Genomic DNA, 57,671 nt, shown 5'->3' on the forward strand with positions numbered 1-57,671 from the left:
GTTCCTCACGCTCCAGCGTGGGAATGCAGTTCACGACGCTCTGCGTCGTCAAGAGATTGAATTATCCAGACACCCTCAACGCACCGGCTTTTTCCGGCCCATGACGTGCGAGAACACCGCATGCAAATCATCCGAGGCGCTGTCTTCGTCAAGGTTGAGCTTGCTGTCGATGTGGTCCATGTGATGCATCATCAGTTCGACGGCCAGCGCTGCATTGCGGGCTTCGATGGCGTCGATCAACTGGTTGTGCTCATCGTAGGAACAATGCGTGCGATTGCCGGTTTCGTACTGGGCAATGATCAGTGAGGTCTGCGACACCAGGCTGCGCTGGAAGCTGATCAGCGGCGCGTTCCTCGCGGCCACGGCCAACTGGAGGTGAAACTCGCCGGACAGACGAATACCGGCGCCCCGATCACCGCGAGCAAAGCTGTCGCGCTCGTCGCTGACCATCTGGCGCAGCTCGGCCAGTTGCTCGGCAGTGGCGTGCTCGACCGCCAGTTCCGTGATTGCCTTCTCGACCATGCGCCGCGCGAAAAACACCTGACGCGCCTCTTCGACGCTGGGGCTGGCGACCACCGCGCCACGGTTGGGGCGCAACAGCACGACGCCCTCATGGCCCAACCGCGACAGGGCGCGACGAATGATGGTGCGGCTGACACCGAAAATCTCGCCCAGCGCCTCTTCACTCAGTTTGGTGCCCGGCGCCAGCCGCTGTTCCAGAATGGCATCGAAAACATGTTCGTAAACGACATCGTCCTGCGTGACGTTACGGCTTGAGCCAAGGCTGCGCGGCTGTTTCTTGAGAGGCAGGGACTGGTCGTTCATGGGCACTCGTGCGCAGGTGGATGGCGGCGTCGGGACTGGCGCATTGTACACAGGGCAAAAGCGCAGATACGCGCAAAAAAAAGCCCGCAGTGTGGGGCGGGCAAGAGGTATTCAGCTGCCCCTATACGTCGAGTAGCTGTACGGCGAGATTAACAGCGGCACATGAAAGTGTTCCTGACCTGCATCAATGCCGAAGCGCAGCACCACCTCATCGAGAAAGGCGGGCTCATTCAGGACCACGCCCCGCGCGCGGTAATAATCGCCAGCCTTGAAGTGCAACTGATAGACGCCGGATTGATAGGCCTCGCCCTGCAGCAGAGGCGCATCGCAGCGCCCATCGCTGTTGGTGAGCGCACTGACAATATGCAGCAACTGCTGCTCTTCGACCCGGTACAACTCGATGCGGATGGCGCTGCCCGGGCAGCCGTGGGCGGCGTCCAGTACGTGTGTGGTCAATTTTCCCAAAACTTCACTCCTCACATCCGGCCATGGTGACGCAGTGCACCAATGAAGTGCTCTACATCGTGCGATTGCGACCGATTAAGACACTTTCGGGAAAAGCTGTACACAATAAATTCCTGATCGACCAACAGCCCGTATTCAAGAGGCTGGCTGGGCACGGGATGGGCCGGACTTTGAGGAAGCAGAGGAAAAATATCAGGTTTTTTACGATTAGCTGACCAGTCAGGCAGGTTTCTTGCTTGCGTTAAGCTTGCCGAGACGCTTCGGTGCAGAAACGTACAGGGTTACAAGCTGAAAATAAAATTGTATACAATCTTGACCCAGCAATGCCTCGACCGCGCCTGGCATTGCACCTGACTTAACGCATCCAACGCACCCCATGGACAAGAAGGAAGCTTGCAGTGAGCGCTGACTACCCACGCGACCTGATCGGTTACGGCAACAACCCGCCTCACCCACGCTGGCCGGGTAATGCGCGCATTGCCTTGTCTTTCGTGCTGAATTACGAGGAAGGTGGCGAGCGCAATATTCTGCATGGCGACAAGGAATCAGAAGCCTTTCTGTCCGAGATGGTTGCCGCGCAGCCACTCCAGGGCCAGCGCAACATGAGCATGGAGTCGCTGTACGAGTACGGCAGCCGCGCCGGTGTGTGGCGCATTCTCAAGCTGTTCAGACAGTTCGATATCCCCCTGACCATTTTCGCCGTGGCCATGGCCGCGCAGCGTCACCCGGAGGTGATCCGCGCCATGGTCGCCGAAGGTCATGAGATCTGCAGCCACGGCTATCGCTGGATCGACTACCAGAACATGGACGAAGCCCAGGAACGTGAGCACATGCGCCAGGCGATCCAGATCCTCACCGAAATCAGTGGCGAACGGCCGCTGGGCTGGTACACCGGGCGCACCGGCCCCAACACCCGGCGCCTGGTCATGGAGGAAGGCGGTTTTCTTTATGATTGCGACACCTACGACGATGACCTGCCGTACTGGGAGCCGAACAACCCGACCGGCAAGCCGCATCTGGTGATTCCGTACACCCTGGACACCAACGACATGCGTTTCACCCAGGTGCAGGGCTTCAACAACGGCGAGCAGTTCTTTCAGTACCTGAAGGATGCGTTCGACATGCTGTATGCCGAAGGCGAAGACGCGCCGAAGATGCTTTCCATCGGCCTGCATTGCCGCCTGATCGGCCGCCCCGCCCGCCTCGCCGCACTCAAGCGTTTCATCGAGTACGCCAAAGGTCATGAGCAAGTGTGGTTTACCCGTCGTGTCGATATCGCCCGGCACTGGCACACTGAACATCCGTTTACCGGCAAGGCCGAGCAATGAGCACGTTCAAGACACTGACACCTTCAAGCCTGGGCCGGGATGCGTTCATCGCGGCCTTTGCCGATATCTACGAACACTCACCGTGGGTCGCGCAGCAGGCGTTCGACCAAAGCACAGGCGCGCAACTCGATCAGGTCGAGACCCTGCATGCGCGCACGAGCGCGATCCTGCTGGGTGCCACTCACGAGCAACAACTGGCACTGATCAATGCCCACCCGGACCTGGCGGGCAAGGCTGCCGTTCGAGGCGAGCTGACTCAGGCCAGTACCGATGAACAGGCCGGCGCCGGTATCCACCATTGCACGCCTGAGGAGTTCCAGCGCTTTACCGAGCTGAACGAGGCTTACAAGGCCCGCTTCGGCTTTCCGTTCATCATGGCGGTCAAGGGCAGCGACAGGCATAAGATTCTGGCGGCGTTCGAGCAACGCATTCACCACTCGCTCGAGGCCGAGTTCGCTTGCGCCCTGGCCGAGATCAACAAGATCGCACTGTTTCGTCTACAGGCGCTTTGAGCGTCGCAGTCATAACCGTATTCAGAAGGCAGACAAAGAGCATGAAAGTTTACGCCGCACCGTTCGAGAAGTTCGTGAACCTGGCCGACGCGCGTCTGGGCACCAAGATCCTTTCGGTCACCGATGACTGGTTCGCCGACGCCAACCGGCTGTTCCAGCCGACCCCGGCCGTCTGGAAAGAAGGTGTGTTCGACGACAACGGCAAGTGGATGGACGGCTGGGAGTCACGCCGCAAGCGTTTCGAAGGGTACGACAGCGCGGTGATTCGCCTCGGTGTGGCGGGAACCATCAAGGGTGTGGACATCGACACCTCGTTTTTCACCGGTAACTTCCCGCCTTCCGCATCGCTGGAAGCGTGCTTCCTGGCGTCGGGCGAGCCCGATGAAAACACCGCCTGGACCGAAGTGCTGCCGTCTGTGGAGCTGCAAGGCAACAGCCATCATTACCATGAGATCAGCAGCGATCAGGCGTTCAGCCACCTGCGCTTCAACATCTACCCGGACGGCGGTGTCGCGCGTCTGCGCGTGTACGGCGTGCCGCATCGCGACTGGTCGAAAGTCAGCGCGGACGAGCAGATCGATCTGGTTGCAGCACTCAATGGCGGCCGATCGATTGCCTGCTCCGATGAACACTACGGCAGCATGAGCAACATCCTCAACCCTGGTCGCGGCGTGAACATGGGCGACGGCTGGGAAACCGCGCGGCGCCGCACGCCCGGCAACGACTGGGTGATCGTGGCGCTCGGGCACAAGGGTGAAGTCGAAAAAGTCATCGTCGATACCCTGCACTTCAAAGGTAACTACCCGGACAGTTGCTCGATCCAGGGCGCCCTGGTCAAGGGTGGCACCGACAGCCAGATCGAAACCCAGAGCCTGTTCTGGCGCGAGTTGCTGCCCAGCCAGAAGCTGACCATGCACGCCGAACACGAGTTCGCCGAGCAGATCAAGGCGATCGGCCCGATCACCCACATCCGCCTGAACGTATTCCCGGACGGTGGCGTGAGCCGCCTGCGAGTGCTGGGCAAGGTGGCCAGGTAACAACGCATAAACTCTCGTTCCTACGTTCGGCGCTCATCATATACATAAGTCCTGGAGCGCCCTGAATAAAAGGCTGCCAGGCTTCTGCCCGAAGGGCGTAGGAGCGGACCGGGCGACGCTTCGCTTGTTCGCGAAGACGGTGTTTCAGACGACGCATTTTTGGAGAATGTACCGGCCCTTTCGCGAACAAGCGAAGCGTCGCCCGGTCCGCTCCTACGGCCTCCGGCCAGAATCCAAAGCGGATTTGTGTATAACGATGAGCGCACCCTCAAAACCATTGAAGAAGAACCCGCATGCGCAAACTGATAATCGAGCCACTGACCAAGGAAGCCTTTGCGCCATTCGGTGATGTGATCGAAACCGACGGCAGCGATCACTTCATGATCAACAACGGCTCGACCATGCGCTTTCATCGTCTGGCTGACGTGCAGACCGCGCAGCCCGAGGACAAGGCGATCATCAGCATCTTCCGCGCCGAAGCGCTGCCGATGCCGTTGACCATCGGCATGCTGGAGCGTCATCCGCTGGGCAGTCAGGCGTTCGTGCCGCTGCTCGGCAACCCCTTTCTGATCGTGGTCGCGCCGGTTGGCGATGTGCCTGAATCAGAGCTGACCCGCGCCTTCGTGTCGAACGGCAGGCAGGGTGTCAATTACCATCGCGGCGTCTGGCACCATCCGGTGCTGACGATCGAAAAGCGGGATGACTTCCTGGTGGTTGATCGCAGTGGCGAAGGCAACAACTGCGACGAGCATTACTTTGCCGAGAGCCAGTTGCTGGTTCTCGATCCCCACCCACTGGAAGGGTAAACATCGTGCTGGCACATATGATGGAATGGCTGAATCTGGGCGTGCGCTGGATTCACATGATTGTCGGCGTCGCCTGGATCGGCGCATCGTTCTACTTCGTCTGGCTGGAGAACAACCTCAACCGCAGCAACCCGCGTGAAGGCCTGTCGGGTGATCTGTGGGCGATCCACGGCGGCGGCATCTACCACCTGGAGAAGTACAAGCTCGCACCACCGACCATGCCGGAGAATCTGCACTGGTTCAAATGGGAAGCCTATTCGACCTGGCTGTCAGGGGTCGCGCTGTTGTGCGTGGTGTTCTACGCCAACCCGACGCTGTACCTGCTGGCACCGGGCAGCAGCCTGAGTGGCGCCGAGGGCGTGCACATCGGCCTGGGTTCGTTGTTCGTCGGCTGGTTCATCTACAGCTTTCTGTGTGACTCGCCACTGGGCAAACGCCCTGCCATGTTGGGCGTGGTCCTGTTCGTGCTGCTGGTGGCGGCGGCGTACGGGTTCAGCAAAGTATTCAGCGGTCGCGGTGCCTATCTGCATGTGGGCGCGATCATGGGCACCATCATGGTCGGCAACGTGTTCCGCATCATCATGCCGGCCCAGCGCGCGCTGGTGGCCGCCATTGCCGAGAACCGTACGCCGGACCCAAGCCTGCCGGCAAAAGGCCTGTTGCGTTCACGACACAACAACTACTTCACCCTGCCCGTGCTGTTCATCATGATCAGCAATCACTTTCCAAGCACCTACGGCAGTGAGTACAACTGGCTGATTCTCGCCGGCATCGCGCTGCTGGCCGTGCTGGTGCGCCATTACTTCAATACACGACACAACAGCCATCGATTCGCCTGGACCCTGCCGGTCGCGGCACTGGGCATGCTGTGCCTGGCGTATGTCACCGGCCCTGCGCAACCGCCAGCCAAGATCGTCTATCAGCCACTGCCCGGTACGGCGGTCGGCGGTCATCGGGCTGATGAGCAACCTGCGCAACCCGCCGCTGCGCCTGCCCAGGCAGCGCCTGCTCAGCCCGAGCCTGCCAAGGTGGCAGGTGCAGACTTCAACAAGGTGCACGACGTCATCCGGCAACGTTGTTCGGTCTGTCACTCGGCCACGCCTACCAGCCAGTTGTTCAGCGTCGCTCCGGCCGGTGTGATGTTCGATACGCCTGAACAGATCCAGCAACAGGCGCCGCGCATCAAGGCGCAGGCAATCACCGCGCCGATCATGCCGCTGGGCAATATCACCCAGATGACCCAGCAGGAACGTGATCTGGTAGGCGCCTGGATCGATCAGGGCGCACACATCAACTGAGGCAACGGGCATTGCCCTGTTTTCGCTCCGGACGCCCTGCTCTGGAGCACTTGAGCACGGCGACGCGAGTCAGTATCCTCCGCCGCCGCTGCCAACGCGCCCCTCTCTTTGCCGATAGCTGAACCTGACCAGGCGGCCCACTGGCTGAACGGCACTCAGAATGCTCCCCATTGAAAAAAATGACCTGAAATCGACACTTGGATATCGATTTGAAGGGTTACTTAAACTTTTTTTCACTGATTGGCGCAGCTCTTGCTAACAACACAAAGCTGACCAGACAGACAAATTATTGCAACCACCGACAAGGCGTCACGCATAGAACGCCAGTCCGAAAAAATCACGATCTACATCAAGGGGCTCACCGCATGAACCGTACGATTTCCAGTGCATTACTGGCCAGCAGTCTGCTGGCTGCTGCACCCGCCATGGCAGGGGATATTTTCCAGTGGCAGAGTAATAGCCTGACCTATCTCAATGGACGAGACTTTGCTGTCAACCCGGAAAATCAGCAGACCTTTACCTTTGAGCACGCGGACAGCTGGAAGTACGGCGACAACTTCTTCTTCGTCGACAAGATCTTCTACAACGGCAAGAAAGACGCTACCGCTGGCGATAACACCTATTACGGCGAGTTCTCGCCACGCCTGTCGCTGGGCAAGATCTTCGGCCAGAAGTTCGAGTTCGGGCCGATCAGCGATGTGTTGATTGCCGCAACTTACGAGTTCGGTGAGGGCGATAACGAGTCGTACCTGATCGGTCCGGCGTTCGACTTGAAGATCCCGGGTTTCGACTACTTCCAGCTCAACTTCTACCAGCGCCAGACCGAAGGCAATCGCCCGGGCGACGGCGTGTGGCAGATCACTCCGGTGTGGTCCTACACCATTCCGGTGGGCAAATCGGATGTGCTGATCGACGGTTTCATGGACTGGGTGGTCGACAACGACAAGACCTCGCGTGGCACTTACCACTCCAACCTGCACTTCAACCCGCAGATCAAGTATGACCTGGGCAAGGCATTGAATTACCCGGAGCGGCAGCTGTACGTGGGTATCGAATACGACTACTGGACCAACAAATACGGCATCAAGGACACCAGCTCCTTCGACACCGATCAGAACACCGCGAGTTTGCTGGTCAAGGTGTTCTTCTAAGCACGTTGTTTGACGGTGATGACGCTCACTCCGGAATTCTGTGGGAGCGAGCTTGCTCGCGAAGGCGGTGTTTCAGCCACCCTTGGTTGGCTGTACCAACCCCTTCGCGAGCAAGCGAAGCGTCGCCCGGCTCGCCTTCACGGCCTTGGATCAGAAGTGTGGATGACCGCCTCAATCACTCCTTCGCAGCTTTCCAGACCTTGCCAATCAGCGTCACGACCAACACCAGCACGGCACCGGCAATGATCCCGGCGAGCGCATCGATCAGGGTCGGGACGATCATCGACAGACCGCCTACCGCCCCGGCTGCCGCTTCGGTCACGCCTTCGACCCAATGATGAGCGAACGGCAGGCCGTGGACCAGAATCCCGCCGCCGACCATGAACATCGCAGCCGTACCGACGATCGACAGCACTTTCATCAACACCGGTGCCAGCCACAACAGGCCGGCACCGATCTTTTGTGACGCCGAACCTGCGCTTTTCTTCAGGTACAGGCCCAGGTCATCGAGTTTGACGATACCGGCCACCAGCCCGTAGACACCGACGGTGATCAGCACTGCGACGATGACCAGCACACCGACCTGATCCATGAAGGGTCTGGCCGAGACCACACCCAGTGCGAGCACGATGATTTCCGCAGAAAGAATGAAGTCCGTGCGAATCGCGCCTTTGACGCGCTCCTTTTCAAACGCCACCATGTCCACGGACGCATCCGCCGACGCCTGCTTGCGCTGCTCATGCTCTTCGCCGGTTTCGGGATGCAGCCATTTATGGGCGATTTTCTCGAAGCCCTCGAAGCACAGAAACGCACCGCCGATCATCAGCAACGGCAGAATCGCCCAGGGTGCGAAAGCACTGATCAGCAACGCTGCCGGAACCAGAATGGCCTTGTTGAGCAGCGACCCCTTGGCCACGGCCCAGACAACCGGCAACTCGCGATCCGCCGAAACACCGGTGACCTGCTGGGCATTGAGCGCCAGATCATCACCCAGCACACCCGCTGTCTTCTTCGTGGCCAGCGCCACGTCATCGAGCAGCGTCGCAATATCGTCAAGCAGGGTAAGCAAGCTTCCAGCAGCCAAAATGAAAATCCTTGAGCAAGTAAAAAAGAGAGAGGCACTGATTGAATCATGCGCCAGAGTCAATCGTGTGGCAGTCAGTAACTCCGACCTTGGTCAGACGTGAACGTTTGACGCTGCATGCAGCAAACAGGCCACGCCGAAACCCGTCAGAGAGGTAATTGTGTCGTGGAAACAACCTGACGCAGCCCCATGAACGAACGGATCTGCCTGACACCGGGCAAGTACAGTAACTGTTCAGCGTGCAGCCGGTTGAAGCTTTGACTGTCCCGGGTGCGCAGCAACATGAAGTAGTCGAACTCGCCGGTGACGACATGAAACTCCATGCAGCCGGAAACCTTCTGCGCGGCGGCTTCGAATTGCGCAAATGAATCCGGTGTCGAGCGGTCCAGCACGACACCGATCAGCACCACCATGCCCGCGTCCAGAACATCGCCATTGAGCAGCGCCACCACGCCCTTGATCACGCCCGCCTCTTTCAGCCGCTCGACGCGCCGCAGGCACGCAGGCGGACTCAGTTTGACCTTCTCGGCAAGTGCCACATTGGAAATGGACGCGTCACGTTGCAAGGTCTTGAGGATGGCGCGGTCAATCCTGTCCAGCAGCGGCGTTACATCGGCACCGGACTTTTTAGTGCGTTCATTTATTGCTTTCATAATGAAAATCACACAATAAAAGTCTGTTTAGTTGCATTCAGGCTAACGTTTATTTTGTAGATAGACAATTCTTTGCAACCACGATTATTCGCAGTTTTCCTATGATGGGAGCCATGCCGGGCCGCTCGATAAACACATCGAGGCCCACCTTCAATGCCCGGATCAACTCATCAACGGAGACCCGATATGAACCTGAGCAAGTTCAAGCGCTACCCTCTGACCTTCGGCCCCTCGCCCATTACCCCACTGAAACGCCTGAGTGAGCACCTGGGCGGCAAGGTCGAGTTGTATGCCAAGCGCGAGGATTGCAACAGCGGTCTGGCTTTCGGCGGCAACAAGACCCGCAAACTGGAATACCTGGTGCCGGAAGCCATCGACGGCGGCTACGACACACTGGTATCGATCGGTGGCATCCAGTCCAACCAGACCCGTCAGGTGGCAGCCGTAGCGGCGCATCTGGGCATGAAGTGCGTGCTGGTTCAGGAGAATTGGGTCAACTATTCCGACGCGTTGTACGACCGGGTCGGCAATATCGAGATGTCGCGCATCATGGGCGCCGATGTGCGCCTGGATTCGGCAGGCTTCGATATCGGCATTCGCCCGAGCTGGGAAAAGGCCATGGCCGACGTCGAGGAAGGCGGCGGCAAACCGTTCCCGATTCCAGCGGGCTGCTCGGAACACCCTTATGGCGGCCTGGGGTTCGTGCGTTTTGCCGATGAAGTGCGCCAGCAGGAAGAAGAGCTGGGCTTCAAATTCGACTACATCGTGGTCTGCTCGGTGACCGGCAGCACTCACGCAGGCATGCTCGTCGGCTTCGCTGCCGATGGCCGGGCACAGCGTGTGATCGGTATCGACGCGTCGGCCAAACCGGAAAAGACCCGCGCGCAGGTCCTGCGTATCGCTCAGAACACTGCAAAACTGGTGGAGCTGGGCCGCGAAATCACCGCCGAAGACGTGGTGCTCGACACCCGCTACGCCTACCCGGAATACGGCCTGCCGAACGATGGCACCCTCGAAGCCATCCGCCTCTGCGCCCGCCTGGAAGGCGTGTTGACCGACCCGGTCTACGAAGGCAAATCCATGCACGGCATGATCGACATGGTGCGCAATGGCGAATTCCCCGAAGGCTCGAAAGTGCTCTACGCCCACCTGGGCGGCGTGCCGGCGCTGAATGCCTACAGCTTTCTGTTCAAGGACGGTTGAGCCGAAAGCGTTCCTGCAGTCGATAACACACTTCGGCTGCAGTGTTCCCGGCTAAACCCGAAAATACTTCTGCAGGGCCTGCGCCAGCAGGCTCACCGCCTCGTCGTTCTGTGACGACGGCGAGCGCAGGAAGACGATTTCGTGCTCGGGTATTTCAGGCAGGTCATCGAGAATCTGCATGGCTTGCGTAACCCCGCTCCGATCGATGAGGCTGATCGCCAGGCCCGCTTCCACACAGGCCTTGATCGCCTGATTGGACGGGCTTTCGAGGACTACACGGATTTTGCGGCCGTTGTCTTTGAGTGACACCAGCATGGCTTCTCGATAAGGGCATTGCGCTGCGTGAATCGCCAGCGGCACCGGGTCAGCGGATGCCAGTGCAACGCTGGCCGGCCCGACCCAGACCGGCTTGGTCGATACCAGAAACTGCGCATCAGCACTCAGCTGCCCTTTGGGTTGCGCGATGACTGCTGTCTGCAACTTGCCACGCGCAACCTGCTCGCGCAGGGCGTAGCTGGGTGCGGATTTCAACTCCAGCACGACATTGGGCCACGCGGCCGCGAACACTGGCAGGATGTCGCGAATGACATGCACGGCGTACTCATCCGGAACCCCCAGCGTGATGCGTCCGGCCAGATGAGTGCCTTGCAGATCCGCCAGCACCCGGTCGTGCGTGGACAGCAGCTCTGTCGTCGACAACAGCAGGCGCTTGCCCAGCGCCGTCAGCGACACTGCCTGGTTGTCCCGATTGAGCAAGCGCCCGCCTGCCACGGCCTCAAGGCGCTGGATATGCACACTCACGGCTGCCGGGCTTTTATGAAGTTGCTCGGCGGCTGCGGAAAACTTTCCTATCCGCGCCACCGCATGAAAGGTGCGCACCAGTTCGATGTCGAGAATGGCCGTCATGATTCAGAATTCCTGAATAACTCATGCAGTTAATTTTGATTTATTAGACTACGCCGGTTTCGTAACCTGTGTCCATGAACCCATACCTGTCGATTGCTCCGAGCGTCTCGCGGCCTGCCTGGCACCAGGCCATTCCTCTGCCCCTGCTGGAAGCTGCGCTGGTTCTGACCTGGAGTTCGGGCTTCGTCGGCGCACGCTTTTCCCTTGACCACGCGCCGCCGCTGCTGGTGGTGTTCTGGCGTTGTGTGGTGGTCACCCTGATCCTGCTGCCTTTTGTCGCCAGGCAACTGAGGTCGATCCCGGCTGCCACGCTGCTGAAAAACGCAGGTATCGGCCTGCTGGCCATGACCGGCTACGTCGCCGGGGTCACGCAGGGCATTGCGCTGGGTGTGCCTGCCGGCCTCGCTGCGCTGTTTGCCGATTTGTTGCCGATGGGCATGGCACTCCTGGCGGCAGTAGTGCTCGGACAACGGCTGGCCTGGCCAATCTGGGCGGGACTGTTTGTCGGGCTGATCGGTGTCGTGCTGGTGACCTACAGCGCGCTGGCGGTGGGTGAAGCACCGTTGTGGGCCTACGGCCTGCCGCTGCTGGGTATGTTTTCGCTGGCCATCGCGACGCTGTGGCAGAAACAATCCGGTACCGCGCAACCCATGGCACTGCTGCCCAACCTGTGGCTGCAGTGCGCTGTCTCCAGCGTCGCCTTCGCGATCATTCAAGGCACACAGGGCAGCCTGGCGCCTGTAGCCAGCACCGGCTTTGCGCTGAGCGTGCTATGGACCGTGGGGCTGGCAACCCTGGGCGGGTACGGACTGTATTGGGTGTGTCTGCGCCGCGCGTCAGCCACCCGCGTCGCCAGCGTGCTGTACCTCAGCCCACCGGTGACGATGCTCTGGGCCTGGGCGATGTTCGACGAACCGCTGTCCTGGCAGATGGCGTCAGGCATGGCGGTGTCAGGTATCGGCGTGTGGATGGTGGTGCGGGCGGAACAACGGCAGTCGGCCTCCTGATGGGGTCAGGAGGCCGACTAGGCCTGGCGCAGATTAAATCTTGAAACGCGCGACCATGCTCTGCAAATCGCTGCCCAGACGGGCCAGCTCGACGGTCGATGCTGCGCTTTGCTCGGTGGCCGAAGCGGACTGATCGGCAATGTCGCGAACACTGAGTACGCTGCGGTTGATTTCTTCGGTCACCGCGCTCTGTTGCTCGGCCGCGGCGGAAATCTGCTGACTCATCTGTTCAATGGTGCCAATGGACTGGTTGATTTCCACCAGCGCCTGTTCAGCCTGACGAGCGAGCACCACGGTGCCTTCAGTGCGCTGCAGGCTGGCGTCCATCAGGCCCGAGGCGGCGCCTGTACCTTTTTGCAACGCCTGGATCAGCGCTTCGATTTCGGTTGTGGAGTTCTGCGTACGCTGAGCCAGCGAGCGGACTTCGTCAGCCACCACGGCAAAACCGCGACCCTGCTCGCCTGCCCGTGCAGCCTCGATGGCTGCGTTGAGCGCCAGCAGGTTGGTCTGCTCGGCCACCGCCTTGATCACGTCAATCACGCTGCCGATCTTGCCGCTGTCTTCGGTCAGGCGCTGCATGGCTTCACCCAGTTGCTGCACTTCACCGGCCAATTGACCGATTTCGCGCGTGGCATGCTGCACCACACTGCTACCGTGCGCGGCGCGCTCGCTGGCCTGCTTGGCGGCTTGCGAAGCGTCTTCGGTGTTGCGCGCCACTTCCTGTACGGTGGAGGCCATTTCGTTCATGGCGGTGGCGACCTGATCGACTTCGTTTTTCTGCAGGGTGACACCCGCGCTGGTCTGCTCGCTGACCGCAGACAACTGCTCGGCCGCCGTGGCGATCTGCGTCACACCGTTGCCGATGCCACCGATCAGACCGCGCAGCGAAACGGTCATGTGTTGCATGGTGTTCTGCAGCAGGCCCAGTTCGTCCTGGCGGGTGGTGCTGCTGTCATGGGTCAGATCACCGTCGGCAATACGGCGCGCCGCAATCACGGTGCTGTTTAACGGCACGGTAATCTGACGCGTGATCAGGAACGCAGCAAAGATGCCGACCAGCAGCACGACCAGCGCTACGCTGAGCAATTGCACCACAGCGGTTTGTTGTTCTTTCTTGGCACTGATGACCTGCAGCGCCGCCAGATCATCGGCACGGGCTGCGGTCGCTACGGATTGCTGTTGCAGGTCATTGCGGATCTGCTCGGTCTGCTGAAGCATGTCCGAAATCGACGTCATCAGCACCTTGTACTGTTTCAACGCCACCAGCGCGGCATCCACTGCGGCATTTGCCTCGACAGGCAACTGGCTGCGAGCGGCATCCACTTGCGCAATCAGGGCGTCGGCGGCCTTATAGGTGGCCTGACGGTTGTCGGCATTCGGAACGCTCAGGTAGCGGCGAAACACCAGACGGAAATTGGTCATGCCGTTACGCAGGTCGCCAGCGATCTTGACCTGCCTGATGCCGGTTTCATTCGGCGCGCGCAAGGTGTCGTCAATGGTCTTGTTCAGCAGATTCTCGAAGGTCGCGCTGACGTCATCGGACACCTTGATGATCGGTTTCAACGCTTCATCGACTTTCTGATTGATGCCGACCAGCTGGTCGAACGTCTGCTTCAGACCGCCCACCTGCTCCTTGATCTCGCGCAGCTTGGCCAGGTTGCTCGAGATCACGAACACCTGCAGGCCCTGATCGACACTGCGGCTCAAGGTATCCAGGGCGCTGGCGTAATTCTGCACACCTGCGGCGGTAGGGCCGGTCGCATAGGCTTGCGCAGCGATCCGGGCATTCAGAACGTCAGCCTTGATCTCGGCGACCTTGCTGCTTTTGCCCATGCGCTCGATCAGCAGGTTGGTGCTGGAGTAACCGATCACGGTAACGGTCAGTACCCCGAGCAAAATAGCGGCAAAGCCCAGCCCGAGCTTCTTGCTGACTTTCAGATTGTCCAACCATTTTGCGCTCATTACGTGTGTGCCTTTAATTTTTCCGGAATACCCGTGAGTCGGCGCTGAAAGAGTTAACTTGATAGTTAATGTGTCTGGAATAACGGACCGGTCGAGAGAGAGGACCTCACACCCCATGAATTACGGGCTCAGGGATCGATGATTAAGATTTATTTAAGTTGTCTGAACAGAATTTTCCGATGATTGGTGCCGCAGAAAGCAGCAAAAAAGTGCCACTAAAAAGCCACATCAGCAGCCTGTACGGAGCCATCGGACATCTGCAGCAGTGTCAGACGTTATGGTTCTTGAAATGAATATCCAGCCGGATGTTTTCCGGCTCATCGATTGCCGCCAGGTACTCGTCCGCAGTGATTTCTCCGACGCAGGCCCGAGCGCCCGGTTGTGGACGATAGCCATCGGCCATTTTGCTGCTCAGCGCGACGGCGGCACTGCCGGGAATCTCCGGCCCCTTGTCGTTCAGTGCAGTCAATTGCGCACGCATGTGCAACGGCTGGCCGCCGAGGTCGAGGCCATCGACATCGATGTACATCGCGCTCTTTCGATCACCCCAGTGTTCAAAGCGCGCGCCCCAACGGTACAGGCGCTCGGCCCACGGCGCAGGATCGCGCAGCAGCCCGCAGCGAATCGCCAGCGCCAGCAGCCAGGTCGCGATGCCGCCGGCCTTGAGCGCGGAACCGGCCTTGAAGCTCAGGTTCTGCGCGGCGTAGCGTGTCGCGAATACATCCAGGTCCGGGACGTCGGCATTGGCCACCAGCCGCGTGCCCATGCCGTGCATCCGGCGCAGGGTCAGGCCCATCCAGCCATGGACTTCGTGGACATTGCCGTTGCGCAGTTGCCTGATCGGTCGTCCGGCATTGGCCAGCACGCCGCGCACAGTCGACAGACCGGGCATTTTCGCTGCCGAGGAGATGCCATGCTCTATCGAATCGATACGCAGAAAACGCTGCCGATGCTGATCGATGATGGCGGCCGAAAGCGTCGGCACCGAGCTGCACCCGCTCAGCACGCTGACACCTGCCTCACGCGCCTGGGCATCGAGGGTAGCGATACCGGCGACAAACGTCCGGCAATCGGCCAGGTCGCAATAATTCACGCCCGCTTCGATGCAATGCCGGGCCACAGCATACGACTGCCCCTGAAAAGGCCCCGCGGTGTGGATAAGCAGATCAATGCCCAATCCACCCAGCTCAGTGCCCGCGCCGTCCTGCATGATGTCCACGCACCAGCTCTCGCAGAACCTGCCCCCCAGCGTTTGCAGTGCGGCGACCTTTTCCGCCAGTTTGCGCGGGTCACGACCGGAAATGACCAGATCGATGTGCGGCATCATCACCAGATGATTACAGATGAGGCTGCCGAAGTTACCGTAGCCACCGATGACCAATACGCGAAATGCCATTGACTCGTCCCTGACCTGCCGAAGGATATGACCCTGCCTGGTTGCGTCACGATTACCGTGAGCAATGGCGATGAAATGCGCGTGCATTATTGATCATTGACCGCAGGCCGAGTACAAAACCCTGTGCCTTTTTTGATTGTCCCGGGAGCAACGGATGCTGGAACTACACACCGAACGACTTTATCTGCGAACCCTGCTCGCCAGCGACTGGCCACTGTTTTTGAGGCTGCATTCCGAGCCCGAGACCATGCGCTACGTATTCGGAGAAATCGAAGAGGCGCAGATCCGTAAAGGCTTCGATCATCGCCTCCCCGAGTGGACGCCGGCGTCCGATCACTGGCTGTGCCTGGTGGTCACAGACACACAAAACGATGCAGAGCTGGGGGTCAGTGGCTTTCGCATCCTGTCGCCGGGTCATGCCGAAGTGGGCTGTCTGTTACTGCCGGAACATCAAGGCAAGGGCTTCGGCACCGAGTCACGCCGGGCAATCATCGACTACGCCGCTGCCATCGGCCTGGATTCACTGGAATCGACCGTGACCGACGGCAACATCGCCTCCTGCAAGGTCCTGGAGAAATGCGGCTTCACCTTCGAGCGCCGCGTCCCGCAGGCCTATCAGATCGGCGATCAGTGGTTCGACGACCTGATATACCACCTGCCACTGCGCTGATGAAGCAGCTGAACGGTGTTCGCCGGTCAATCCGCAAGTGCCTTCAGGCCTGAGGCCGCCCTCCGAGAATCGTCACCCGCTCGCCATGGCGCGAGTGCGGGAAGTAATCCCACACCGCGTGATGCTGGGTGCAACGGTTATCCCAGAACACCAGCGTGTTCGGTTCCCAGCGCACGCGACAACTGAGGCAAGGTTCGCGGGCGATCAGCTCGAACAGCATACTCAGCACGGTGCGGCTCTCGCCGGGCGAGAGTTGCACGATATGCGAGGTGAACCCGGAATTGACGAACAGGCTGCGGCGTCCGGTTTCAGGGTGGCGAACCACCACCGGGTGCTCGCTTTTCGGGAGGCCGGGAGGTGGCTGATAGCCCTTCCACGGAATCTCGCCATCGTGAATGGCTGTCAGCCCGCCGAGAAACTGCTGCATCGCCGGCGAGAGCATTTCAATGGCCAGGTGCATGTTGGCAAACAGCGTGTCGCCGCCGGTGCCGATGGCGGGTGTCTCCTTGACGTACAGCATCGAGCCCATCGACGGCTCCAGATCAGCGGTGCCGTCGGTGTGCCATAGCTCGCCCGCAGCGAAACGCGATTGGGCGTTGGCGCGCACCACGACCAGTTCCGGGTCATCGCCATCGATGCTGTCCACCGGCAAGGCGCGCAACGGACCAAACAGTCGGCCGAATGCCTTGTGCTGCTCGACCGTCAGGTGCTGGTCGCGAAACACCAGCACGTGATTTTCCAGAAAGGCCCGGCGGATTTCCGTCAACTGCTCCGCACTGAGTGGCTGCGACAGATCGACACCGCCGACCTCGGCACCGATGATCGGTGTCAGGCGGTTGACCGTGATGCTCTGATACGGCGCACGCACGGCGCCTGCGATGCCTTCTATGGCCTTGAGTGCCATTTGATCCATGATCCCTCACCTTCAGGTTGTTGGCATGGCTGGTCACCATGCCCGTGGTTCGTCTGCGGGGACTTCAGCCCCGCCTGAAAAGCCTGCCGTTACGTTCAGCCCTGCGCCGCCGACAGGTCCGCATTGATCATCTCGGCAATCACCTGCGCCCAGGGCGCTGCGACAATGCCGTAGTGGTCGGTGTCCAGTGCTTGCCAGCTCGACATGTGCGGCAACAGCCTTTGCCAGGCGCGCTGCAGATCGGCGATCCGCCAGGCGCTGCCCATGCCGTAAGGATTGGGCTGCGTGGCAATGAACAGCCGCACTGGAGTGCGCGCCAGCGTCACGGGCTGGTGGCCCGCCATGCTCGCCATATTGTTCTGGCAGCAGACAATCAGGCTTTGCAGGTAACGCGGCGTGTCTTCGCTGGCCGCGCTGGTGGTCGTGTTGAGGCCGCGCCGTGCAGAAAACTCGCGCTGGAAGACCTGCTGAATCTGCGCTTCGCCGATCTGCGCCAGCTCGGTGCCCGCATCCGGCGCGGGGGGATCGATCAGGTACAACAATGGCTGCTCGCAATCCTCCTTTAACAGGCTGCACATCGCCTGCGTCACCCACGCGCCGAACGACCAGCCGGCCAGCCGCCATGCCGTGCCGTCGGGGTGATGGGCCTGCAACGCCTTGAGATACAGTTGCGCGCGCTCATCCACGCTGATGTTCGGCAATTCGGGCAGGCGCAAGGCCGGATCGGCGATCACCCACACGCCCAGATCAGGGTGCAGCGCCGAGGCCAGCTCGCGGTACGCCTGCACGTCGCCACCCACCGGGTGAATCAGATACAGGCGCTCGCGGCCCGCGCCCGCATGCCACTGATCGATCCTCACCGCATCGGCCCATTGGTCTTCGTCCGCAGCCGTTCCGGCCGCTGACGCCTGCACCAGCGCCAAGACCTCGGTCAGGCTGACCTTGTGGCTGAACTGCGACAACTGGAAGACCACGCCGGTCGCGGCCTGCAGTTCATCGATCAGGTCCAGCAGGGTCAGAGAATCGGCGCCCAGCTCATAGAGCGAGGCATCCGGCTGCAGAACATTCACACCAAGCCATTTGCACAGGCAGTCATGCAGATGCCCGGGCAGACGGTCCGGCGCTTCAGTGTCTGCCGCCAAGGCTGGCGCAGTATCAGCCAGCGTCGCCACTGCACTGTGGCGAACCGGGTAAAACTGTCGCGCCGTGTCCGGATCGGTGGTCGAGATCAGCAACTGCGGCAGTTGAGCCGTCATGGCCGCATCGAATACCCGGCAGCCCTCCTGCGCCGACATGCCGACCGCCAGATGCCGCTGGTGCGCGTCATCCCCGACGCCACTGGCAGCGGCCATGCCGACATCGCGCCAGATGTCCCAGTTGATGCCCAGACGCACACAGCGATTTTCGGCATGCGGCCGGTAGTGGGTAAAACCGTCAAGCATGGCACTGGCGGCGGCGTAGTCCAGGTGCCCGGCGCCACCGAACAGTGCCGACATCGAAGAGCAATACAGCACGAACCCCGGATTCATCTGCTCGATCAACGCTTCGACCGCCAGCATGCCGCGGGTCTTGCTGGCCATCGCCTCGGACAGCACGTGAGCCTCGCGCTGACGGATCAGGCTGCCCGCTCCGGTGCCGGCCGCGTGAATCACGCCGTCAAAATGCCCATAACGCTCACGCAACTGTTCAAGCACCGTGGGCCAGCGCGCCAGGTCGGCGATATCCGCAGCGATGCTATCGATGCGCGAAGCGTAGGCGTGCAGTTGTTTCGGACACTCGCCACCTCGCGACAGCAGCACTATCCGCCGCTGGCTGGATTGCAGCAGGTGTTCACACAAGGTACGCCCGATGCCGCCTGTACCGCCGAGCACCAGCAACGTGCCGTTCGCCGGCAACAGATTCGAACCAGCCGTCGGAGTCGCCAGCGGACTGCGCAGCAGCTGTGGCTGCCACAGATAACCGTCACGAATGGCCATGCGCCGCGGCAGCGACGCCGGTTCGGCCAGCAGCGCCGCCAGGTGCCGAGCCTGAGTGCTCAACTGCGCCGTGGGCAGGTCCAGCCAATGACAGCGTATCGGGTACTCCTGCGGCGCCACTTCGGTGATACCGGCCAGCGCCGCCAGTTCCGGACGCATGACCTGGCCGTTCACCGGGCACGCTTGCCAGGACAGCAGCCAGAGCCGCAGGGCGGTCTTCTGTACGTTCTGTCCCCAGGCCTGCAACAACGCGCTGAGCGTATCCAGACAGGCCCATTGCGCGGCCGCAAGGCTTTGCTCGTCAACCGACCCGCCCACCGACAGCGGCAAGGCATGCAGCCAGTCCAGTTCGCTCGCCGTCTGCCCATTCTGATCGAGCGTGGCGATTAATCGACCAAACGCCACAGGGTCCAGCGGGTCGAGCTCATAACGATTCGGGCCAAGCTGCTGGTAGCCATTGCCGGCCTGCACCTCGATGACGTGCCGATAGCCCCCCTGCAGACTGCCAAGCGTGCTGGCCTCCAGACGCTCATGGCTACACACCACCAGCACGTCACGACCCTCACCAGTCGGTTGTGTACGCAGACGGCTTACCCGCTGCCACTGACGCTGATAAAACCAGTCTGCCAGCGGCTGGCGCTCGACGGCTGACGACTTCTGCAGTTCGGTACGAACGGCCGGTTTGAAGCGGAAGGTCTGCAGATCGAATGCCGAGGGAGGCAAGTCCCAGGGTGGCGGCGTCGAAGCCGTCGACGCTTCGAGACTGGCCCCCGCATACCAGGCGTCCAGCAGGGCCTGGGGCGAATGCTCGCTGGCGTTCACTCGCACGTCCGAAAGCGTCACCTGCTTGATCGACGCGGCTTGCAGGCGCGGTGTCTGACCGGGCGGGCAGATCATCGCAAAGCGCCAGGGCAACGCGCGTCGGCCGTTTTGCAGGTAACGCAGCAACGCGGCCTGCTGCTCGGGAAAGGCGTTGAGCCAGGCTTCAATCGCCAGCATGTCCCGCTCCAGGGCAGTACGGCTGTGCGCCGACAGCAGCAGGCACGCCGGGCAATCCTCGACGCGGTCTGTCTGCTGCGGCGCGGCGCCGACAATCACATGCGCATTGGTGCCACCGATACCGAAACTGCTGACCCCGGCCAGACGCCGACGCCCCTCGGGCCAGGGCCGTGAGGTGCCGGGTATGTAGAACGGCGAGTGCTGCAGATCGATTTGCGTATTGATCCGGGCAAAGCCCAGGTTGGGCGGGATCACCCCGTGAAACACGGCAAGCGTCGCGCGAATCAGCCCGACCACGCCGGCAGCCGCGCCCAGATGACCCACCTGGCTTTTCACTGAGGCCAGCGCGCAACGGGCGGCCGGCGCCGCGCCGAACGCCTTGGTCAATGCAGCCACTTCAATCGGGTCGCCCAACAACGTGCCGGTACCGTGGGCCTCGATGTAGCCCATGTCGGCGCCATTGATCCCGGCCTTGCGCAGCGCCTCGCTGATCACCGCGCTCTGCCCCGCCACCGACGGCGCGGTGTAACTCATCTTGGCGCGGCCATCGTTGTTCAGCGCAGAGGCTTCGACCAGCGCGTAAATCCGGTCGCCGTCGGCCTGGGCGCGCTCCAGCGGCTTGAGTACCACCACCCCGTAACCGCTGGCACCGATGGTGCCGCTGGCGTCGTCACTGAACGGACGGCACAGCCCGTCGCGGGAAAAAATGTGCTGCGGGCGATAACGATAGCCATCGGTCAGAGTCGGGTCGATCAACACCCCGGCGGCCAGCATCACGTCACTGTCGCCCTGACGCAGCATCGCCGCCGCCAGGTGCACGGCAATCAGCGAGCTGCCGCACGCCGCCTGAACGCTGAGTGCCGGACCGCCGAGGTCGAGGTGGTAAGCCGCCTTGGTGGCCAGAAAGTCCTTGTCGTGGTGCAGCGCCATCTGAAAGCCGTCCGGCAGGTCGCCCTCGGCGGTTTCGCGCAGCATTTGCTGGAAATACGTGGTTTCGCCGCAACTGGCGATCAGGCCGATGCGCGGCCCGTCGGCTGTGGGCGTGAGCCCCGCATGTTGCAGTGCCTGCACGCAGCCTATCAGCAGGTGCCGCTGTTGCGGGTCCATCAGCCGTGCTTCCTGCAGGCTGATGCCGAAATACTCGGGATCGAAATCCAGCAGGCCGCTCAGTTGACTGCGCGCACCGACCAGCCCCTCGGCAGCTTCAAACCGCTCGATGCCCAAGCCGTTTCCTTGAACCATCGCCCAGAATTCGGCGAGGTTGCTCGCGCCGGCCACATTCACCGACATGCCGATGATCGCCATGGGTTGTTCGCCAGCCTTGGCGCCTCGCTCATGGCCCTTCCCTGCACCGGGCGTTTGCCCTGCCGGTCCGGAGAGATGCTGCGCCAGGCGGCGCACGCTGACATGCTCGAACAACGCGGCCATTGCCACTGGCTGCGGCAGTGCTTCGTTGTAGCGGGCATGCAGGCGCATCAGGCCGAGGCTGGTGGCGCCGGCTTCGAAGAAGGTCTGATCAGGCTCGATGTCGCGACCGATGACCGCCACGAACAACTCGCTCAATTGTTGCTCAAGTGCGCTCAACGGTGCCGCGGGCAGTCCGGAGCGTTGCCGTTGCAGCACCTCGCCCAGATCTCCCAGCGCCCTGCGATCGATCTTGCCGCTCGGCGTACGCGGCCAGGCGTCGACCCGCCGGTACTCGTCGATACGCACATGCGATGGCAGGTGCAGGCTGATCTGTCGGTCAAGCTGCTGTGCATCGGGCAGCGTACCCTCGCTGTGCAACCAGGCCACCAGCCGGGCTGGCTCAGCCTGCATGGCCACCACCGCGTTGCTCACCTGAGCGACTTGCACCAGCGCGGCCTCGATCTGCCCCAACTCAAGACGCTGGCCACTGATCTTTATCTGCTGATCGTCCCGGCCCAGGTAGTGCAGGCAGGCGTTTGCATCAGCCCGCGCCAGGTCGCCGGTGCGATAGAACAGGGTCAGGCCCTCAGGCTGCGGCAACTCGACAAAACGCGCGGCATTCAGCGCCGGGTCAGCGAGGTAGCAGCGCGAAATCATCGGCCCTGCCACCAGCAGATAGCCCTGGCTGCCACTCGGCACCGGTCGGTCGTGTTCGTCCACCAGCAGCAGGCGTGCATTGCTCACTGCGCGCCCGATCGGCGCGCGCAGCGGCCAGTCGTGAACCGCCGCAGGCAAACGCCAGGCGCTGACCACGTGGGTTTCGGTCGGGCCGTAATGATTGAACAGCCGTGCCTGCGGCATGCCGCCAAACCAGTTGCGCAATGCCTCGGTGCACAGCAGTTGCTCGCCCGCCGTGATTACCTCGCGCAACGCCTGCGGATACACGCCCTGGCTGACAGCAGTCTGCGCCAGATGCTGCAAGGCCACACACGGCAGGAACAGCCGTTCGATGCGCGTCTGCACCAGATAGCTCAGTAATGCCTGGGCATCCTGCCGCCAGCGCGGGTTGATCAGGTGGTAACAGCCTCCGCCGCAGAGGGTGCTGAAAATCTCCTGAAACGACACATCGAACGACAGCATGGAGAATTGCAGGGTCACTGACTTCGCGGGCAACTGCCCCTCGTTGCGCTGCCAGTGCAACAGATTGCAAAGGGTCCGGTCCGGCACCTGAACCCCTTTCGGCGTTCCCGTCGAGCCGGACGTGAACAGCGTGTACAACGGTCGTTCGCCCGCATGACGGCGACGTTCGAACGGCCGTGCGGCAGCGCTCAGGTCGACGCGATGACAGACTCGTGGGTCTGCGCTTAACTGCTCCAGTGCTGCCTCGGTGGCCGCGCTGTACAGCACACAGCCGGGCTGCGCCTGCTGCATGACCTGACGCTGCACCGCCAGCGGATAGCCAGGATCGAGGGGCACCGCCGTCAGATTGAGCCTGGCCAGCGCCAGCAAGGCCACGATGTGCTCGACCGACGCCTCGAGGTACAGGACCACTTGCAGCGGCGCACTATTTTCCTCCGGCAGCGGACACTGCTCGACCAGGGTGGCCGCCAGCGTATCGGCCAGTGCATCCAGTTCGGCGTAGCTGATGCACTGCTGATCATCGATCAGTGCCGGAGCATCCGGCGTGCAACTCACCTGATAGGCGAACCAGTCGGCCACGGTGTTGAACGGCGGCTCAGCGCTGTCGCCCTGACTGGCGGGCGGCAGGCTGAAGCGGTAAGGCGTGAGCAGCGCATCGAGGGTCGCCGACGGCTTCTCCAGCAGCAGATCAAGCCCCTGCTGCAAGAGCTGATTGACGGCGACCATTTGGCCCGCATCGAAATAACTGCACTGGTACTCCCACCAGCATTCCAGCTGTGACCCGGCATCGACCACCAGCAAGGTCAGCGGGCATTTGGCCTGCACGGTCTCGTTGAATTCCAGCGTGGCGCGCAGGCCGGTTTGGGCCAGCCTGGCGTAGTCGGTGTTTTCCAGCACAAACATGAAATCGAACAGCGCACTGCTCGACGACAGCCGCAGGTCTTCCACCAGGTCCGCCAGAGCGACGTCCTGCAAGGCCAGCACCTCACGCACCGTGGCGGTCTGCTGATGCAGCTGCTGGTCAAGCGCCTTGTCGCCGTCGAACGCCGTGGGGATCAGCACGGTATTGGCGAACATCCCGATGGCGTCTTCGAATTCGCTCAGCGGACGGTTGGATACCGGGCTGGCGATGCGTGGCCGTTCACAGCCGGTCAGGGCGTAAATGCTCCAGGCATAGACGCTGAACAGCACCTCATAACGCGTGACGCGCTGGCGGCTGCAAAACCGATCCAATGCAGCACTGCGCGTGGTTCCCAGCGGCTGACGATAGAGCCGTGCCTGCGGTCCAGGCTCGCGAACCGGCAGCAGCGCGGGCGAAGACGCCGGGTGCTGACGGTGCAACCCGGCCAGCGCGCGACGCTGATCGCGGTAACGCGGGTCGACCCGCCATTGCCGTTGCCAGAGCGCAAACTCCAGCGTGCCCAGACCTGGCGAAGGCTCGGCACTCGGCCGCCCCTGCAGCGCATCGTCGTACAGTTGCACCAGGTCATCGAACAACAGGTTCATCGACCAGCCATCGATGGCCACGTGGTGCAGGTTCAGCAGCAAGCGACAGCTGCCATCGGCAAACGGCAACAGCCAGGCCTTGCACAGGGCCGATGTCGCCAGATCGAAAGGTGTGTCAAAGACCAGGGCTGCAAAGCTGCGCCAGGTCTGCTCACTGAAAGCCCCGGTGGCAAAGGTCTGGCACATCGCTTCCCGTTGGTGAACCTGCTGATGCAGCCCGTCGGCAGCGGACACGAACGCCGTGCGCAGCCCGCTGTGCCGAGTCAACAGACGCTGCACGGCGTCGACCAGTGCGGAAAGTTGAACACCCGCCGCCAGGTGCAGGATGAGCGGCACGTTGTAGGCGGTCGCCTGCGGCGTGCGCTGCTGCATCAGCCACAGGCGACTTTGCTCAGCCGTCGCTGGCGCACGCCCTGAACGGTTGACGGGCGGCGCAGGCGGATAGGCCGACGCCTCACCCTGCTCATCACCGAGTCGCTCGGCCAGTGCCGAAAACGATTCGCTCAGCACCGCACCCAGCGTGATTTCCCGCCGCCAGTGGGTGCGGATTGCAGAGCGCAAACGCATGGCCTTGAGCGAGTCGCCGCCGCTGCCCAGCCAGTCATCCTCGCCGTTCAGCTCAGGTTGCGCCAACAGCCTGCGGGCATGGCTCAGCAGCCAGTCCAACGCGGGCGAGTGTTGCTCGCCTGCGCGCGAACCCGCCTGCGGGCGCCACGGTTTCAAGGGCTGCTCCAGCAGCGCACGCTGATCGATCTTGCCATTGGCGGTCAACGGCAGGCGCTGCAGCACAAACAGCTGATGCGGGCGCATCCATACCGCCAGGTTGTCGCGCAGGTGCTGGTCGAAATCGCGATAGTCCAGCGCCTCGCGCGGCACGATGAAGGCCAGCAACTGGTGGTCTTCGGCCGCTTGGCGACGGGTACAGACATGCACCTGCGCCACCTGCGGATGCTCCAGAATGCGCTGCTCGACCTCGCCCGGCTCGATGCGAAAACCGCGGACCTTCACCTGACGATCAATCCGCCCCAGGTACTCGATCAACCCGTCGGCATTGACCCGCACCTGATCGCCGGTTCGGTAATGCAGCACGTCCCCGGCATCGATTGTCGGCAGGCGCAGGAAACGCTGTGCGGTCTCTGCACAACGGTTGCGGTAACCGCGTGCGACCCCGCTGCCGCTCAGGTAAAGCTCACCCGCCTCGCCACGGGCAACCGGCCGCTGTTGCGGGTCGAGCACCTGCACGCCGGTGTCGGGCAATGGCCGACCGATCGGCACTGCGTCACCGGCAAAATCGCGGGGGATCGGATAGCACACAGCGAAGGTGGTGCATTCAGTAGGTCCGTAGGCGTTGAAAATCCGGCAGCGGCTGTCGGGATTGGCCTGATACCAGGCACGCACCGCTGCGGCGCTGACCTGCTCACCGCCGATCAGCACCTGGCGCAGGCTGGCGAAACAGGCGGGGTTATCTGCGCTCAAGGTGTTGAACAGCGAAACGGTCATGAACAGGCTATCGACCTGCTGCGTTTCCAGAACCCTGGCCAGTTGCTGTGCGTCCTGCAGGTCTGCGTCGGCAATGATGACGCAACAACCACCGTTGAGCAGCGGTGCCCACAGTTCGAAGTTACAGGCGTCGAACGCCGGGTTGGATAAACAGGCCACGCGCTCGCCTGCGCGAATATCCAGGCAACCGTCGGTCCGGGCCAGACGCAACAGGCCACGCTCGCCCACATCCACGGCTTTCGGGGTGCCGGTGGTGCCCGAGGTGTAGAACAGGAAGCTCGACACGGCGAAATCCTCGGGCAGCCGCAGTGCAGGCTGATCGGGGAATTCCAGCAGGGCTTCGACGCTGACGTACCAGCCGTGTTGTGGCGCTGCCAGGCTGTCCGCGTCTTCGCCGAGGGTCACCAGCCCGACGCAGCCTGCGTCGTCGAGCATCAATTGTCGACGCCGGGCCGGGCTGGCCCGATCCAGCGGCACCACCACAGCCCCGACTTTCAGCACGGCCAGTATCGTGGCGACCCATTGCCAGCAGCGCGGCATGCACAGGGCAATCGGCTCCGCAGGGCTTGCGCCTTGTGCCAGCAGCCCTTTGGCGATGCGCTCACTGGCGCTGGCCAGTTGCGCGTAGGTCAGCCGTACCTGTCGATCGATCACGGCCAGCGCCTGGGGATCATGGCGTACCTGCTCGGCAAAACGCGACATCAGGGTCTGGGGGTTGCGGGCGATATTCTCCTCGTGCCGGTTCATCATTGCGCCTCCTGCGTGTCGAAACGTTGCAGCTCTTGCCTGAGCGTCTGCGAGACCCGATGCACCTCGGCGCTTTCCAGCATGTCCCAGTGCCCGCCGTGAACCAGCCGGGCTCTGTAACCGTTGCCCGCGCGGCGACGCCAGAACCCGCGCAGCTCATGCAACTGCGTGCGGGTAAAGCCTTCGCGAGCCTGGATCAGCACGATGCGCCCGGCTTGCGGCGCGCACTCGTACGCGGCCATGGCCAGGCGGTTGTGGTTGTAGAGGTGGAAATACCGCTCGACCTGCGCGTCTTCGATGCCGGGGTACATGCCGTTGAAGCGCACCAGCTTGTCGCGAAACTCCGCCATGTCTACGGTCCCGATCTGTTGCCGGAACCCCGGGTCATCCGAGCCCTGGGTATCGAGCAGCACCACCGTCACCTGACGATGGCCGGCAGCCGTCAGACGGCGGGCCATTTCGTACGCCACCAGGCCACCGAACGACAGTCCGGTGAGCACCAGCGGTTGTGAGGTCAACGCCGCGATCCGCCGCAAATAGGCGTCGGCCATGGCTTCGACGCTCGGCTCGGTGCTTTCTCCGGGGTTCAACCCTGGCGATTGCACACCGTACACACCGATGCTTTCCGGCAGTTCCTTGGCCAGTGACAGGTAGCAGAACGCCGTGCCGCCCGCCGGGTGAATGCACACCACGTTGCGTTGCCCGGCACCGCGCCGGAATTCGATCAGGTTGTCCTGTGCCGCAGCCAGGCTGGCCCCGGTACGCAGCCAGCCGCCCAGCGCCTCGATGGTCGGGTGGCCGAGGATCACGCGCACAGGCACCTCGACGCTGAACGCCCGGCTAATTTCGTAGGCCATCTTGATCGCCGCAATCGATGTCCCGCCGACGTTGAAGAAGTTGTCGCGAATGCCGATCTGCGGCACCAGCAGCAGGTCTTTCCAGATCTGATACAGGGTCAGCTCGATATGGTCCCGGGGACTGCCGAGATTGACCTGCCGGTCGGCCAGATCCTGATCGGCCTGTGCCGCGAGCGCTGCACGGTCGACCTTGCCGTTGACCGTCAACGGCAAGGCGTCCAGCCACAGATAAGCGCTGGGCATGACGGCGCTGGACAGGGTCGTTGCCAGATGCGCACGCAGTGCGGATTCATCCACTGGGCTATCGGTGACGCAGCACGCCACCAGGCGCTGGTTCTGCGCAGTATCACCGACGATCAATGCCACACTGGTGCGAATACCGGGGAACAGGTCCAGCCGCGCTTCGATTTCACTCAGTTCCAGGCGAATGCCACGCAACTTGACCTGAAAGTCGTTGCGACCGATAAACTCCAACTGACCATCCGGACGATAACGCGCCAGGTCGCCGCTGCGGTACAGCCGGTCACCGGCAACGAACGGGTTGTCGATAAACCGTTCGGCAGTCAGCTCGTCGAGCCCCAGATAACCCCGTGCGACGCCGACACCACCAATGTGCAACTGACCGGTGACCCCGGCCGGCACCGGCGCATCACGCTCGTCGAGCACGTAAAAACGGGTGTTGGCGATGGGCCGTCCGATGGGCAATTGGCGCGGCGGGACGTCGGCACCGGGCTGTAGCGTCCAGACACTGCTGATCACTGTGGTTTCGGTCGGACCATAGACGTTGTGCAGGCGGGCATGCGGCAGACGCTGCTGAAACAGCCTGGCCACTGCGGGCGACAGCTCCCCGCCGCCACTGAACACATCCTTGAGGGTGTGACAGGCGCTGACCTCTTCGACCTCCAGAAACAGTTGCAACATGGCTGGCACGAACACCATCGCGGTAACGCTTTGTTCGCGCACCACCTGCGCCAGGTAACCGGGTTCGAAATGCCCGCCGGGACGGGCGATGACCAGCCTGCCACCGGTAAGCAACGGCCAGAAGATCTCCCAGGCCGAGGCGTCGAAACCGAATGGGATCTTGTGCAACATGCTTCCACATTCGCCGCAGAACTGCTGACACCACAACAGCAGGTTGCTCAGGCCGCGATGCGTGACCATCGCCCCCTTGGGCAGCCCAGTGGTGCCGGAGGTGTAAAGCACATACGCCAGGTGGTCGGCGTTCACCGCGACACGCTGCGTCTGCGGATTGTCCGGCGGGCACTCGGCCCAGAGCACGGCATCGGCCTGCACGTCGAGGATCGGCACTTCGCAGTCCGCTCCTTGTAAAGCCTCGAGCAGGATCTTGCGCGTCGGCCCTTGGGCAAGCAGCACCACGGGGGACGTGTCATCGAGAATATGCCGCAGGCGTCCCGATGGATAATCCGGGTCCAGCGGCACATAGGCGCCCCCGGCCTTGAGCACCGCCAGCAAGGCCACGGGCAGTTCCAGCGAGCGCTCGATACAGACCGCCACGCGCACATCCGGGCCGACGCCGAGGGTGAGCAAGTGATGCGCCAGGCGGTTGGCCTGAGTGTTGAGCTGGCTGTAGCTCAGCGATCGACCTTCGAAGATGACCGCACACTTGGCCTGCCGACGCGTGACCTGAGCTTCGATCAGGCGATGCACGCAGTCGACGGGCTGAGCCAGCGGTGCCGGGCTGTTCCACGCATGCAGTATCTGTGCGCGTTCGGCATCGCTGATCAGCGTCAGTGCACCCACAGGCTGCTTGGGGTTCAGCGCCACCTGCTCCAGCAACTGACGATAGTGCCCGCTCAGGCGCTCGATGCTGGTCTGGTCAAACAGATCAGTGTTGTATTCCACCAGCAGGCTCAGCACACCGTCGCGCTCGACCCATTCGAACGCCAGGTCGAACTTGGCCGTGGCGCTCCCGGTGCCGTATGGGGTCATGCTCAGGCCCGGCATCTGTGCGGCGTTGCCCGGGGTGTTCTGCAACACCATCATCACCTGAAACAGAGGCGAATACGCGGTATCGCGCGGCGGGTTGACGGCCTCCACCACGCGGTCGAAAGGCACATCCTGATGCGCGTGAACATCCAGCAGAGTGGCGCGCACTTCGCGCAACAGCTCGGCAAAGGTCTGCAGCGGATCGAGACGCTGGCGAATCACCTGAGTGTTGACGAAATGGCCGATCAGCGGCTCGATTTCGGGACGGCTGCGGTTGGCAAATGGCGTACCGATGCACAGATCCCGCTGACCGCTGTGGCGCCAGAGCAGGACCGACAGCGCGCCGATCAACACGTTGAACAGCGTGCCCTGGGTCTGTCTGGCCAGCGCGTTGAGCGCACGCAGGGTGGTGCCGTCGACCGTCGAGCTGAAAGTCGCCCCGACGTAGCGCTGCACGGTCGGACGTGGCCGGTCGGCAGGCATGTCGAGCAGCGGCGGCGCGTCGGCCAGCGTGCGCTTCCAGAAGTCCAGCTGCCCGGCCAGCGCCTCATCACCCAGACGCTGTTGCTGCCAGCAGGCGTAATCGGCGTACTGCACCGCCAGCGGCGCCAGACTGGACGCCCGACCGCACAGAAAATCGCCATACAAGGCGGTCACTTCCTGAAGGATCACGCCCATCGACCAGCCATCGGCAATGATGTGGTGCACGCTGTACAGCCAGAGATATTCCTCATCCGCCAGGCGCAGCAGCGAGGCTCGCAGCAACGGGCCGCTGGCCAGGTCAAACGGCGCCTTGGCCTGCTGCTCCACCGCCATCCTGACGTGCGCTTCGCGCGCCGTCGGCGACAGGTCACGCAGGTCGACACCTGGCATCACCAGCGGCATCGCCGGGTGCACGATCTGCCGTGGCTCGCCATCCACGCTGGCAAAGGTGGTGCGCAATATTTCATGGCGCATGATCAATTCGTTCAGCGCCCGCTCCAGCGCCGACACATCCAGCACGCCTTTCAGCAGCACCGCAGTGGGCACGTTATAGAACGCATTGCCCGGTTCCATCTGATCGAGAAACCACAGCTGGCGTTGTGAAAACGACAGCGCAACAGCCGTTTGCCCGGCAGCACGCCGAGGGATCGCGGCGGGGTCGTTGCCGCTCAGCAAGGCAATCAGTTCTGCCTTGTGCTGCTTGAGCGCCTGCAACATCTCGTCATTCAGAAACCCGCGCGGTGCCTTGCAGCGCAGCTTGTCGCCGTCCACTTCAAGCACCACGGCGTGGCGACCGAACAACTCCAGCAATTGATAGGCATTCATATCTCTATCTCCTCCATGTCGCTGGCGTCGTCCGTTTGATCGGCAGCAGAAGCGCACGCCTCGACCTGCGCGCGGCGTTGTTCGTCGGCAGTGCGCAGGCCGCCCACCATCGAGTAGATCAACTGATGATTCGGTCCCAGGTCGAACAGGGCCGACAATTGCTGCTCTTCGAGCGAGCCCATGCCACACAGGCCAAGGCCCTGCTCCACCGCCGTCATGCTCAGCAATTGCGCCATGCCCCCGGCTTCGATATGACAGAAGTCACGACTGCGCTCGCCATACAGCGGCCGTATCGCGGCCATGTCGGCGATGAAAAACAGCGAGAATGCGGCGTCTTCATACACCGGGCGGTTGACGAAATAATCGTAGGTGTCGGGGTCGAGCGGATCGCTGTCGAGCATCAGCAGGCGGTGCTCAACCGGGTCGTAGTAATAGGCACCGGCAGCAACGCCGGTCACCCGCTGCGGTTTGACGTACAGGTAGCACTGGATCGGGTACAGGCCACCTGCGGACGGGAACTGATATTTGACCTCGCCGTGCAGTTGCCCCTGCGCCAGGCTGGCCAGTAACCCGGCAAACGCCTCGCTCGGAATGGGTCGGTCAGCGAATTGGCGTACCGAGCGATAGTCGCTGAAGCGCCGCGCGAACGCCGGGTTATCCGGACGCGCCAGGTCCAGCGCCGCAACCTGCGGGGCGAAGGTCCGCCGCCCGCGCTGCTCGGCCTTGAAGCGCGCCCGCTGCTGCGGATCCTCGATCACCTGTTCGGGCGAACCCGCGCGCTGACGAACGCTGTCGACCACACTGCCGTTGACCAGATTCCGGCGGTACATGCCGAGCAGGTTGAGCAGCGTCGGCTGCGCCAGCAGTTGCGCAACGTTGGGACGGAACTGCAGTTCGCCGGACAGCGCATTGCTGATCCTGACAATGTCGATCGAGGTGGCGCCCAGGTTGAGCAAATTGGCGTCGGCAGCGATCGACGGACGCTTGAGCACGCCCTGCACGATCATCACCAGTTGTTGCTCCTGTGGCCCCTGCACTTCCAGCGCGGGGCCGGCATCCTGAACCTGCGACGGCTCCGGCAGGCGCTTCTTGTCGACCTTGCCGTTGGCCGACAGTGGCCATTCCTGCACGAAGGTAAACGACGTCGGCACCATGTAGGCTGGCAGTTTGTCTGCCAGGTACTGGGCAAAATCACTGGCCTGCAACGAGGGATCGGCCTTGAGTACGTAGCCCGCAAGCCGCTTCTCGCCCAGCGCTTCGCCGAGCACCCGCACCACGGCGCTCTGTACGCCGGGATGGCGATTGAGCGCCGCTTCGATCTCGCCCAGCTCGATACGGTGCCCCTGGACCTTGACCTGGGTGTCTTCCCGCCCGAGAAACTCGATATTGCCGTCGGGCAGCCAGCGCCCCAGGTCGCCGGTCCGATACAGACGTTCGCCGGTCAGCGGGTGAGCGAAGAAACTGCCGGCACTCAGGGCTTCATCACGCCAATATCCCTTGGCCAGGCCGATACCGCCGATATACAACTGGCCAGCCACCCAGGTCGGGCGAACCTGCAAGGCGTCATCCAGCACATAGAAGCGCTGGTGATCCAGCGCCTTGCCGTAGGGAATACTGCGCCACGCGGGGTCGACCTGTTGCAGCGGATACTGGATCGACCAGATGGACGCTTCGGTCGCCCCGCCAAGGCTGATCAGTTGCAGCGCCGGCTGCAGCGCCCAGGCACTCTCGGGCAGCGTCAGGGGAATCCAGTCGCCTGACAGCATCGCCACGCGCAGGCACGACGGCAACACGCTGCGCTCGCTTTGCACATACTCCAGCAGCATGCCGAACAAGGCCGGCACCGAATTCCACAGGCTGACCTGATGCCGCTCGATCAGCGTCAGCCAGTGCGCCGGGTCGAGGGCCTGCTGCGGTTCGAGCAGCACCACTGCAGCGCCAGCGGCCAGCGTGCCGAAGAAGTCATAGACCGACAGGTCGAAACTCAGCGATGAAACCGCCAGCACCCGGTCCGCAGCGCCGACGGCAAAGCGCCGGTTGATGTCGAGCAGCGTATTCACCGCACCGCGATGATCGATGACCACGCCCTTGGGCATGCCGGTCGAGCCCGAGGTGTAGATCACATAGGCCAGATCGTCCGGGGTGAGATGCACAGCGTTTAATTCGGCCTGATCGGAACGGCCAGCATCGGCAATGATCGGGTCGCTCACGCTGATGACCTGGACCTGCGCGGGCCACTCGACACGTTGCAGCAGTGCCGGCTGGGTCAGCGCCAGGCTGGCTTCGGCACGTTGCAGAATATGCTCCAGGCGCTCGACCGGCAGTGCCGGGTCGAGCGGCAGGTAGGCCCCGCCGGCGTACTGGATCGCCAGCGTCGCGACGACCTGTTCCCAGCCACGTTCCATGACCACCGCGACCAGTTGATTGGGCACCACGCCGCGACGCTGAAGCAGCGCCGCCAGTTGCCGCGCTTCGGCTCGCAGCTGGCGATAACTCAACTGCCGCTGGGTGCCGATGACCGCCAGCGCATCCGGGGCAGCGAGTGCCTGGCGATCAAACAGTTCGTGCATCAGCGCCGAGTCAGCGGGGCTGGCCTCGGGCACCGGCAAGCGTGCCAGCGGTATCAGGTCCACCGTGCCGGCGTTCCAGGCATCGGCCTGCAGCAGGCGATCCAGCAGCGCGTTGTAGGCGACGAACATCTGCTCGATCAGGCCTTGCGGAAACAATTCGTCGATGCTGTCCCAGTTGAACAGCAGGCGCCCTTCCAGCTCCAGCAGCGTGTGGTCAAGCCAGACCTGCGGGGTCTGGGTGATGCTGTGCATGTGCTCGGCATTCAACGCGTCGGCAAGGTTGAATTCAGCCAGTTCCGGCGCAGCTTCCGACAGGGTGCTGTTGAACACGATCGGCATGGCGGTCTGCTGCACGCCTCGGGCCTGGGACAGTTCACGCAGCACTCGCACGCCGCTGACCACCGAATGGTCGATGTCTTGCCACAACCGTGCCTGCACGGCACGCGCCTTGTCGATGAAGCTCGCGGCCCCGTCCAGATTGACTTCAAGCAAGACCAGCGAAGTGAAGTCACCGATGATCTCATCGACATCCGGGTGCAGCGGCATGCGGTTGAACAGCGGCAGACTCAGCGTGAAGCGCGGCTGTCGACTCCACAGCGCCAGCACCTCGCTGAACGCGGTCAGCAGCATCACCGATGGCGTCACGGCAAATTGCCTGGCGAGTTCCTTGAGCCGTGACCACTGCAACGCTGAAAGCTCGCGGTCGCGGCGGGTAAAGTGCGGCTGGCTGATGCTTTCGGGCTGGCACACCAGCGGCAGGTCCGGCGCAGGTGCCAGCGTGGCAACCTTCTCGCGCCAGTAGTCCAGCGCCTGTGCGTAGCGGCTGTCATTGCGCAAGCGCTGCTCGGCCAGCACGTAATCGCGAAAGGTCAGCCCCGGTTCGGGCAGTTGCAACTGCGGGTCGGCATAAAAGGCCATCAGTTCGCGCGCCAGAATCTGCGTACTCGCGGCGTCGACGATCAGTGCGTCAAGGCTGATGTGCAGATGGCTGATGCCCTCATCGAGCAACGACAGACTGAACTCGAACAACGGCCAGCGACTGGCGTCCAGCACCTGATGGGATTGACGTTCGCGGGTGACTTGCAGGGCCTGCTGCGCAGCATCGGCAGACAGGCCGCGCAGATCGTTGCGGGGCATGTGGTAGGTCGGCACGCTGTCGAGGACCTGCTGCGTGCCATCGCCAAGGAACACCACGCGCAGCATGTCGTGCCGCAGGATCATGCGGTTCAGCGCCTGCTCGAAACGTGGCACGTCGAGGCCGGGGATGCGCAGTTCTTCATAGCCATGGGCACTGACCCCGCCGAGGCTGACCGACGCTTCGCGGCCAAACCAGTACGCCTGCTGGATATCGGTCAGCGGAAACGGCGCGTAACGTGCGCTGCGATCGGCTTCAATCGGGGCAAAGGGTGTGTCGAGCGAAGGCCCGTCACCCCGCCCGAGCCGCACCTGCTCGGCCAGGTCCATCAGCACCGGCGTCTTGAACAGGCTGCTAAGGGACAGCTGCCCGCCCATGCGCTGGTTGATCATGTAGATCATCCGCGTGGCCAGCAGCGAATGCCCGCCCAGTTCGAAAAAGTTGTCGTGGATGCCGACCTGCGGGCACTTGAGCACCTCGGCCCAGATGCGCACCATCTGCCGCTCGGTCTCGTCGCGCGGTGCCACGTAGGCACTGGCGGCCTGCCGCTCTGGTACCGGCAGCGCCTGACGGTCGAGCTTGCCGTTACGGGTCAGCGGCAACTGCGCCAGCGCCACCCAGGCCGTCGGCACCATGTGTTCCGGCAGGTGGCGGTGCAGCTCGGCACGCAATGTGTCGGCAGTTGCAGGCCCCACCACATAGGCCACCAGACGCTTGTCGCCCGGTACATCTTCGCGCAGCAGCACCACCGCTTCCCGCACACCGGGTTGCTGGTGCAGAAGGCTGTCGATCTCGCCCAGCTCGACGCGAAAACCGCGCAATTTGACCTGCTGGTCGATGCGACCCAGGTAGTGCACATTGCCGTCGGCCGCAAATCGCGCCAGATCACCGCTGCGGTACATGCGCGCACCGGACTGCGGGTTGAACGGGTCCGGCAGGAAGCGTTCGGCGCTCAGGTCCGGACGATTCAGATAACCCCGGGCCAGGCAGGCACCGGCGATATACAGCTCGCCTGCCACGCCGACCGGTACCGGGTTCAGGTCGCCGTCCAGCACATACAGACGCGCATTGGTGATGGGCCGGCCAATCGGCGGTGCGTCCGGCCACTGCCCGGCGTCGTCACAGTTCAGGCTGAACTGGCTGACCACGTGGGTTTCGGTCGGACCGTACTGGTTGTGCAGTTGCGCACCGCCAAGGCCGCAGACAAAGGCACGCAGTTCGTCGTTGACGAGCAACGCCTCGCCAGCGGTGATGACTTCGCAGCCGCCCTTTGGCAAAGGCATCGGCACCGCCACGTCAGCTTCAGTGAAGCTGGCCAGTTGCTGAAGCACGGCAAACGGCAGAAACGCCCGTTGTATGCCCTCGGCCACCAGCGTCGGACGCAGCGCAGCGAGGTCCTTGCGGCCTGCTTCGCTCATCAGCACCAGGCTGCCACCCTGGCACAACGTGCTGCAGATTTCCTGAAACGACACGTCGAAATTCAACGATGCGAATTGCAGCACGCGTTGTGAAACAGGCGTTTGCTCCAGTTGCCAGGCGATCAGGTTATCCAGCGCCGCACGACTGTGCGCCACGCCCTTGGGCCGCCCGGTCGAACCGGAGGTGTAGAGCACGTAAGCCAGGTTACCGGGGCTGACGGGTACTTGCGGGTTGGCCTCGGAATACCCAGACCAGCGCTGCGCCTGCACGTCGAGGCAGCAGATCGGCAGCGTGTCGGGCAACGGCGGCAGACCGGCACGCAGTGCAGTCTGGGTCAGCAGCAGGCTCGGTGCGGCATCCGCGAACATGAACGCCAGACGCTCTGCCGGGTATGCCGGATCGAACGGCACGTAAGCGGCGCCGGTCTTGAGGATGGCCAGCAGGCCGATGACCATCTGCGGCGAGCGCTCCAGGCACAGCCCCACGCACTGCTCAGGCCTCACGCCCTGCTCGATCAGGTAGTTCGCCAGGCGGTTGGCAGACTGATTGAGTTCGGCGTAAGTCAGCGCTCGCTCATCGGCCAGCAACGCCACAGCGTCAGGTGTGCGCTGCGCCACGGCCTCGAAGCGCTTGACGCAATCGGGCTGCGCCGAGGTATCGCGTTCGGTGCGGTTCCAGTCGTAGACGATCCGTCGGTGCTGCTCGGCGTTGAGCAGGTCGAGCGTCGCCAGCGGCTGTTCGCTGTCCTCGACCATCTGCGTGAGGATGCGGCGCAGGTATTCGCCCATCTGCACCACGGTCTCCGGCTCGAACAGCCCCGACGCGTATTCCAAGCCGCCGACGATTTGTCCGTCACGTTCGCTGAGTGCCAGTTGCAGGTCGAATTTAGCCACTGGCTGGACGCTTTGCAGCACGCTGACGTCGAGCCCGGACAATTCCAGATCCGAATCCTGATGCTGCTCCCAGGCGAACAGCACCTGAAACACCGGGCTGTAAGCCAGACTGCGCGGCGGATTGAGCAACTCCACCACTTGATCGAACGGCAAGTCCTGATGTTCCTGAGCGGCAAGCGCAACGCTGCGCGCCTGTTGCAGCCAACTGGCCACCGTCGGGCTGCCGGAGCGGGTCATGCGCAGCGCCAGGGTATTGACGAAGAACCCGATCAACCCTTCCAGCTCCTGCTGGCTGCGGTTCGCCGAGGGCACACCGATGACCACGTCATCCTGCCCCGACAGGCGCATCAACAGCAGCGACCAGGCCGCCAGAAGGTTCATGAACAACGTGGTGCCCTGCTGCGTAGCCAACACTCGGAGCCGTGCCGTCAGCGCACGGTCAAAGACCAGCGGCACGAAGCCGCCGCGGTAATCCTGGGCCGCCGGTCGTTTGTGATCGGTGGGCAACTCCAGCAGTAGCGGCGCACCGCTCAGGGTTTCACGCCAGTAGCGCCGCTGCGCATCCAGCACCTCGCCGCACAGCCACTGGCGTTGCCAGGCCGCGTAGTCCACATACTGAACGGCCAGCGGCGGCAGTGACAGGGACTGCCCGTGCGCGGCCGGTTGCTGAATAGCCGCCTCGTAGAGCAGCCCCAGCTCACGGGTCAGCACGCCCATCGACCAGCCATCCGAGACGATGTGGTGCTGGGTCAGCAGCAACACGTGATCGTCGTCGGCCAGCTTGACCAGGCTGACGCGCATCAACGGCCCCACCGCCAGATCGAACGGCTTGCTGCCCTCTGCGTCGATCAGCGCCAGCAGACGCGCCTGGGCATCGTGCTCGTCGCGCAGGTCAATGACTGGCAACGGCATGATCGCGCCCGCCGCCGCAACACGCTGCCGCCCCTCGCCCTCGACCGTGAAAAACGTGGTGCGCAGCGCCTCGTGGCGGGTCACCAGTTGATTGAAACTGCGCTCCAGCGCGGCCACCTGCAACGGCCCGCGCAGGCGCAGGTTCAAGGGCATGTGGTAAGCCGCATTGCCGCCTTCCATCTGCGCCAGAAACCACAGGCGTTGCTGGGCCGACGACAACGTGTGTGCCTCGCTACGCGCTACAGCCGTGATTGGTGGGCGGGGGCTGCCCTGCCGAGCGGTGCTCAGTCGTTCGGCGAACTGCTGCAGCACAGGGGCGGTAAACAGGGCTGAGGGTGACACCTCCAGATGCAGCGTCTGCCGAACCTTGGCCAGCACGCGCATCACCAGCAGCGAGTGGCCGCCGAGTGCAAAAAAGTGATCCTGGCGACCGACTCGCTCGACACCGAGCACCTCGGCCCAGATGGCCGCAAGTGAGACTTCCAGCGCGCCTTGCGCGGCTTCGAAGACATGCCGATCGAACGCGTCATCCCCCGGCTCGGGCAGCGCGATGCGGTCCAGCTTGCCATTGGCGGTCAGCGGCAGCGCGTCCATGCGCACGAACGCAGCAGGAATCATGTAGTCCGGCAGGCTGAGCTGCAGATGCTGGCGCAGGCCTTTGGGCGTCAGCGCTGCGCCGGTCTGTTCGCGAAAGTAGGCAATCAGCCTGGGCACGCCCGCGCCGTCCTCGCGCAGTACCACCACGTTGTCCCGCACACCGGCAACCTCGGCCAGGCGTGCCTCGATTTCCCCCAGTTCCAGGCGCAGGCCGCGCAGCTTGGCCTGCGAGTCGTTGCGACCGAGGAACTCCAGATGGCCGTCAGCCCGATAGCGGGCCAGATCGCCAGTACGGTACAACCGCTCACCGGCCACAAACGGGCTGTCAATGAAGCGCTCGCGGGTCAATTCCGGCAAATTCAGGTAGCCACGCGCAACCCCCGCGCCGCCGATGTACAGTTCGCCGGTCACGCCCTGGGGAACCCTATCGCCAGCAGCATCGAGCAGGTAAATCCGCGTATTGGCCAATGCCCGCCCGATGGGCAGCACCGCGTCGACATGGCTGTCGGGTTCGAACTCGAAACAGGTGCTGTCGATGCTCGCTTCGGTAACACCGTAGGCCTGGACGATCTGCGTCTGCTCGCCACACAACCCACGCAGTTGGCGCGCGCTGTGCGCCGTCCAGATGTCCGAGCCGCAAACCACCGTGCTCATGAACGACAGGTCGCGCCCCGCCTCCTGCGCCCAGACCAGCAAAGGGTTGAGCACCGCCGGCACGAAGTCCGCAAAATCGATGCGCGCCTCGCTCAACAGGCGATACAGCGCAGGCGGGTCCATCAGCGTGTCACGCGGGCAGAGCACGAGCGTGCCGCCAAAACCCAGTGCGCGGATCAGGTCGGCGCTGAACACATCGAAGGAAAACCCGGCCATTTGCAGGTGATTGAGGGGGTTGTGCAGCGCGTACAACGGCTCCCAGGCAGCGCTCACCGCGATCAGCCCACGGTGCTCGACCATGACACCCTTGGGCATACCGGTGGAGCCCGAGGTGTAGATCACGTAAGCCAGATGGCGGGACGTCAGACCGACCGCACGCGGGTCAGGGTTGTGCATCGGCTGCGCTGCCCATAGGCGGGTATCGGCCAGATCAAGCACCTGCGTTGCAACCTCACCCTCCTCCAGCGCCGCCAGCAACGCCGCGCGCGCCGGAGCGTGGCTCAGCAGCACGCGTGGCGCGCTGTCTGCCAGCATGTGTGCCAGACGGGCTTTCGGGTACGCGGGGTCCAGCGGCAGGTAGGCACCGCCCGCCTTGAGTACCGCGAGCACACCGACCAGCATGTCCAGCGAGCGCTCCAGGCAAATCCCGACACGCACATCCGGCCCGACACCAAGGCTGCGCAGGTAATGGGCCAGGCGGTTGGCCTGGGTATTGAGCGTCGCATAGTCAAGCGTGTCCAGTTCGAAGCGTGCCGCTATGGCGTCAGGATTGCGCTGCGCCTGGGCTTCGAAAAGGCCATGAACACATTGGTTTTGGTCAAAGGGTTGCTCTGTATCAGGATGAGCGAAGCCCGTCCCGCGCGAGGAAGATTTGTCGACCATCAGGAATCACCGTCCGTGAGCAGATTATTTTTTTATGAGCAGACGGGAGCGCAGAGCGGCAAGCCCGTCAGGCACGGCATGAGCAATGCCGGATGAACATCGAGACTCAGGGAGAAGGTGCGGCGCGGGCTCTCGGGCTCATGTCATGACCTGACATGCAAGCACTCGGGGGGATCGCAGAGGGATGACTGACGAACGCGGCACGGCGCGACTCGCCTACAGAAAGGAAGGTGGCTGGCTCGTTGACGAGACTGATCGCTCTGCCCTTGGAACTGACGTTTGCATACCGCGTGACCAATTGAAACCTCATCTTCCGTTCGAGGGTCAACGACGGGGAACGGCCTGCGCCGGGGTGTCAGCGCCAGGGTGGACCCGATCGGCTGTGACTGCGGAGTCTGTGAACCCGTGACAGTCATTGGCGCTGGGTTTTTGGCCCTGAGCGCCGGGGATAATAACCACGATTTTTGGCGGTGAGGCAAACAAAAAGTTACAAACCGCGAAAGTGTCCGTCAAACGGCACTGCTGTCGCGGCGGGAGATCTGTTTCAAATATCAGCATCGGGCGACGACTTTTCCCGGCACGCAATGCAATACTCGAAACCTGACTCACACGAGCCCGGCCTCCATGACCCTCACCTACCGACGACTGACTCCGGCCGATGCGCCTGCCTATCGCGCAATGATGCTCGAGGCCTATGACCGTCATCCAGACGCCTTTACCTCTGACGTGACGGAGCGCGAAGTGCTGCCTTTGGCGTGGTGGGAGAAAAGGCTCGATGACAGCGCTGGCGCAACCGAAGTGGTGTTTGCAGCCGTTGAAGACGGTCACCTGCTGGGCGTCGCCGGCCTCTGCGTCGAAACCCGAAAGAAGGCACGTCACAAATCGACCCTGTTCGGCATGTACGTGCCACTGGCGCACAGGAACAGGGGCATCGGCGCTCGATTGGTGCGCAACGTGCTCGACCATGCCGGAACCCGCGCCGAGCTTCTGGTCGTGCAGCTCACTGTCACGCAGGGCAACGCCGAAGCAGTCGGACTGTACGAGCGCATGGGCTTCGTGACCTTTGGCCTCGAACCCCTTGCAGTTGCTGTAGGCACCGGGTTCGTCGCCAAGGTGCATATGTGGAAAGACTTGCGCGGGTGACCGGCGCACCTGGATAACGGGCGCTTCAGCAATCGAGCGCGTCAGCCGCTTCGGTCAGGGAATCGACGATCACGTCCCAGTCCTGTTCGGCGCTCAGGTCAGACGTCTGGCCTGGCCCGTGCTCGGCGGGACGTCGGACGAAAACGGTCTTGAAGCCATTCGCACGAGCGGCAGTCAGGTCGGCGTTATGCGCAGCCACCATGGCGACGCAATGCGGTTCCAGGCCTACTGCTTTTGCAGACTTCAGGTAGGTCTGGGGCATCGGTTTATAGGTCCCGGCGATCTCCGCACCGACGATAACGTCCCAGGGCAATCCGCCGAATTTCGCTAGGTTGAGCATTCCGGCGATGTGTCCGTTCGATAGCGTACCGATCGAGAACCTGCGCTTTAATCGGCTCAGGCCTGCGACCGAGTCAGGCCATGGATCGAGCCGCTCCCAGGCCTTGTTGAGCTCGACGAGCTCGGCGTCGGGGATGCTGCCGAAATCCACCTCATGGCGCGCCAGCACTGTTTCGAGACTCTCCCGGTTGAGCACGTCGAGTGTCACGTACGGGCGCTCACCCGCACGCACGCGCTGCATGGAAGGCTGATAAAGACCCCGCCACTGATCGGCAAAATCAAGGGGATCGACGTCCACGCCATGCCGCTGCAGAAATGGCGCAGCGGCCCGCGCCACGCCGTTTCGCCAGTCGACAACGGTGCCGAATACATCGAAACCGAGAAACCCTATCTGTTCCAGCCTGGCCATATTGCTCTCCCGAATCGTGCACAGTCGCTTATAGTTCTACAGATCTAGAACTATAGAACCAATCGCGTCAAAGCGAGTTGCTCCGGGCAGACGTTGCCCAACTGTAGACGCGAAACGGCTCGGCGGCTGCTCAATCAACGATAGACGGAGGATTCATGGACTACGTAAAGCTTGGCAACACAGGACTGGATATTTCCAGACTGTGCCTGGGATGCATGACATTCGGCGAGCCCGATGCCGGAACGCATCCCTGGACACTGGGCGAAGAAGCAAGCAGACCGATCATCAAACACGCCGTCGAGCAAGGCATCAATTTTTTTGACACGGCCAACAGCTACTCGGCAGGTACTTCGGAAACCATCGTCGGTAAATTGCTCAAAGAGTTCACACGTCGCGACGAGACCGTGATCGCAACGAAGGTGTTCTTTCCGGCAAACATGTGGGAAGGCTCGACCCGCCCCAACGAAAAGGGGCTCTCGCGCAAGGCCATCATGTCCAGTATCGACGCGAGCCTGACCCGGCTCGGCACTGACTATGTCGACCTGTACCAGATCCATCGCTGGGACTATGACACGCCCATCGAAGAAACCATGGAAGCCCTGCACGATGTGGTCAGGGCCGGCAAGGCCAGGTACATCGGCGCGTCTTCCATGTACGCATGGCAGTTCGCCAAGGCCCAGCAGGTCGCGACCGCGCATGGCTGGAGCAGGTTCGTCTCGATGCAGAACTACCTGAACCTGGTCTATCGCGAAGAAGAGCGCGAGATGATCCCGCTGTGTATCGATCAGGGGGTCGGCCTGATGCCGTGGAGCCCGATGGCACGCGGCAGGCTGACCAGGCCCCATGGTCAGCAGACCGAGCGGACCAGAACCGACGTATCCGGCCAGTCGTTTTACGAGGCGACAGAAAAGGAAGACGGTCGCGTGATCGATGCCGTGGAACAGCTGGCCGCAGAGCGCGGGGTGCCGATGGCGCAAATCGCACTGGCCTGGGTATTGGCCAAGCGCGGTGTATCCGCGCCCATCGTCGGCGCCTCCAAGGCGACGCAACTGGACGATGCCATCGCGGCACTGCAACTGGTGCTCAGTGATGAGGACATCAAACGCCTCGAGGCACCGTACGTGCCCCATGCAGTAACCGGATTCGTCTGACCGGCGCTGCAAACACCCCGGAAACCGGCGAACGGCATGAGCCTCGCCGGTTACCCGCTGCACACAGCGACGACGAGCGCCGGTAAAGATCGCACCGTACGCTTTCGTAACTGTCATACAGTTCTGAAATAACACCTGTCTATGTCACCGTGCGCAAATATCTATTGGGCAGTGAGTCGACTGGGCGGTATTGTCAGGCCATTCTGAATAAAGGCTCTTCGCCATTATTTCATTCGACTTCTTCTCTTGCCTCGCTCGGGTTCATTTCATGAAAAATCAGGTTTCTCTGGCTACGCGCATCGGCTTGGGATTCGCCGCTGTCGTCTCGCTGCTCATCTTGATCACAGCCGTTGGCATTCAGCGGGTCGGGTTCATCGACACCACCCTGGAAGACGTAGGCGAAAATGCCGCCAAGGTGCAACGCTATGCGATCAACTTCCGGGGCAGCGTGCATAACCGTGCGATCGCTCTGCGCGACGCCGTGCTGGTCAACAACGACCAGGACATGGCGCTGCATCTGGCAGAGATGACCCGTCTTGAAAAGGACTATGTCGACTCGGCCGTACCGATGGAGCAGTTGTTCACCAAGCCCAACGTCAGTGCCGAAGAACGCCAGTTGCTGCGTGGCATCAAGGAAATCGAACAGCAAACGCTCAGCTCTACCAAGAGCGTGATTGCCTTGCGCCGTGCCGGAGACATCGCCGGTGCGCAGGCCCTGTTGCTGAGCCAGACCTCCGGTAACTACAGTGAATGGCTGAAGCGCATCAACGCGCTCATCGACCATGAGGAAGCCTCGATCAGGGTCCAGCTGGATAATGTGCAGGCGACCGCCAGCCAGTTCCGCGGCCTGATGCTGCTGGCCACTGCGTTCGCTGTGCTGCTGAGCATCGTACTGTCGGCGTTCATCATCCGCTTCGTGAAAAAGACCCTTGGCGCAGAGCCGGTCGACGTTGCCGAGGCCATTCGCCGACTGGCGGCGGGCGATCTGCAGCAAACCATCACCACGGCGTATCCCGACAGCGTCATGGGCGTGCTGAGAACAGCGCTGAGCCGTCTTTCGGAAACCATCACCGACGTACGAATGGCCGCTCAGGAGGTCAGCCAGTCCTCTAGCGTGCTGTCGGCGGCCTCCTCCGCCAACAATGCCCAGATCATGGTGCAGACCCGTGAAGCCGAACAGGTGGCCACCGCCATCAGCGAGATGGCCGCGACGGTCAGTGAAGTCTCGGGCTATGCCTCACAGGCCGCGGATGCCGCGCGCCTGGCTGACAGTGAGGTGGCGAGCGGCAACAGCCTCGTTGAAGGTACGACCACTGCCATCGAACAACTGGCGGCCACGCTGACTGAAACGACCAGCACCGTGGAGCAGGTCTCACGGCATGGCGAGGAGATCGAAAAGGTGATCGAGGTGATCAACTCGATTGCCTCACAAACCAACCTGCTGGCGCTCAACGCGGCCATTGAAGCCGCCCGCGCGGGCGAGCATGGCAGAGGTTTTGCGGTGGTCGCCGATGAGGTTCGTTCGCTGGCCAATCGCACCCAGCTGTCGACCCAGGAGATTCAGAACATGATCAGCACGCTGCAGGGTGGTACGGAAACTGCGGCACAGAACATGCGCGACAGCTGTGAACTGGTCAATCGTGCCGTGGAACAGACACGCAATGCCCAAAGCGCCTTGTCGAGAATCAATCAGGAAGTGAGTGCGATCAATCACATGAACGCGCAGATCGCCAGCGCGTCGGTTCAACAGAGTGCGGTGGCAGAAGACGTTGCGATGAACATCACCAGCATTCACGACTCGACACTCAAATCTGCCAATGGATCGCAGCAAGTGGCGACCGCCAGTGAGGAACTGGCGCAGCTCGCGGATCGCCTGACCCGCAAGGTCGCGTTTTTCAAGGCAGGCTGAGGGTGTGACGAAGGTGTGATGAGGTATCGCGGCGATGGATTCAGCGTCGCCGCGGTCTCTCATTATTGGCAGATCAGTCGGTGCAACTGACCGGCTTTGAGTTGCGCATCGCCAGCATCACGGTGAGCATGGACAGCGCAGCACATACCGCACCGATCACGATGGCAGCGGTAAAGCCGGCCCGACCGGACACCACACCGCCAATGAACGCCCCGCCGCCAATCGACAGATTCACCACACAGACCAGCAACGCCTGAACGCCTTCGACCCGATCATTGGAGGCCTCGAAGCACCAGATCTGCGTGGTGATGGGGATCATCCCGAACGCGAACCCCCAGACCAGAATCACCGGCCAGAGCAGCCACGGGTTACCGACGAACATCAGCAGCGCGGTCAGCGAACCCAGCATCAGCAGGGTCATGATCAGCACCGAGGACGGTGCGCTCCTGGCCGCCAGAGCTCCACCGGCCAGATTACCTGCAACCGCCGCCAGGCCGAAGGCGAAGAGCAATGCGCCCAGGGCCTGACCCTGAATATGCGCGAATTCCTGCACGAAGGGCGCGAGGTAAGTGTAAGCCGCGAAGTGCCCCACATAGATCAACAGTGCGGCAGCGAACATGCGACGAATGCGCTGCTCGCCAGCCAGCGACAACATCTGGCTGATGCCGGCAGAGCGCTCGCCCGGCAACGCAGGCAGGAAGGTTGCAATCAACACCCCCACGGCAACCGTGACCACTGCCGCTGTTTCAAACGCAGCACGCCAGCCAAAGGCTTCACCGATCAACGTGCCGGCCGGAATCCCGGCGACAGTGCCGATCGAGACGCCCGCCAGCACATACGCGGTGGCCTTGACGCCCTCCTTGCCGGGCCTCAAACGCGGCCCGAGTGACCCGGCAATCGTCCAGAATCCCCCCAGCGCGAAGCCGAGCAGGACCCTGCCCGCCAAAGTCAGCCAGAAGTGCGTGGACAACGCGACGATCAGGTTGGAGGCCAGCAATATCGACAGCAGCCCGAGCAGCAGGCGCTTACGGTCGACATGACTGAACAGGGCAATACAGGACGGCGCCGAGATGGCCGCAAGGATGCCGGGGACGGCCATCATCAAGCCTGTCTGGCTGATGCTGGTTCCCAGGTCGCGAGCGATATCGGGCAGCAGCCCGACCGGCAGAAATTCAGTGGTGACGGTGGCGAACGACCCAAGCGATACGCTGCCAACGGCCCACCATGAAGCGGGTTTTGTTCGTACGTTTCCAGCGGTTTCAAAGCGACTCACAGCGGTTCCAGAATTCAGGGATGTCAGCGACCGGCCGCTCAGGCCAGCGCGTGGAAGCGGCCAACCCTAACGTGTAAGCGCGCATCGAAGCCACCTTGCGAAAGAATTTTGTGTGGATAACGCGAGGTAGGTCCCGCGAAGACGGGCCATCAGGGTGATGCTCCGGGTCGAGGTGGCATCGGTGACGCGGAGCGTCACGAACGGCATTCCCACGCGGCGCATGGGAACGATCAATCACCGGCTATCGTGCCGACGCTCTGGGTCAAGAACGGCGTTCCCAAGCAGAGCTTGGGAACGATTACTCAACAACGACCTCAGGCCATCGTGACCTACTTGTTGCGGGTCACTCTCCAGACGGTGTTTGCCAGGTCGTCAGCGATGATGAGTGCGCCTTTCGGATCAACCGTCACGCCCACTGGCCGGCCGCGCGTCTTGCCGTCAGCTCCGCGGAAACCGGTTGCGAAGTCCACAGGCTCGCCCGCAGGACGCCCATTGCTGAACGGCACGAAGATCACCTTGTAGCCCACCGGGTTATCGCGGTTCCAACTGCCGTGCTCGCCAACGAACACGCCGTCGGCAAACTTGTCGCCCATGGCCGGGATCGAGAACGACACGCCCAGTGCGGCGACGTGCGAACCAAGGCTGTAATCAGGCTTGATCGCCGCAGCGACTTTGGCCGGATTCTGCGGCTGGGCACGCGTGTCGACATTCTGGCCCCAATAGCTGTAAGGCCAGCCGTAAAACGCCCCCTCCTTCACCGAGGTCAGGTAGTCCGGAACCAGATCAGGCCCGAGTTCGTCACGCTCGTTGACCACTGTCCACAGTTGCCCGGTGCCCGGCTGAATCGCCAGTGCCGTCGGGTTGCGCAGACCGGTCGCATAAGGCTTGTGGGCACCGGTGGCGGCGTCGATCTGCCAGACCATTGCCCGATCGATCTCGACCTCCATGCCGCGCTCGGTCACGTTACTGTTCGAGCCGATGCCCACGTACAGGAAACGGCCATCAGGGCTGACGGTCAGCGACTTGGTCCAGTGGTGGTTGATCGCTGCAGGCAAGTCGGTGACCTTGGTCGGTTCACCACTGGCCTTGGTCTGGCCTTCCTGATAATCGAAGCTGACCAGCGCATCCTGGTTGGCCACGTACAGCTTGCCGTTCGCGAAGGCCAGGCCATAAGGCGCATTCAGGTTCTCGGCAAAGACCGTTTTCAGCTCGTATTTGCCGTCGCCATCCGCGTCCCGCAATAGCGTCAGACGATTACCGCTTTTGACCTTGGTGTTGCCCTGGGCCTTGATGACGCTGGCAATCACGTCCTTGGGCTTGAGCTTGGCAGCGCTGCCGCCGCGCCCTTCGGCAACGATGATGTCGCCATTGGGCAAAACGATGGACTGACGTGGAATATTCAGATCACTGGCAATCGCCGTGATACTGAAACCCTCAGGCACGGCAGGCTTCTGATCGCCCCAAGCCGTCGGCTCGGCAATCTTCATGCTCGGCAACAGGCCACGTTGCGGGTCCGGCAACTTCGGGTCCGGTCCGCGCGCCTGAGTGCTGTCGGCTTCACCACCGCAGGCGCTCAGCAGCAGCGCCATGCTCAATGCAGTCAATGCGTAGATATTTCTCATTCTGCACCTCCGGAACGCAGGCTGGTAAGCCCGGTCCACGTCGCAACGCAGGCCAGAACGGTGACGATGACCGAGAGGATCAAGCCCGACGGCATGACCGCCCAAGCGTCTTTCGCATGCTCGAAGGCATTGACCAGACCCAGTACCCAGGTAACCAGCAACAACAGGAAGTACACCACGGGACGACCGGCCTTGTGATCGGCGCGAACCAGATTGACCAGCGCAAACAGCAACGCCAGCCCGCAGAACAACAGGCCTCCGGCAATCAGCCAGGCGGCAAAGTTGCTCCACTGAACCTGAAAGGTCTGGTAATAGGCAATATCACTCAGCAAGCCGCCGAGAAACAAAGGCACGGTTCCGGCAAGCAAGGTCGCATGTAGCGGGCCTGGCGTGTAGCGGTAGACGGGATAGGTGGTTACGGTCATGACGGCTCCTTTTCGTTCGGCGACCCTGGATCAACACTCAGTGCGGATGCGCTGGCAGGTCGGGGTCGCGCTGAATGCGCATAAGGAAGGATCATGCTGAGCAAGCGATAGTTCAGCGCTTTTCATTTCGAAATATTTTGAAAACGCTACTGGCTTGCCGTGCGCTTGTTTCGCCGGCAACGCTCAGAGCAATAAAGCACCTCATCCCAGCAGCGCGCCCACTTCTTGCGCCAAGTGAACGGCAGCCCGCAGACCACACAGGTTTTGACTGGCAGCTCGGCTTTTTTCAAAGCGCCTCTCCGGCATCGAGCCTGGCCAGCAGATGCTCGCCACGCGCCCACAGCGCCTGCTGTTTGGGCTCAGCCATGCGATCAAGGTTTTTATAGATAATCGCCATGCGCTGATTGCGACGCAACAGGTCGCCATGGCGCATCAGGAAATGCCAGTACAGCGCATTGAACGGACAGGCATCCTCAGTGGTGCTTTCAGTGACCTTGTACGCACAGCCGCGGCAATAGTCAGACATGCGCTTGATGTACTGGCCGCTGGCGCAATAGGGTTTGGAGCCCAGATAGCCGCCATCGGCATGCATGACCATGCCCAGCGTATTGGGCAGCTCGACCCAGTCGAAGGCATCCATGTAGATCGCCAGGTACCACTCGCAGATCTGCTCCGGCACTATCCCGGCAAGCAGGGCAAAGTTGCCGGTGACCATCAGGCGCTGAATGTGGTGGGCGTAGGCATGCTTCAGGCTCTGGCCGATGGCCTGACTCATGCAGTTCATCTGCGTTTCGCCGGTCCAGTAAAACTCGGGCAGCGGCCGGCTGTTACCGAACAGATTGCCGCTCGCGTAATCGGGCATTTTCAGCCAATAGACGCCACGCACATACTCCCGCCAGCCGATCAGTTGGCGAATGAAACCTTCGGCGGCATTCAGCCCCACCCTGCCCGACCAGTACGCGGATTCAACGTCACTGCACACCTGGCGTAAATCCAGCAGGCCGATGTTCAACGCAGCACTGATGCGCGCATGAAACAGAAAAGGCTCATCAGTGGCCATCGCGTCCTGATAATCGCCGAAACCGGCCAGGCCGTAATCCAGAAAGTACTCCCACAGCGCCTGGGCATCGGCATGCGTAACCGGATAGTCGAAATTATCCAGCGAGCCGTAATGGCTGGCAAAGCGCTCACCCACCAGCTTTAGTACCTGGCGGGTGATAGCGTCCGGGGAAAAGCGCATTGGGTAAGGCGCTGCCACGCCCTTGGGCAGTGCCTTGCGGTTCTCGGCATCAAAGTTCCAGGCACCACCGACCGGCGTACCGTCGCCGTTCAACAGCAGCCTGCTTTTGCGGCGCATCTCCCTATAGAAGAACTCCATGCGCAACTGCTTCTTGCCGTGCGCCCACGACGAGAACTCGTCGCGGGAACAAAGAAAGCGCGTATCGGCGTGCCACTGGATGGGCAACCCGCAGTCCTTGATCGACTGTTCCAGGCGCCAGTCGCCGCACTCGGTGATGTGCAGCTCTTCTGCTCGCAACAGAGCTTGCCAGCGCTGCAACTCACCCGGCACCGACCCGGTGTTCTGCGGATCATCGAGCATGACGTACTGCACCCGGACACCACGCTCACGCAGCGCCTCGGCAAAATGACGCATGGCACTGAAGATCAGCACGATCTTCTGCGGATGATGCGGCACATGACTCGCCTCTTCCATGACCTCGACCATCAGGACCGTGTCGCGCTCGGGGATCAGACCCGCCAAGGATGCGAGATCGAAGGAAAGCTGATCGCCGAGGACGAGGTGGAGGCGGTGGGATTGGGTCATGAGGTGGAGTCTCTGAGTATAAAGTCTGCTTAAAACACTTCAGTAATTCAGGTGCGAGCAAGCGTATGGGTGTTGGCCAGGAAATATGTCTGAAAAGCCTGTGCAACACGAAAATGGAACATCGCTGACTCGAACGAAGACGAGGATCTTAGCCTTGAGACGAGCGGACAGCCTTAAAATTCGTACCCATGTAGTTCAGGCGCAAAATTTGACAGATTTTTTTAACGGCCCCTTCTGTGTTGCCGAGCAAGCGCCTTTTCCTCGAGTTCGTCGAACGCTACAGGCATGGAACTCTTCGCAAGCTCATGACCACGTAAACGGTGAATTTTCAGGTCCGACATCAACAGTGCGTGGAGAAAAATGAACCGTAATCAGGCTCGAAACGATATTAACGAATGGCTAAAAACAGCCGCTTGCATCAAGCATCCTGCAGGTGACGTCGATCAGGATGGTCACGGCGCGTTCACTGATAGAGAGGGCAACCCGTTCCAGTTGGCGGTTCCGGACGCGTTTTCAAGTCTTCATTTGTACGGCACTTTGCTTCAGCTGCAGCCCGCAGTTGATGGTCGAGTGCTCGCTTCAGCACTGGCCATCAACGCTCAGAAAAATGTACTCAGGGGAAGTGTCATTGCACTCAATACGGAGAACCAAGAGCTGTTCGTGCACCATACAGCGATCTTGGAGTCATTAGATCGTGTAGGGCTGTGGCAAACACTGGACAACTTCGTAGCGCTCACACAAGAGCTGAGATCGGCACTTCAATCTCAACCTGTTCCAGCGGCAACAATCGAATCAACCCAACTCCACCACCCCAGAAGAGTGTTCTAATATGGACATCCGATCGGCTCCATCAAACCACGCAACCGCCGTGCCCGCAGCGCAACCTTCAGCACCCTCAATAAAATCAACGCTCAATAAGCTTTTCAGAGCGCAGTGCTCAGCCCCCGTGCCTCCCTTGTCGTCGTCATCAACAGAAAGAATAGCACCGACTCGCGTCCCCGCTAACTATTCGGCAGTGGTTGATATCTCGAAAACGGCTAACCACTTGAAAGGTAACGCGGGCACCGAAGAAAAAAACAGCTTTTCCTGGTTAAAAAACAAGCTATCAACTGTTTCGTTAAATCAGCAAAAAAAGCAGGCGATACAAAACTTTATTGCACAGGCGAGCCATCAGTATAACGTCGACGAAGACGTCGCAAAACTTGCTGTTGCTGCTTCGGGAGTTTATAGACAACCCCGTTTCGAAGAGACGCAACAACAGCGGGTGCACGCTTGCCTGCAAAACACTGAAGCGCTGACAGCGATGATCGATCTTGCGGCACGCAAGCCACTGACCTATAAAATGGTCATGGGACTTGACAGCAGCGACTGCTCATTCGACCCCGTTGCGCGAATTTCCGACCATGACATTTTGACTGAAGCCGAGCAGTGTCAAGTGGTACGCAGTGCATTCGCATCGGCTGACAAGGTATGCGTGGTAACCAGCTACGGAATCAAGCCGCTAGGAGCTCCAAAAAGCGATGCCCTGTCGCCGACCATAGCTTCCGTGCTGCAAGGTTTTGCCAGCAAGCAGCACGACAAAGACTTTACCGGTGTGTTTTTCTACCAGAAAAGCGATGCTATTCAGAACTACTACACCGAGGATAAGCGCACCAATATCAGCATCAAGGAAAACGACTGGGCAAAGGTAGTTACACTTTTCAATGCGGCAGTGGAACGTGGCGAACTCGAAGGTCCGAAGCTGGAAAACATTCAAGCGAACCTCTTTTTCCTGGCAGGAGAGCCCAAAGGATTTGCCGGATCGCACCATGACAAATTCATTGTCAATGATAATGGGCTTTGCGTAACCATGGGGGCATCACTTGGCAATATTGCGAAACCTAACTGGATGGACTCAGGCTGCGTGACGCTGAGTAACTCTCTGGCTTCTGAGCAGCTTACTAACTTTCTCGACAATCAGTCTGAGACAGCGATCAAAGGAAGCCTCTTTAACAAGAGAGAAAACCACTGTGCAAAACTGGACAACCTCGAGGGTCGCGTTGTGCAGCGAGCAGCGATAAAATCGCGAGATATTTACAGCGCCCTCATGCCAATCGTTGTCGAAAACGCTGGCAAAAAATTAAATGCCATCAACACAACCAATGGCACAGCGCAGGAGCAGTTCTTCAAAGATATATTCAATGCTCAAGGCTTTGACCTGGGTCACTCAAAGAAAAAAAGTATCGCCTGGATTAAAAACAAAGGTTCGAATGACACCAGCGGCGGGTTTGAACGGCCTATTGGCAAAGCACTCAAAACGATGCTGACAAACGTCGCCCCCGGCGAAAAAGTCTGCATCCGTAACGGCAGCAGCCGACGGTTTGATGAAGGCGTCTGTAAGTTATTGGCCAACGCTGCGCAGAAAGGTGCAAAGCTGCAAATTCTCACGAGTCTAGCGGATGGGTTTAATCAGATCAATTACCTTCGCGAACAGATTCTCAAAAACCTTAAAGGAAGTGAGGCCGACAAGCAGAGCGCATTGGCAAATATCGATGTACGAATTTTTAACAGAGAGTCACATCTCGTCGACATCGGGGAGCAACGCGGCTGGCCAAGTCGATTTGAAGACAAGGGCTTCAAGGACCATGGCAAACTGTTCGGTGTCCTCAAAGCTGACGGCAATGCGGAAGTAATGACCGGGACTTACAACCTTGACTCTCAATCCGTTCGACGAAGCTTCGAAAATATGCAGGTTATCGACGACAAAGACGGTTCGTTCCTGCATGCAGGGTTCAGTCAATATTTCGCGAGCGATAATCCACCCATCAATTTCGGTACGCAAAGTCCGGAAAAGATTCGACAAACCATAGAGGGTATGTGGAAAAAATAAAACTCTGCGTCGGCGTTTAGCCTTGGCTTATGCCAACACTCGGTAAATAGCGTGCGCGGCTTGCGCGACAAGCCGTGCTTCGCTTGACACGCGTCCTCCTGTAAAACGCCTTTCAGTCAAATCGACGCGTGTGCTTACCGAAGACAGCATTCCCCTTTCAAGCCTCTGCAGCGCTTGCATTGGCTTTCCACGCTTATCCAGACACTCAAATGTGAAAATTTTGTTAACTATTTGTTCGCAGTGTCTTTTTCTGACCGAAACAACCTGTCACACTAATGCGAACCATTATCAACATTATTATCATCCTGCCATGGAGGGCATCAGGGAGTGTCGGGTTCATGTCGGGGCAACAATCGCAAAGCCGTAATCGTTTCACACCGGGTCTGCTGGCCATGGGCATCTGGGCTGCCACTACACAGACAGCCTTTGCCGCTGAAGAACAGGTTGGCGAAGCACAGCCCGCCACGACCATGGAACTGGGCGCCACGCAGATCAGCAGTGATCAACTTGGCTCCACAACCGAGGGCAGTCAGTCCTACACCACCGGCCCGATGCAGACCGCGACCAAGTTGCCGCTGACCATTCGTGAAACGCCGCAGGCCGTGACGGTCGTCACCCGCCAACGCATGGACGATCAGGCCATGACCAGCATCAATGACGTGGTCAGGTATACGCCGGGACTGTTTTTGGACCAGTCCAGCGGGCCGGGCCGGCAAACCTACACGTCGCGCGGTTTCGACATCGACAACATCATGTACGACGGCCTGCCCGCCTCCTACTCGGGCTACACGGCAGGCGTTCAACCCAATCTGGCCATGTTCGATCATGTCGAGGTGATCAGGGGCGCGACTGGCCTGGCGACAGGGTCTGGCAATCCTTCGGCAGCGATCAATATGGTGCGCAAACGCCCTACCGCCGTGCCACAGGTCACCCTCACCGGCACGGTCGGGAGCTGGGACGATTACCGTGGCGTCTTCGATGCGTCCGGCCCACTGAACGACAGCCGCACGGTTCGCGGCCGCATAGTCGGCTCCTACCAGGATGCCAACAGCTTCCGCGACAAGGAAAAGAGCGATCACGGCGTGTTCTACGGGGTGGTCGAAGCCGATCTGAGCGACGCGACGACCGCCACCCTGGGCCTCTCTCGTCAGGAAGACCAGACCAACTACTTCTGGGGCGGCCTGCCTCTGGGTGTCGATGGTCACCACCTGAACCTGCCGCGCTCCACCTATTCCGGCTCGGATTGGGAAAACAAGAAAATCCGGATAGACACCGTGTTCGGTGAGCTGGAGCACCGTTTCGACAACGACTGGAAACTGCGCGTAGCAGGCTCGAGCTCGTCGCTGGACGGCCTGTTTTCGGGGACCTACCTGTCTCGCTACAACGGTCCGCTGGAAACGACGGCCTACCAGTCGAGGCCGGAAGAGCAGCAGAGCGCCTTCGATGTCTACGCCAGTGGGCCGGTCGAAGCCTTCGGCCGCACTCATGAAGTGGTGGTCGGCACCAGCCGGCGCGTGTACGACCAGACCAGCAAGGAGTACAGCCCCTACGACACCGGTCTGCCCATTGCCGCGCCAAAGCCGGACTTCGTTCGCAATGGCAAGACGCACAGCATCGCCACCCAGGACGCGGTCTATCTCACCACACGCCTGAGCCTGGCCGATCCGCTGACCCTGATCCTCGGCGGCCGTCTGGACTGGTACGACTACGATGACCGCGTCGGCGATGAAGACTACAAAGTCACCCGTAACCTGACGCGCTACGCAGGGCTGATCTATAAGCTGGATGAACACCACTCGCTGTACACCAGCTACACCGACGTCTTTCAGCCGCAGAGCGCACAGGACCTGTCCGGCAAGGTGCTCAAGCCGGTGGTCGGCGAAAACTATGAAGTCGGTATCAAGGGTGAATACTTCAACGGCGCCCTCAACACCTCCCTGGCGGTGTTCCAGATCGACCAGAAAAACCTCAAGACCCAGTCACCGACCCAGGCAGGCTGCGCGGTCCTGACCTGTTACGACGCTGCAGGCCTGGTACGCAGTCAGGGCATCGAGATGGAGCTGCAAGGCGCGTTGACCGAGAACTGGCAAGTCGGCGCCGGCTACACCTACGCCCGCACCCACTACCTCAAGGACGCGGATCCGGCAAATAAGAACCAGCAATTCAACACCGACACACCCGAGCATCTGTTCAAGGCATCGACGGTCTATCGCCTGCAGGGTGCACTGGAGAAAATGCGCGTCGGCGGCAACGTCTACTGGCAAAGCCGCATGTACAACGACATCGCGCTCACCGATGGCAGCTATCGCCTGGAACAGGGCAGCTACGCCGTCGCCGACCTGATGGCGGGGTATCAGGTGAGCAAGAACCTCGACCTGCAACTGAACGCCAACAACATATTCGACCGCACCTACTACACGGCGATTGGCGCCAGCTCGGTCTGGGGCTCCACCGACGTCTACGGCAACCCGCGCAGTTATGCGTTGACGGCCAAGTACAGCTTCTGAACCTGAGCCACGCTGCTACCGGGCATGCCCGATAGCGGCGTGGTTATCTGAGCGTTTACGCACCGCCTTCCAGACCAAACGCCTTCGCCATCCCGCCTGCCCCTTTGGGCGTCAGATACAGTGCTCTGGAATCCAGATGTCGACTTACCCACCCACGCTTGAGCATCAGTTCCAGCAGCGCCGCACCCAACGAGCCGCCGATGTGCGGGGCGCGTTCACTCCAGTCCAGACAGGCGTAGGCATTCTTCGGTGGCGTCCGGACTTTATTCGACGGGCCGGACAGCGACGTGATGATACTGACACTCACTGCCAGTATTCAGGCGTCAGCAATACTTGCGCTCATCAGCACGCGACCCCAAGAAAACCATCTAAACCGCCAAAAACAGAGTGATCACTCTGCTTTTTAAAAAGAAGATTAATTTCTGTAAAAACACAAAAACCATAAAAATATTGCGTATTAAATTTATATTTTGAAATTAAAGTAATACTAAAACCAAATAGCTGCCATTGAATTTTACCCAACCTCAACTATATAAAATTACATTCGTGTATTTTACCTTTCAGCAATTTTCTGTTTGTCACGCACGCCTTGAATGAACTGTCAGCGGCCCTGAGCTGCTGACTTGCCTGTCTGCCTGTTTCATATTTCTGTTTGGAGATTCTCCCGATGGCCAGCCCCCTGCTGCCTGTTGTTGCCACTTTACTGATGTCCCTTGCCGCCCTCCCGGTGTCTGCCGCTGACGGGCAGAACCCGCTGCCATCCACGTCGAGCGAGCGCCGCGCAGAGGTCGACGCCCAGCGTGAGCAGATCACGGGTGCCGACGCTGCCGTACAGAAAACGCCCAACGGCGCGCAAACGGTGGTGGATGCACCGATCGACACTGCTGACGCCCCTGCCGGCAATGAAGACCACTGAGTGACCCACTGACTGCAACCGATCAATCAATGAATGACGTAAGGAATAACTCCGTGTCCATGATCAAACAAGGCCTGGGCCTGAGCCTGTTGGCGCTCGGTATCGCCCAGGCAGGCAGCGTATTCGCTGTCACGCCGATGACCGGCAATGAAGTGGAAGCGCGCGTAGGCGCGATGCTGGACAACATGACGCAATCGGAAAAAATCAATTTTTCGCGCGTTGACGACGGCCGCATGATTCCCAAGCTGGACAAGTTCAACCTGCAAGGCACGGTCGCCTATGACTCGGCCATGGGCGTACTGGTCGGCGGCAAGACGTTCGGTGCGCAGTACCCTTCCCCGTCAGCACTCGCGGCCACCTGGAGCATTAACCGGGCCAAGGAATTCGGTCTGGCCATTGGCTACGAAACCCGCATCGCAGGCGGTCAGCAGATGCTGTCGCCAGCCATCAACCTGTACCGCACGCCTTTCAACGGCCGGGCGGCCGAGTACATGAGTGGCGAAGATCCGTTTCTCGGCGCAGTACTGGCACCTGCCGTCACCAACGGTATCCAGGTTCAAGGCATCCAGGCGGCCGCCAAGCATTACCTGATGAACGAGCAGGAGGCGAACCGTCATTATCTGGATGTGAAGATCGACGAACGAGCGATGCAGGAGCTGTACCTCCCGGGCTTCGAATCGCTGGTCAAGAACTCGAATATCGCCTCGATCATGTGCGGCTACAACAAGATCAACGGCGAATACGCGTGTGAAAACCATCACCTCATCACCGATATCCTCAAAGGCCAATGGGGCTTTCAGGGTAACGTCATGAGCGATTTCAACTCGGTTCAGGACGCCTTCAAGGGCGCCTGGGCCGGCACCGATATCGACATGCCCAGCGGCCTTCAGTTTACCGAAGCCAAACTGCTGCCTTATGTCTGGAATGGTCAGTTGCACCAGAACGTGATCGACGACAAGGTGCGCAGGAACCTGAGAGCGCTGGTCAGCTACGGCTTTGACAAGGGGATCAACAAGGCGCAGCCACTGGAGCATCGTGAATACGGTCAGCTGGCGGCCTTGAACGTGGCCCGAGAATCGATCGTCCTGTTGCGCAACGAGCCAGTGGACGGACAGAAGCCTGTACTGCCCCTGTCCAGAAACGCAAGGATCGCCGTCATTGGCGACATGGCCATGCAGCCGCCGACCGCGCCGTTCGGTACCGCCTATTCGGCGCCGGCCAGCTATGTCACCGAAGTGAGCGGACTCAAGCAACTGGCGTCTGACCCGTCCAACGTGGACTACCTGCCACAGATGAGCCTCAACCCTAAATCGTCGGTCTGGTATCAGCCAGGCAGTGACCAGCAGGCGATCAGCAATACCGGCGTAAAAGCCGAGTACTACGCCAACACCTCGCTGTCCGGCGACCCGGTGGCAACTCGCATCGAGCCGGGCGTCAACCTGGACTGGATTACCAACACCAACGTCACTGATTACGGCAGCAGCGCGGTCAACGGCTACAGCCCTTCAGCCGGTTCGTTCTCGGCCCGTTTCACTGGCAAGATCAAACCGACGATCACCGGGCCGCAGGTGTTCAAGGTCCGTGCGGACGGTGCCTATAAACTCTGGATCAACGATGA

34 protein-coding genes and 2 pseudogenes (1 of these 36 running past the window's edge) are annotated in these 57,671 nt (G+C 61.2%); 17 read left to right on the forward strand and 19 right to left on the reverse strand.

The window, feature by feature from the left end; all coding sequences use genetic code 11:
- Positions 1-75: 75 nt before the first annotated feature.
- Both QRN50_RS22660 and uraH read right to left on the reverse strand, forming a co-directional pair.
- A complete protein-coding gene (locus QRN50_RS22660) occupies positions 76-825 on the reverse strand; it encodes a GntR family transcriptional regulator (RefSeq protein ID WP_011267254.1) in 750 nt (249 codons plus the stop codon).
- Between the two features lie 111 nt (positions 826-936).
- Positions 937-1,290: a hydroxyisourate hydrolase gene (gene uraH, locus QRN50_RS22665; protein ID WP_054092417.1), complete on the reverse strand. Its 354-nt coding sequence runs from the start codon at positions 1,288-1,290 to the stop codon at positions 937-939.
- A gap of 398 nt (positions 1,291-1,688) precedes the next feature.
- Here uraH and puuE point away from each other — a divergent pair, with 398 nt between their 5' ends.
- From puuE to QRN50_RS22695, 6 genes are all read left to right on the forward strand, one after another.
- Entirely contained in the window at positions 1,689-2,618 is a 930-nt protein-coding gene (puuE, locus tag QRN50_RS22670) for an allantoinase PuuE (RefSeq protein WP_024641045.1), read from the forward strand.
- The gene (gene uraD / locus QRN50_RS22675) at positions 2,615-3,130 is read left to right on the forward strand and encodes a 2-oxo-4-hydroxy-4-carboxy-5-ureidoimidazoline decarboxylase (RefSeq protein WP_024641046.1); all 516 of its coding nucleotides are present in this window, start codon (positions 2,615-2,617) and stop codon (positions 3,128-3,130) included. Before puuE ends, uraD begins: the two co-directional genes overlap by 4 nt.
- Before the next feature lie 41 nt (positions 3,131-3,171).
- On the forward strand, positions 3,172-4,167 hold the full coding sequence (alc, locus tag QRN50_RS22680) for an allantoicase (protein ID WP_024641047.1): 996 nt from the start codon (positions 3,172-3,174) through the stop codon (positions 4,165-4,167).
- Between the two features lie 293 nt (positions 4,168-4,460).
- Positions 4,461-4,973 carry an ureidoglycolate lyase gene (locus tag QRN50_RS22685; RefSeq protein ID WP_003371439.1) on the forward strand — a complete coding sequence of 171 codons (513 nt, stop codon included), beginning with the start codon at positions 4,461-4,463 and terminating at the stop codon, positions 4,971-4,973.
- A gap of 5 nt (positions 4,974-4,978) precedes the next feature.
- Positions 4,979-6,271: a urate hydroxylase PuuD gene (locus QRN50_RS22690; protein WP_054092415.1), complete on the forward strand. Its 1,293-nt coding sequence runs from the start codon at positions 4,979-4,981 to the stop codon at positions 6,269-6,271.
- A 365-nt stretch (positions 6,272-6,636) separates the two neighbouring features.
- Positions 6,637-7,422: an outer membrane protein OmpK gene (locus tag QRN50_RS22695; RefSeq protein WP_003423373.1), complete on the forward strand. Its 786-nt coding sequence runs from the start codon at positions 6,637-6,639 to the stop codon at positions 7,420-7,422.
- Positions 7,423-7,597: 175 nt separating this feature from the next.
- Here the strand turns inward: QRN50_RS22695 and QRN50_RS22700 are convergent, their stop codons facing one another.
- Both QRN50_RS22700 and QRN50_RS22705 read right to left on the reverse strand, forming a co-directional pair.
- Positions 7,598-8,506, reverse strand: a complete 909-nt coding sequence (locus tag QRN50_RS22700) for a DUF808 domain-containing protein (protein ID WP_024651260.1) — start codon at positions 8,504-8,506, stop codon at positions 7,598-7,600.
- 146 nt (positions 8,507-8,652) lie between these two features.
- Positions 8,653-9,159 (reverse strand): Lrp/AsnC family transcriptional regulator, encoded by a 507-nt coding sequence (locus QRN50_RS22705; protein ID WP_003315203.1) that lies wholly within the window; start codon positions 9,157-9,159, stop codon positions 8,653-8,655.
- A 186-nt stretch (positions 9,160-9,345) separates the two neighbouring features.
- Between QRN50_RS22705 and QRN50_RS22710 the strand changes: the two genes are divergently transcribed.
- Positions 9,346-10,362: a 1-aminocyclopropane-1-carboxylate deaminase gene (locus QRN50_RS22710; RefSeq protein WP_003415810.1), complete on the forward strand. Its 1,017-nt coding sequence runs from the start codon at positions 9,346-9,348 to the stop codon at positions 10,360-10,362.
- A 51-nt stretch (positions 10,363-10,413) separates the two neighbouring features.
- Here QRN50_RS22710 and QRN50_RS22715 read toward each other — a convergent pair whose 3' ends face one another.
- On the reverse strand, positions 10,414-11,268 hold the full coding sequence (locus QRN50_RS22715) for a LysR family transcriptional regulator (protein ID WP_060400654.1): 855 nt from the start codon (positions 11,266-11,268) through the stop codon (positions 10,414-10,416).
- Positions 11,269-11,342: 74 nt separating this feature from the next.
- Here QRN50_RS22715 and QRN50_RS22720 point away from each other — a divergent pair, with 74 nt between their 5' ends.
- Entirely contained in the window at positions 11,343-12,275 is a 933-nt protein-coding gene (locus QRN50_RS22720; protein WP_024660989.1) for a DMT family transporter, read from the forward strand.
- Between the two features lie 33 nt (positions 12,276-12,308).
- Here the strand turns inward: QRN50_RS22720 and QRN50_RS26085 are convergent, their stop codons facing one another.
- From QRN50_RS26085 to QRN50_RS22730, 3 genes and pseudogenes are all read right to left on the reverse strand, one after another.
- The gene (locus QRN50_RS26085) at positions 12,309-13,181 is read right to left on the reverse strand and encodes a methyl-accepting chemotaxis protein (protein WP_370661170.1); all 873 of its coding nucleotides are present in this window, start codon (positions 13,179-13,181) and stop codon (positions 12,309-12,311) included.
- Between the two features lie 33 nt (positions 13,182-13,214).
- Positions 13,215-14,354, reverse strand: a pseudogene (locus tag QRN50_RS26090) (methyl-accepting chemotaxis protein); the annotation flags it as partial.
- A gap of 151 nt (positions 14,355-14,505) precedes the next feature.
- Positions 14,506-15,633 carry a saccharopine dehydrogenase family protein gene (locus QRN50_RS22730; RefSeq protein WP_096127361.1) on the reverse strand — a complete coding sequence of 376 codons (1,128 nt, stop codon included), beginning with the start codon at positions 15,631-15,633 and terminating at the stop codon, positions 14,506-14,508.
- Between the two features lie 154 nt (positions 15,634-15,787).
- Here QRN50_RS22730 and QRN50_RS22735 point away from each other — a divergent pair, with 154 nt between their 5' ends.
- Positions 15,788-16,303 carry a GNAT family N-acetyltransferase gene (locus tag QRN50_RS22735; protein ID WP_003404381.1) on the forward strand — a complete coding sequence of 172 codons (516 nt, stop codon included), beginning with the start codon at positions 15,788-15,790 and terminating at the stop codon, positions 16,301-16,303.
- Positions 16,304-16,346: 43 nt separating this feature from the next.
- Here the strand turns inward: QRN50_RS22735 and QRN50_RS22740 are convergent, their stop codons facing one another.
- From QRN50_RS22740 to QRN50_RS22755, 4 genes are all read right to left on the reverse strand, one after another.
- Positions 16,347-17,216: a TauD/TfdA dioxygenase family protein gene (locus QRN50_RS22740; protein WP_096127353.1), complete on the reverse strand. Its 870-nt coding sequence runs from the start codon at positions 17,214-17,216 to the stop codon at positions 16,347-16,349.
- A 95-nt stretch (positions 17,217-17,311) separates the two neighbouring features.
- Positions 17,312-26,494, reverse strand: a complete 9,183-nt coding sequence (locus QRN50_RS22745; RefSeq protein WP_096127354.1) for a hybrid non-ribosomal peptide synthetase/type I polyketide synthase — start codon at positions 26,492-26,494, stop codon at positions 17,312-17,314.
- Positions 26,491-30,603 carry a non-ribosomal peptide synthetase gene (locus QRN50_RS22750; protein ID WP_096127355.1) on the reverse strand — a complete coding sequence of 1,371 codons (4,113 nt, stop codon included), beginning with the start codon at positions 30,601-30,603 and terminating at the stop codon, positions 26,491-26,493. Before QRN50_RS22750 ends, QRN50_RS22745 begins: the two co-directional genes overlap by 4 nt.
- Entirely contained in the window at positions 30,600-39,665 is a 9,066-nt protein-coding gene (locus QRN50_RS22755) for a non-ribosomal peptide synthetase (protein ID WP_096127356.1), read from the reverse strand. The genes QRN50_RS22750 and QRN50_RS22755 overlap by 4 nt, the downstream gene beginning before the upstream one ends.
- A gap of 624 nt (positions 39,666-40,289) precedes the next feature.
- Between QRN50_RS22755 and QRN50_RS22760 the strand changes: the two genes are divergently transcribed.
- Positions 40,290-40,808, forward strand: a complete 519-nt coding sequence (locus QRN50_RS22760) for a GNAT family N-acetyltransferase (RefSeq protein WP_060405886.1) — start codon at positions 40,290-40,292, stop codon at positions 40,806-40,808.
- 25 nt (positions 40,809-40,833) lie between these two features.
- Here the strand turns inward: QRN50_RS22760 and QRN50_RS22765 are convergent, their stop codons facing one another.
- Complete coding sequence (locus tag QRN50_RS22765; RefSeq protein WP_003404399.1) at positions 40,834-41,556, reverse strand: haloacid dehalogenase type II; 723 nt, start codon at positions 41,554-41,556, stop codon at positions 40,834-40,836.
- Positions 41,557-41,711: 155 nt separating this feature from the next.
- Between QRN50_RS22765 and QRN50_RS22770 the strand changes: the two genes are divergently transcribed.
- Positions 41,712-42,707, forward strand: a complete 996-nt coding sequence (locus QRN50_RS22770; RefSeq protein WP_024641998.1) for an aldo/keto reductase — start codon at positions 41,712-41,714, stop codon at positions 42,705-42,707.
- A gap of 268 nt (positions 42,708-42,975) precedes the next feature.
- Entirely contained in the window at positions 42,976-44,616 is a 1,641-nt protein-coding gene (locus QRN50_RS22775; RefSeq protein WP_011267239.1) for a methyl-accepting chemotaxis protein, read from the forward strand.
- 73 nt (positions 44,617-44,689) lie between these two features.
- Here QRN50_RS22775 and QRN50_RS22780 read toward each other — a convergent pair whose 3' ends face one another.
- The 5 genes from QRN50_RS22780 to QRN50_RS22800 all read right to left on the reverse strand — a co-directional run bounded on the left by QRN50_RS22780 (position 44,690) and on the right by QRN50_RS22800 (position 49,761).
- Positions 44,690-45,889 carry an MFS transporter gene (locus QRN50_RS22780; RefSeq protein ID WP_024660452.1) on the reverse strand — a complete coding sequence of 400 codons (1,200 nt, stop codon included), beginning with the start codon at positions 45,887-45,889 and terminating at the stop codon, positions 44,690-44,692.
- Positions 45,890-46,218: 329 nt separating this feature from the next.
- A complete protein-coding gene (locus QRN50_RS22785; RefSeq protein ID WP_096127357.1) occupies positions 46,219-47,511 on the reverse strand; it encodes a PQQ-dependent sugar dehydrogenase in 1,293 nt (430 codons plus the stop codon).
- Positions 47,508-47,936, reverse strand: coding sequence for a DUF2231 domain-containing protein (locus tag QRN50_RS22790; RefSeq protein WP_003404410.1), 429 nt, complete (start codon positions 47,934-47,936; stop codon positions 47,508-47,510). The genes QRN50_RS22785 and QRN50_RS22790 overlap by 4 nt, the downstream gene beginning before the upstream one ends.
- A 146-nt stretch (positions 47,937-48,082) precedes the next feature.
- Positions 48,083-48,226, reverse strand: coding sequence for a DUF2256 domain-containing protein (locus tag QRN50_RS22795; protein WP_003404413.1), 144 nt, complete (start codon positions 48,224-48,226; stop codon positions 48,083-48,085).
- Complete coding sequence (locus tag QRN50_RS22800; RefSeq protein ID WP_096127358.1) at positions 48,223-49,761, reverse strand: cryptochrome/photolyase family protein; 1,539 nt, start codon at positions 49,759-49,761, stop codon at positions 48,223-48,225. The genes QRN50_RS22795 and QRN50_RS22800 overlap by 4 nt, the downstream gene beginning before the upstream one ends.
- 360 nt (positions 49,762-50,121) lie before the next feature.
- On the opposite strand from QRN50_RS22800, the gene QRN50_RS22805 reads away from it, so the two are divergent.
- From QRN50_RS22805 to QRN50_RS22815, 3 genes are all read left to right on the forward strand, one after another.
- Positions 50,122-50,589, forward strand: coding sequence for a CesT family type III secretion system chaperone (locus QRN50_RS22805; protein ID WP_003404419.1), 468 nt, complete (start codon positions 50,122-50,124; stop codon positions 50,587-50,589).
- Between the two features lies 1 nt (position 50,590).
- Entirely contained in the window at positions 50,591-52,630 is a 2,040-nt protein-coding gene (locus QRN50_RS22810) for a phospholipase D-like domain-containing protein (protein WP_235592064.1), read from the forward strand.
- A 338-nt stretch (positions 52,631-52,968) separates the two neighbouring features.
- Entirely contained in the window at positions 52,969-55,137 is a 2,169-nt protein-coding gene (locus tag QRN50_RS22815) for a TonB-dependent siderophore receptor (RefSeq protein ID WP_096127359.1), read from the forward strand.
- A gap of 55 nt (positions 55,138-55,192) precedes the next feature.
- Here QRN50_RS22815 and QRN50_RS22820 read toward each other — a convergent pair.
- A pseudogene (locus QRN50_RS22820) lies at positions 55,193-55,378 on the reverse strand (transcriptional regulator); the annotation flags it as partial.
- A gap of 426 nt (positions 55,379-55,804) precedes the next feature.
- On the opposite strand from QRN50_RS22820, the gene QRN50_RS22825 reads away from it, so the two are divergent.
- The gene (locus QRN50_RS22825) at positions 55,805-56,053 is read left to right on the forward strand and encodes a hypothetical protein (RefSeq protein WP_024639210.1); all 249 of its coding nucleotides are present in this window, start codon (positions 55,805-55,807) and stop codon (positions 56,051-56,053) included.
- A gap of 59 nt (positions 56,054-56,112) precedes the next feature.
- A protein-coding gene (locus QRN50_RS22830; protein WP_024643020.1) for a beta-glucosidase crosses the window boundary here: on the forward strand, positions 56,113-57,671 show its 5' portion. 1,132 nt of this gene lie beyond the right edge of the window; only the first 1,559 of its 2,691 coding nucleotides appear in the window; its start codon is at positions 56,113-56,115; the stop codon falls past the right edge of the window.

The sequence above is a fragment of the Pseudomonas sp. MEJ108 genome (assembly GCF_030208985.1).
In the GTDB taxonomy this organism is placed as follows: domain Bacteria; phylum Pseudomonadota; class Gammaproteobacteria; order Pseudomonadales; family Pseudomonadaceae; genus Aquipseudomonas; species Aquipseudomonas fragariae.

Excerpts from the sequence above, each read along its gene's own strand:
- QRN50_RS22810 (WP_235592064.1), top strand. The coding sequence starts at position 50,591 with ATGGACATCCGATCGGCTCCATCAAACCACGCAACCGCCGTGCCCGCA.
- QRN50_RS22715 (WP_060400654.1), bottom strand. The coding sequence starts at position 11,268 with ATGACGGCCATTCTCGACATCGAACTGGTGCGCACCTTTCATGCGGTG.
- QRN50_RS22660 (WP_011267254.1), bottom strand. The coding sequence starts at position 825 with ATGAACGACCAGTCCCTGCCTCTCAAGAAACAGCCGCGCAGCCTTGGC.
- QRN50_RS22790 (WP_003404410.1), bottom strand. The coding sequence starts at position 47,936 with ATGACCGTAACCACCTATCCCGTCTACCGCTACACGCCAGGCCCGCTA.
- QRN50_RS22805 (WP_003404419.1), top strand. The coding sequence starts at position 50,122 with ATGAACCGTAATCAGGCTCGAAACGATATTAACGAATGGCTAAAAACA.
- QRN50_RS22720 (WP_024660989.1), top strand. The coding sequence starts at position 11,343 with ATGAACCCATACCTGTCGATTGCTCCGAGCGTCTCGCGGCCTGCCTGG.
- QRN50_RS22740 (WP_096127353.1), bottom strand. The coding sequence starts at position 17,216 with ATGGATCAAATGGCACTCAAGGCCATAGAAGGCATCGCAGGCGCCGTG.
- uraD (WP_024641046.1), top strand. The coding sequence starts at position 2,615 with ATGAGCACGTTCAAGACACTGACACCTTCAAGCCTGGGCCGGGATGCG.
- QRN50_RS22770 (WP_024641998.1), top strand. The coding sequence starts at position 41,712 with ATGGACTACGTAAAGCTTGGCAACACAGGACTGGATATTTCCAGACTG.
- QRN50_RS22825 (WP_024639210.1), top strand. The coding sequence starts at position 55,805 with ATGGCCAGCCCCCTGCTGCCTGTTGTTGCCACTTTACTGATGTCCCTT.
- QRN50_RS22765 (WP_003404399.1), bottom strand. The coding sequence starts at position 41,556 with ATGGCCAGGCTGGAACAGATAGGGTTTCTCGGTTTCGATGTATTCGGC.
- QRN50_RS22775 (WP_011267239.1), top strand. The coding sequence starts at position 42,976 with ATGAAAAATCAGGTTTCTCTGGCTACGCGCATCGGCTTGGGATTCGCC.
- QRN50_RS22785 (WP_096127357.1), bottom strand. The coding sequence starts at position 47,511 with ATGAGAAATATCTACGCATTGACTGCATTGAGCATGGCGCTGCTGCTG.
- QRN50_RS22735 (WP_003404381.1), top strand. The coding sequence starts at position 15,788 with ATGCTGGAACTACACACCGAACGACTTTATCTGCGAACCCTGCTCGCC.
- QRN50_RS22705 (WP_003315203.1), bottom strand. The coding sequence starts at position 9,159 with ATGAAAGCAATAAATGAACGCACTAAAAAGTCCGGTGCCGATGTAACG.
- QRN50_RS22750 (WP_096127355.1), bottom strand. The coding sequence starts at position 30,603 with ATGAATGCCTATCAATTGCTGGAGTTGTTCGGTCGCCACGCCGTGGTG.
- QRN50_RS26085 (WP_370661170.1), bottom strand. The coding sequence starts at position 13,181 with ATGCAACACATGACCGTTTCGCTGCGCGGTCTGATCGGTGGCATCGGC.
- QRN50_RS22755 (WP_096127356.1), bottom strand. The coding sequence starts at position 39,665 with ATGGTCGACAAATCTTCCTCGCGCGGGACGGGCTTCGCTCATCCTGAT.
- QRN50_RS22710 (WP_003415810.1), top strand. The coding sequence starts at position 9,346 with ATGAACCTGAGCAAGTTCAAGCGCTACCCTCTGACCTTCGGCCCCTCG.
- QRN50_RS22815 (WP_096127359.1), top strand. The coding sequence starts at position 52,969 with ATGTCGGGGCAACAATCGCAAAGCCGTAATCGTTTCACACCGGGTCTG.
- alc (WP_024641047.1), top strand. The coding sequence starts at position 3,172 with ATGAAAGTTTACGCCGCACCGTTCGAGAAGTTCGTGAACCTGGCCGAC.
- QRN50_RS22730 (WP_096127361.1), bottom strand. The coding sequence starts at position 15,633 with ATGGCATTTCGCGTATTGGTCATCGGTGGCTACGGTAACTTCGGCAGC.
- QRN50_RS22800 (WP_096127358.1), bottom strand. The coding sequence starts at position 49,761 with ATGACCCAATCCCACCGCCTCCACCTCGTCCTCGGCGATCAGCTTTCC.
- QRN50_RS22695 (WP_003423373.1), top strand. The coding sequence starts at position 6,637 with ATGAACCGTACGATTTCCAGTGCATTACTGGCCAGCAGTCTGCTGGCT.
- QRN50_RS22760 (WP_060405886.1), top strand. The coding sequence starts at position 40,290 with ATGACCCTCACCTACCGACGACTGACTCCGGCCGATGCGCCTGCCTAT.
- QRN50_RS22685 (WP_003371439.1), top strand. The coding sequence starts at position 4,461 with ATGCGCAAACTGATAATCGAGCCACTGACCAAGGAAGCCTTTGCGCCA.
- QRN50_RS22745 (WP_096127354.1), bottom strand. The coding sequence starts at position 26,494 with ATGATGAACCGGCACGAGGAGAATATCGCCCGCAACCCCCAGACCCTG.